Here is a 54,291-nt window from a genome sequence, read left to right on the forward strand (position 1 = left end):
GGTTCGTCCAAACTGATGGACACCGGCGGCCGTGTGTCCAAGTTCAAAAACAAATACGCCGGTCTGGGCTTCTAAGCACAGCCCCTTTTGGTATTGTGAAAGCCGCGCCCTTGGGTGCGGCTTTTTTGTTCAGGGGGCTCCGGGGGGCGTGTCCGACCTTGCCGCCCACGCCGAGTTAGCGCGGTTTGAACTGGCGTATGTACCGGATCTGAAGGCTTCACCGGGGTCAATAGTGCCACTATTGAGCCGTTTGGCGCTTAACACCCATTCTTGGGGCGCATATGATGCGCGCAGCAAAGCAAGGGGCAGACCATGGCGCATATAGTTGTTTTCGGGAACGAAAAGGGCGGATCGGGGAAATCGACGTGCTGTATGCATGTGGCCACGGCCCTCGCGCGCAGTGGGCAACGGGTCGGCGCGCTGGATCTGGATTTGCGGCAAAAGAGCTTTAGCCGCTACATCGAGAACCGCATTTCCTATTCGGCCAAGCAAGGCGTGGCCCTGCCCACCCCGCGGATGGTGCCCCTGCCCAAAATCGACAAGGCGACCTTGCAGGCCAACGAAAACCCCTTTGACAAATCCCTCAGCCAAGCCGTGGCGGAGTTGGAGAAGGATTGCGATTTCATCGTGATTGACTGCCCCGGGTCGCACACGCGGCTCAGCCAGGTTGCCCACTCGCTGGCCGATACGCTGGTCACGCCCCTGAACGACAGCTTTGTGGATTTTGACCTGCTGGCCAAGATCGACCCCGACAGCAACAAGATCCAGGGGCCCAGCGTCTACGCCGAGATGGTCTGGCACGCGCGCCAGCTGCGCGCCAAGGCGGGATTGAAGCCCATCGACTGGCTGATCCTGCGCAACCGTCTGGGCGCGCAGGCCATGCACAACAAACGCAAAGTCGGCGAGGCGCTGGACGATCTGTCCAAGCGGATCGGGTTCCGCGTCGCCCCCGGCTTTACGGAGCGGGTGATCTTTCGCGAGCTGTTCCCGCGCGGCATGACCCTGCTGGACCTGCGCGACATTGGGGTGGCGAACCTGAACATGTCCAACGTCGCCGCCCGGCAAGAGGTGCGTGACCTGCTGCTGGCCCTGAACCTGCCCGGTGTCAGCGCGGATTTCTAACGGCGGGGCGGGACAAGTCCCGCCCTACGGTCAGTCGTAGCGCAGTTCCGTCGCTTTGCCGCGAAAGATGACATAGGCCAGAATGGTGTAGGCCAGAATGGTTGGCACCACGACGCAGGCCCCCACAAGAATGATCATCAGGGATTCCGGGGCCGCCGCCGCGTCGTAGATTGTGATGCTCTCGGGCACGACGTAGGGGTAAAAGCTGTAAGCAAGCCCCAGAAACGCCAGCACGAACAGCCCGCTGATGGTCACAAAGGGCATCCATGCAAAGCTGTCGTCCGACGTGGGCAAACGGCGCAGGGACACCCACAGACCCGCGATCAAGGCCAATGACAGGATCGGCAGGGGGGCCAGGGCAAAGGCCTCGGGGAAGGTGAACCACTTGTCGAAAATCCGGGTGCTGACCAAGGGTGAGGCCAGCGAGATCGCACCCAGCCCCAGCACCAGCCCCCAGACACCGCCCTTGGTCCAACCAACGGCCTTACGCTGCAACGTGCTGTCGGTTTTCACGATCAGCCACGCCGCCCCGATGCAGCTGTAGCCCACGGTCAGGAACACGGCCGTGAGACAGGCAAAGGCAAAGGTGAAGGCCGAATACTGCAGCCCCATGATGTACATGCCCAGCATGAACCCTTGAGACAGAGATGTCATCAGGGACCCCGCAAAGAAGAAATTGTTCCACATGGCCTTGCGTTTGGCCCGGGCCTTGGCGCGAAACTCGAACGCCACGCCGCGCAGGATCAACCCGACCAGCATGAAAAACACCGGCAGGTATAGGGTGGACAAGATCTCGCCATGGGCGGTCGGAAAGGCCACCAGCAACAGGCCCACGGCCAGCACCAGCCACGTTTCATTCGCATCCCAGAACGGCCCGATCGAGGCGATCATGCGGTCCTTTTCGTCATCTTCGGCGAAGGGGAACAGGACCCCCACGCCCAGGTCGAACCCATCCAGGACCACATAGATCAGGATCGACAGGCCCATCAGGGCGGCAAAGGTCAGGGGCAGCCAGGTGGCTGGATCGTCAAACATGGCTGCTTACTCCGCCGGGGTGAGGACTTGGACCTGCGCCTCGCCGGACCCACGGATGGCGGGGCGCACGCTTTCGCCCTTGGCCGCCTTGGTGGCGAGGTAGAAGATCACGCTGATATAGGCGACCAGCAGGGCGGCATAGATCGCGAGATAGGCGATCAGGGTGCCAAGGACCATGGGCGCGGGCACATCCGCCACCGCCTCGGCCGTGGACATGACCCCTTGGACCAACCACGGCTGGCGACCGATCTCGGTCGTGTACCAGCCCGCAAGCGTGGCCACCCAGCCAGAGAAGGCAAAGGGCACAAGGATGAACAGGAACCACCGGGGCAGCATGTCCACCGAATAGCGCCGCCCCTCGGCGTTGCGCCGCGCCATGAAGGCCAGCGCGCCCCACGACAGCAGCAACATGGCGACACCCGTGCCGATCATGATGCGGAAGCTGTAGAACACGGGTGCCACGGGCGGGTGCATCACCGTGCCGTCCTCGGCCACAAAGTCATTCAGGCCCGGCACCTCGCCGTCCAGGGTGTGGGTCAGGATCAGGGAGGCCCCGTTGGGGATCGAAATCTCGAAATCGTTGGACCGGGTTTCCTCGTTCGGGATGGCGAACAGGACCAGCGGCACGTTGCCTTGGGTTTCCCAGTTGCCTTCCATCGCAGCCACCTTCTGGGGCTGATATTCCAAGGTGTTCAGCCCATGCAGGTCGCCCATGAAGATCTGCACCGGGATCAGCAGCGCGCCGATGGTCACGCCCGTTTTCAACGCCGCCCGCACGGATTTCGACCTGTCCCCGCGCAGCCAGCGATAGGCAGAGATGCCCGCGATCAGGAAGGCCACGGTCAGCCCCGACGCCAGCATCATGTGGGCAAAACGGTAGGGCATGGACGGGTTGAAGATAATCTCCCACCAGTTGGTGGCGAAGGCCACGCCATCAATCATTTCAAACCCTTGGGGCGTGTGCATCCAGGAATTCAGCACGATGATCCAGAAGGTGGACATGGTCGTCCCAAAGGCCACAAGGAAGGTCGCGGTCGTATGCAACCACCCCGGCACGCGGGATGCGCCAAACAGCATGATGCCGATAAACACAGCCTCCAGGAAGAAGGCGGTCATGATTTCATAGGCCAGCAGCGGCCCCGCGATATTGCCGACCTTTTCCATGAAACCCGGCCAGTTTGTGCCGAATTGGAAAGACATTGTGATGCCCGACACGACGCCCATGGCGAAGGACAGGGCAAAGATCTTGACCCAGAATCGGTAGGCATCCATCCACTTTTCATCGCCGGTGCGGTTGAAGCGGATCTTGAAGAAGAACAACACCCAGCCGAGCGCGATGGTGATCGTCGGGAAAAGGATGTGAAACGAGATGTTTGCGCCGAATTGGATGCGCGACAGGATGAGGGTGTCCATGGTCTATCCTTTGGCCTTGCTAAAGGGGTTCAGGCGGTTGGTTTTCTCGACAAGGCCGCCCAATTTGGCACCCAGTGTCATCAGCTGTACCAGCCGTTCAGTTTCCATCCGGTTCATGTCTTCGTAAAAACCGGACATAAGTTCGATCATTTCGCGCAGCTCTGCGATCTTGGCCTCGGCGTAGGGGTCGCCTTGGGTGCCTTGCAGCTCCAGCTCGCGCAGCTTGGACAAGGTGGGGTCGATTTCACGCTTTTTGCGTTCGGCCACGAGGGTGCGCACGATTTCCCACAGATCGTCAGGGGTAGTGAAATAGTCGCGCCGGTCGCCCTGTAGGTGACGCAGACGCACAAGGTTCCACGCCTGCAATTCCTTTAGCCCCATCGACGTGTTGGACCGCGACACGCCCAAGGCGCTGGTGATGTCGTCCGCGTTCAAGGGTTCATCGCTCAGGAACAACAGGGCGTAGATCTGGCCTACGGTCCGGTTTATGCCCCAGCGGCTCCCCATCTCTCCGAAGTGCAGCACAAACTCTTGCTGCAGTGGTGACATTTGCATGGTGGTCGCTCCCGCACAGGTCTTTCAGAAATTTCTGAAAGACTAGATAGGGGGTTTTCCGGGGGTCAGGGGGTGCGTCAGGTTGTCTTACCCGTTTTCTGGCGCAACCGGTTTTCCAGCCGTCCAAGGATCAGGGACAGGCCGATGGTCAGGGTCAGATACAACAGCGCCACGACGTTGTAGGTCTCAAAGTACCGGAAATTGCCCGCCGCCGTCACCTTGCCCAGTTGCGCGATGTCCAGCACGCCCAGCACCGACACAAGCGAGCTGTCCTTGACCATGGCGATGAAGTCGTTGCCAAGGGGCGGCAGGATCATGCGCACCGCTTGGGGCAGCACGATATGCCGGAACCGGTGCCAGCGTTTCAGGCCAAGGGCCTTGGCCGCTTCGATCTGGCCGATGTCCACCGATTGCAGGCCCGCGCGGAACACCTCGGCGATGAAGGCGGAATATGCGATGACCAGCGCCATGATCGCCCGCCACAGCATGGGAAAGTCGCGGTTGCGAATGGGATCCAACCCAAGGTGCCCGGTGGCCCAGTTCCAGCCCGCCACCAGCGCGGGCGCCAGCACGAAGGCGACATAGAGCAAAAGCACAAGGATGGGGATACCGCGCACCACCTCGATGTAGAACCGGGCGATCTGGCGCACGACGATGCGGTCCGACAGGCTCATGACCGCCAACCCCAGCCCCACCAATGACGCACAGGTGAACCCCACCACGGTCACGAACAGGGTGATCCAAAGGCCCTGTTTCAGGGTCGTCAGAACCCGCCCGTACAGATCATCGGTATACACCTGCCAAAAGGCCGCGCCCAGCAAGAGCGCGACCATCACAAGCCACCAGGGAAAATCCTGGTCAGATCGGGCGGATGGGATCACCCGCCAAGGCTGTATTCAAGGAACCACTTGGTGTTCAGGCGGTCCAGCGTGCCGTCCGCGCGCATGGACGCGATGGCCGCATTCATGGCCGCCTGCAACTCGGGATCGGTGCCCTTGGGGAAGATGAACCCGAAATCGGCGCTGGCCAAAGGCTCCCCGATGATCTTCAGTCCCCCATTGCTGGCCGCGACATAGCCGTTGGCCGCCGTGCTGTCAGACAGGGCCAAATCCACGTCACCCGTGCGCAGGGCCTGTAGACCGGCACCAAAGGTCTCGAACAGGGCCACGCGGGGGTTCGCCTCGTCCCCGTCCAGAATGTCGTAAACCGCCACATAGAACGGCGTGGTGCCGGGCTGGGCCGAGACCAGCAGATCCGGGTTGGCCGCAAATTCAGCGGCGTTGGTAAACCGATCCTCGTCCCCGCGCACGATCATCAGCATCTGGCTGTTCATATAGGGGTCGGAAAAATCAACGACCTCGGCGCGATCCTCGCGGATGGTGATCCCGGTCATACCCATGTCGTACTGACCCTGCCCCACGGCGGCGATCATGCCGTCCCAGCTGGTCTTTTCGTATACGGGCGTGATGTTGATCCGCTCTGCGATGATCTCCATCGCGTCGTATTCCCAACCGATGGGGTCGCCCGTATTGGGGTCCTTGAACTGGATGGGGGGATAGGCGTCTTCGGTGGCGATCACCACCTCCTTGCCGCCCAGATCGGGCAGGTCGGCAGCCAGGGCGGTGGTGGCAAAGGTGGCGGCGGTCAGGCCCGCCAGCAGGTTCAACAGTTTCATATCACTCTCCCGTTTGTTTGATCCGATAATGGCGCGCAGGCGGGCGGTGTCCAGTCAGACATCCCCGCAACACGCACAATCCGCACGGCGCTTGATACGCATGACCCGCGCATCCCCATAGAGAACATCGTGGATCATCATGCGACCGCGCAGGGGCTCGCCCGCGCCTGTTATGATCTTGATCGCCTCGCCCGCCATTTGGGCACCGATCAGACCGGGCAGCGCGCCAACCACGCCCGCCTCGGCGCAGCTGGGGGCCTGTCCGGGGGCCGGGGCCTCGGGGAAGACGCAGGCCAGACAGGGCGCCCCGGCGGCGGGATCATAGACCGTCACCTGGCCTTCCCACTGACTGATGGCCCCGGCGATCAAGGGGCGGCCCGAGGCGACGCAGGCCGCGTTCACCATCTGCCGGGTCGCAAAACTGTCGGTCCCATCCAGCACCAGATCGTAGTCGCCCACCAACTCCTCTGCGATGGACGCGTCCATGTTCCGGTTGTAGGGGCGCACCTCGATATGCGGGTTCAGGGCCAGCATCGCGGCACGGGCGGAAAACACCTTGGGCATGCCGATGCCCTCGTCCGTGTGGATCACTTGGCGTTGCAGGTTCGACACATCGACCACATCGGCGTCGATCACCCCGATCCGGCCCACCCCCGCAGCAGCAAGATACAGCAAGGCGGGCGACCCAAGGCCCCCGGCCCCCACGACCAGCACCTTGGCCTGTTTCAGCGCCTTTTGGCCCGGCCCCCCAACCTCGCGCAACATGATGTGACGGGCGTAGCGGTCCAGCTCCACGTCCGAGAACGCACCGGGGGTGGGGGCGGGCTTGGCCGCTTCCTCTCCGGCCTCGGCCTTGGTGCGCAGAAAGCCCAACCCCTTGCGGTAGATCCAGACGAACGCGCCGATCACCCCAAGCAACAACCATTCAGAGGGGCTGCCCCCCGTAGCCTCGCGCAGGGGCGCGCCCTCTGGAAAGGCGAATTGGATCGCCAGCACCGCCACGTACAGCAGGCCCAGCATCAAAACCCGCGCCTGATTTGGGATCCGCGCTGCATGACACAGCCCCCAGATCATCGCCGCCAGACCAAAGACCAAAATCATGTGGACACTCCTGTCGATCCAAAACCACCCGCGCCACGGTCCGTGTCAGACAGGGCTAGGGTTTCGGCAAAGTCCGCTTGGACCACAGGCGCAATGACCGCCTGTGCGATCCGGTCGCCGTGGGCGATGGTCACACCTGCCTGCCCCAGATTGATCAGGATCACCCCCACTGGCCCGCGATAATCGCTGTCGATGGTGCCCGGACTGTTCAGCAGCGTCAGCCCCTGTTTCAGGGCCAGACCGGACCGGGGGCGCAGCTGCATCTCGTACCCTTGGGGCAGTTCGATCCGCAGACCCGTGGGGATCAAAAGGCGATGGCTGGGCGCGATGCGCAGGCCCTTGACGCGCTGGTCAGCGGGCAAGTTCGCGCGGATGTCGGCCCCGGCAGCCCCGGGGGTCGCGTATTCGGGCAAGGGGATATCCGGGTCGGCCCAGTCTTCGCGCAGGACACTGATCACGGCGGTCATGCCAGCGCCTCGGCGATGCGGGCGGCCAACCGGGCGGCGGTGGCGTCCTTGGACATGCGGGGCCATGCCTCGGCCCCCTGTTCGGTGACAAGGGTCACGGCGTTTTCCGTTCCACCCATGATGCCGGTTTCCGGGGACACGTCATTGGCCACGATCCAGTCGCACCCCTTGCGCAGGCGTTTGGCCGTGGCATTGGCGACCACGTCGTCCGTCTCGGCGGCAAAGCCGATGACAAGGGGCGGGCGGTTGGCGGCGTGAGAGATCGTCTTGAGGATATCGGGGTTCTCTGCGAACTCCAGCGCGGGGGCTTGGCCGGTGCCGTCCTTCTTCATCTTGCTTGCCGAAGTGTTAACGACGCGCCAGTCCGCCACGGCTGCCGTGAAGATCGCGGCGTCCACCTGCTCCACATCTTGCACGAGTCGCAGCATTTGCGTGGCGGTTTGTGCACGAGTCACGGTGGCGCCGGGGGTGGCGGCACGGTCGCCGGACCCGTCACAAAAGTCACCCGCGCCCCAAGGTTCAACAGCGCCTTGGCCAGTGCCGTCCCCTGCGCGCCCGAAGATCGGTTGGCAATATATCTAACAGGATCAATGGGTTCGTGGGTGGGGCCCGAGGTGACAAGGATATGTTTGCCCTTCATCGGGCCGTCAGACAGCTTGGCGGTGATCGCGGCGACGATTTCGGGCACCTCGGCCATGCGCCCGGGGCCGTATTCCCCACAGGCCATCGCCCCCTCGCCCGGGCCGACAATTGTGATGCTATCCCCTTGTAAAGTAACAAGATTTCTCTGGTTCGCGGGGTGATCCCACATGCGGACATTCATGGCAGGCACGATCATCACGGGCTTATCCGTTGCCATCAAAAGGGTAGACGCAAGGTCGTTGGCATGCCCGTTTGCCATCTTGGCCATCAGGTCCGCCGTCGCCGGCGCGACCACCAGCAGATCCGCCGCGCGGGACAATTCGATGTGCCCCATCTCGGCCTCGTCGGTCAGGTCAAACAGGTCGCGGTAGACCTTTGACGCCGCCAGGGCAGACGCCGACAGAGGGGTCACAAATTCTTCGGCGGCGCGGGTCAGAACGGGGGTAACGCTGGCCCCTTGATCCCGCAATCTTCTTATTAAATCCAATGACTTGAACGCCGCTATCCCGCCGCCGATGATCAGTAAGATACGCTTATTCGCCAGCATGTTCGCCCCCTTGGTTCGGGGCGACGTTACGGCGCGCAGCGGGCAAGATCAACGGAAGGCGTCGCAGGGATCGCCGCGCCCCGGCACGCCCGGCGCATCCAGCAGCAGGTCAAAGGTGCCATCGGGATCCATGCCATCTTCGCGTTGCCCGATGGACAGCATCGACACCTCGGGGGCGACACGGGCGACATACACCGGCATGCCCCAATCGGAGCGGGCGTGGCCATTGCCGGTGATAACGACGATGGGACCGCCGGTTTCCGCCAAGGCTTGCAGCGCCACCTTTGCCAGCTTTGCATCCCTAAGCCGTTGAATATCCACCATTGTTGGCAACATCTGATTGGGCATCGATTCACAGTGCACGGCCAGTTGATAGGCCTGCCGCACGGTTTGTTCTGCGGTGGGCAAAGGCGTGGACAGGCCGAAGCGGGCATCGTCCAACACCTGTTCCACTGGCATCGACATGACCGCCATGGCCTGATCCCGTGGCACACCAGCCCCATAGACACCGGCGTCGGGCGCTGCGCTAAATATCGGGTAATACATGGAAAAATCAGGCCAGCCCGTAGCGTTCCAGTCAAAGGCCGCCTCTAGCGCGGCCTCATCCGCGCCCGGAATATGCGCGCTGGCTTGGCCCGGAGTCAGCATTTCAAAGACCAATGCCGACGGGGCCAAGTCCGCCACGATCGCGGCTTGGGTCGCATGATGGGCCGGATTGTCGTGCAACTCGCCCACAATGACGATATCCACCTCTCTCGCGACATCCCACGGGGCCGCAAGAGAAACCGCCGCGCTCATCAAAGTGAACGCGGCGGTCAGAATGGGTAACACGGGCCTCATGCGAAGAAGGCTTTCACCTCTTTCGATTGGCCTTCAAGGCTTTTGCGCATTTTGCCAAAGGCGGCCGCTTCCAGTTGGCGGACGCGCTCTTTGGACAGCTTCAACTCTTGGCCAAGGCTTTCGAGGGTACGGGGATCGTCGCGCAGCTTACGCTCTTTGACGATGAACCGCTCCCGCTCGTTCAGGCCGTTCAAAGCGATCAAAAGCCAGTTGCGCAGGGTTTCCGTGTCGTGGCGACGCTCCACATGCTCTGCCGCTTGGGTGCTATCATCCTCCAGCGCGTCGATCCATTCGCGCCCATCTTCGTCCGTGGACTGCGTCGCGTTCAGTGAAAAATCGGACCCGGACAGGCGCCCCTCCATCATTTCCACGTCATGTAGGGGCACGCCGACCTCTGTCGAGATCATCTGGCGCATTTGGTGTTTGTCAAGTGTCTCGCCTGCCGCCAAAGCCTCTCGCTCCAGCCGCGCCTGAACGCGGCGCATGTTGAAAAACAAAGACTTTTGCGAGGATGTGGACCCGGTTCGCACCATCGACCAATTGCGCATCACGTAGTCTTGGATCGACGCTTTGATCCACCACACCGCATAGGTCGAGAAGCGGACGCCACGATCGGGATCAAACTTGTCTGCGGCCTTCATCAGGCCCAAACCGGCCTCTTGGATCAGGTCGTTCATGGGCGCGCCATAGCGTTTGAACTTCGACGCCATGGAAATCGCCAGCCGCATGTAGGCGGTGATCAAACGGTGCAAGGCTGCCTCGTCGCGTTGGTCGCGCCACGCGTAGGCTAGTTGCAGTTCCGTTTCAGCGTCGAGCAGTTCCGCCTTCATCGCGCGACGTGATAGAGAGTTGTCGCTGCCAAAATCAAAAGCCATATCTCTGGTCCCCCTGTGGAACAGTTTGTTATGCAAGTGATACGGGTCGGCTTACTTGCCGGATCACAAAAAGGTTCAGAAAATGTTGAAACTACCGAAACTCACGCTAGTGACTGGTGGGGCGGCATCGGGGAAAAGTGTTTTTGCAGAACGACTTATCGCCCTGTCCGCGCGTCCAAAGATTTATCTGGCAACGGCGCAGGTGTTTGATGACGAGATGGCCGCGAAAGTGTCGGATCATCAAAACATGCGCGGCGCAGGGTGGACCACGATCGAGGCGGGGCGCGACGTTGCCACCGCCTTGACCCAAGCGCAGGCGGATCAGGTCGTTCTGCTGGATTGCGTGACCATGTGGCTGAACGGTGTTTTCATGGACGAGGCGGATCTGGCGACCGAGACGCAGGCGCTTTTGTCCGCCCTTGCCGCTTGCCCGGCCCCCGTGGTCGCAGTCACGAACGAGGTCGGCCAAGGCATCGTGCCCGACAACAAACTGGCGCGCAGTTTTCGGAACGCCCAAGGTCGCGTGAACCAGCAGATCGCTGCGCAGGCGGACTGGGCCATCGCGGTCATGGCTGGCCTGCCCCTGCGCCTGAAAGGCGACATCCCCGAGGGTGTTTTATGACCCAGTTCTGGTTCATCCGTCACGGGCCGACCCATGCCAAAACCATGGTCGGTTGGACTGACTTGCCCGCTGATCTGTCGGACACCGCCCGCATCGCCCGGTTGTCGGCGGTGCTGCCTGACGCGCCCATCGTCAGTTCCGACCTGTCGCGCACGATTGCGACGGCGGACGCTTTGCAAGGCACGCGCCCGCGTCTGCCCCACGATCCGGCCTTGCGCGAATTCCACTACGGCACGTGGGAGAACCAGCCCTTTGACGCCATCGACAGCCCCGCCCTGCGCCAGTATTTCGAGGATCCTGGCCCCCATCGTGCACCCGGCGGCGAAAGCTGGAACGACGTCGCCACCCGTGTCGAACGGGCCATGACCGGACTGCTGCACCTGCCCCAGGTTATCGTCGTGGCCCATATGGGAGTGATCCTGACCCAATGGGCGCGGGCGACGGGCAAGTCGCCATATCAGGCGCTGGCCCAGAAAATCGACCCGCTGTCCCTGACCCGCATTGATTGGAACGGCGAGACGTTGGTGGCCCACGACGCCAATCGCCAACCGTGATGGTCTGCATCACACTGTTTCGCTGGCACGCGTATGATGTTGCGCCTAGAATCGCGCCATGACCTACCACCTCTACATCGGCAATCGCCTCTATTTCAGCTGGTCCCTCGCGGCCTACCTCATGTTCGAAAAGTTCGGGTTGCACGATCAGGTGACAACAACGGTGTTGCGCCCCGCGTCGGAGGATGGGGTGCGCGCCCTGATGACCGACCTCGCCCCGGCGTGCACTTTGCCCACGGTGATCACACCGGACGGTGCCACCCTAAACGACAGTTTCGCCATCGCGGAGGAGTTGGCGACCCGCCACCCTGACATCCCGTTCTGGCCAAAGGACCCCAAGCCGCGCGGCACGGCACGGGCGATTTCCGCCGAGATGCACTCCAGCTTTGGCACCCTGCGATCTCACTGGCCGTTTGCCCTGCGCCACGCCTACGCCGCCCAGACACCCGACGCCGCAACGCAAGGGGAACTGGACCGGTTGGAGGTCCTTTGGACCTACGCCCGCGATATGCGGCAGGCAGAGGGGCCGTGGCTGTTTGGTGCGTTTTCGCTGGCCGACGCGATCTTTGCACCCATGGCCGTGCGCTTGGCGATCTATGGCTTTGACACGGCCCCAACCACCCGCGCCTATGTCGCAACCCATTTGGCCGATCCAGCGTTTCAAGCGTGGCGCGCCCAAGGTCTTGCCGAAGAGGGTGTGATTGAAAGTTGCGAGAGAGAATATCCCCGCGCGCCGTGGCCCATGGCTTAACCGTGCCCATTTACGAACTGTAAACCATTGGCAGGCTAGCGTTCACCAAGGTTAATCCTCGGGGGACCGGATCATGCAAGCCAGCACGCTGACCGTCGCATTTGACGGCCTAGAGGCGCAGCCCGTCACAGTTGAATGCGCCCTGACCCCGGGCTTACCCGCCTTTTCGGTCGTGGGGTTGCCCAGCAAAGCTGTCAGCGAGGCCAAGGAAAGGGTGCGCGCGGCCCTAGAGGCGATCAGCGTCGCATTCCCGGCCAAGCGGGTCACGATCAACTTGTCCCCAGCGGACCTACCCAAAACGGGGGCGCACTTTGATCTGCCCATCGCGCTGTGTGTCATGGCCGCGGTGGGTGTCGTTCCCGCAGAAAAGGTGGCAAAGATCCTATCCCTCGGGGAGCTTTCGCTTGACGGTACCTTGGTGAAAGTTGCCGGCGCGTTGCCAGCGGCGGTCACTGCCAGCGCACAAGGGGCAACGCTTGTCTGCCCCAAAGCCTGCGGCCCCGAAGCCGCGTGGGTCGGCGCGACCGATGTCGTCGCCGCCACAAGCCTGAGTGCCGTGATGCAGCACCTGACGGACGCCGTGCCTATTGACCGCGCCGCCCCCGGCACCGCAGAACCCGCCCTTGCAACAAAAGACCTGCAGGACGTGCGCGGCCAACAACGCGCCAAACGTGCGATGGAGATCGCCGCCGCCGGGCGTCATCACTTGTTGATGGTCGGCCCGCCCGGCGCTGGCAAGTCCATGTTGGCCGCCCGAATGCCCGGCATCATGCCCGAGCTTGCCGCGTCCGAGGCGCTAGAGACATCCATCGTACATTCCATTGCGGGCTTGATGGACGAACAGGGCATCTCGCGGCAACGCCCGTTCCGCGACCCCCATCACACGGCTTCGGTCGCGGCGATGGTCGGCGGAGGGCGCAACGCCGCGCCGGGGGAAATCACGCTGGCCCACAACGGTGTCTTGTTCATGGACGAGTTTCCCGAATACGGCCGCCAAGTCTTGGAAACTCTGCGCCAACCGCTGGAGACGGGCGAAGTGACTGTGGCGCGCGCAAATGCCCACGTGCGCTATCCCTGCAAGTTCTTGCTGGTGGCCGCTGCAAACCCCTGTCGATGCGGGCATCTGTTTGACGCAGATCGCGCCTGCGGACGCGCTCCATTATGTGCCGAGGACTACCTTTCCAAAATCTCCGGGCCATTGATGGACCGGTTCGACCTGCGACTAGAAATCAACGCCGTCGCACCTGCTGACCTGAAGGGTGCACCAACCGGCGAGCCGAGCAAGGCCATCGCCGCACGCATCCAAGCCGCGCGCGACATCCAGTCTGCGCGTTTTGACGCCCTGCCGGGCATCTCGGTCAATGCAGATTGCGAGGGCGAACTGCTGATGGACATCGCGCGCCCAGATGAGGCCGGACAAGACATCTTGGATAAGGCCGCCATCAAATTCGGGCTGACCGCCCGCGGCTATCACCGTATTTTGCGCGTGGCGCGCACTATCGCAGACCTTGCGGGCGCCGAAGGAGTGGAACGCATTCACATTGCCGAAGCATTATCCTACCGCCTGGTCGCCCTACCCGGAAGCTAAGCCAATCGCGCGTCAATCGCATCCCAGATCAAGGCAGCTCCGTTCGTGCCATCAAAACGCTCCAGCTCTTGCAGGCCAGTCGGTGACGTCACGTTTATCTCTGTCAGGTAGTCGCCGATCACATCAATGCCGACAAAAATCTGCCCGTGATCTTTCAGCCGCTGGCCAATAACTTGGCAGATTTCTTTATCACGCTCCGTGAGTGAGACAGGCTCTGGTCGCCCTCCAACGTGCATATTGGACCGGGTCTCTCCTTCGGCGGGAACGCGGTTGATTGCGCCAATCGGAACACCATCAACGAGAATGATGCGTTTATCGCCCGCCGAAACATCAGGCAGAAATTTCTGCATGATCAGGGGTTCGCGGTTGAGGACGCTGAACAACTCGTGCAGGGAATTCAGGTTGCTATCGCCTGGCTTGAGCCGAAACACGCCAGCGCCACCGTTTCCGTAGAGAGGCTTGAGGATGACATCGCCATGCCGTTCTCGGAAGGCTTTCAACCTGTCCAAGTCACGCGCAATCGCAGTGGGCGGCGTGAGATCGGGAAAATCAAGAACCATGAGCTTTTCAGGCCAGTTCCGGACCCAAGTTGGATCATTCACGATCAAGACTTCACTTTTGAGCCGATCAAGAATGTGGGTCGAGGTGATATAGTTCATGTCAAATGGCGGATCTTGCCGCAGCCAGATGACATCCATTTCCGCTAGATCCGTATCCACAACCGGGCCAAAAGCAACATGGTCCCCTTTTACGCGCTTAAGCTTGACCGACCTTACCTGCGCTCGAACACCACCTGCAAAGTAGCAAAGGTCATCTGGCCCATACACAAAGACCTCCCAACCTCGGGTCTGCGCCTCCAGCGCGATACGAAATGACGAGTCCCCATCAATATCCACATTCTCGATGGGATCCATTTGGAAAGCGACTTTTCCGGGCATCTCTGACTCCTATAACTCGGACAGTGTCATGGCCGTAGAAGCACCGCCTGGCAAGCCTAAGCGTGCAATGCGTTCGGGATCACCTCTATCGCGCCTTGGGCATCAACCAGTGCAACATCAAAACGACAGGGGGTGGACAAGCCAGAAGCAAGCGTTGCGATAAAGGCAGTTGCGCATCGAAATAGACGTTTGGTCTGCCCGGCCGTAATCCTTTGCGCAGCCAAAGCGAAAGACTTGCTCTTCTTGACCTCGACAAAAACGTATTCACCGTCGCGTGTGAGAATAAGGTCCAGTTCACCGCCGCCACCACGCCAGCGCCGCTTGGACACCGAATATCCTAGACCTTCATAGTGCCGAGCCACACTGTCTTCTGCTGCTACGCCAGCACAGTAATTGACCATCCCAGACATATGTCTCACTCCATATCCAACGCCAACTTATAGACGCGCTTGCGTGGCAAATCCATTTGTGAGGCAACACCCGCAATTGCTTCTTTGCGAGACACGTTTTGCAAATGCTCTCGTAACGCGCCAACGATCTCCTCGTCGGTCACGTCAGCGATCACCGGGCGTCCCAGAACAACGACAAATTCACCCTTTGGCGTGATATCGTCAGCACGATCAATGATGTTCCCCAAGGTTCCCGTACATACTTCTTCGAACCGTTTGGTTAATTCCCGGCACACAGCCACATGTCTCTCCCGCCCGAATTCTTGAACCAAAACATCTAACAAAGCCCTAATGCGTTTTGGGCTTTCGTACAAAACCAGCGTCGCATCAACACTCGCTATTGATCGCACAAATTTTTCCCGTGCCTTGGCAGCGTTGGGAGCGAATCCTGCGAACATGAATCGGTCAGTCGGCAAACCACTTACGCAAAGGGCTGCCAGCACCGCGGACGCGCCCGGTGCCGCAAAAACCCGCGCACCCACCCCACGTGCATCTTGCACAAGTTGATATCCGGGGTCCGCGATCATCGGGGTTCCGGCCTCGGACACATAGGCAACGCTTTGGCCGTTTTGCAAAGCAGCAAGGATTTTAGGGCGAGCGGCTGGCCCGTTGCGGTCGTGGTATGCAATCATTTTCCGACCGTTTAATGGAACGCCGTGAATATCCATCAGCTTGCGTGCGGTGCGCGTGTCCTCGGCTGCGATGACATCTGCGGAGGCCAAAATATCCAAGGCCCGCAACGTTATATCGCGCGCGCTGCCTATGGGGGTCGACACGAGATAAAGCCCCGGATCCAAAGTCTTTACATCACGCATCAGGCTGGCTCCCTCCGAGGGCGTTTACTTGGCCCACGGCCTTGGATAGTTTGCATCACAGTAAAGGTCCAATGGACGTACAACAGGGTGGTAAAATGGTTTCAGGTCTGAACAAGTTGCGCAAGATGCGTCGGGGTCTCGTATTTGGATTGGCAGCGGCTGTCTTGGCTGGGTGCCAAGTCACCGTGCCCACTGGTGGCAGCGGCCCGGCTGTTGACCGTTCTGCCCCTGTTCCTGTTGCTCTGCTGCTGCCCTATGGATCCGGCAAAAGCGGTGACGATGTTGTAGCACGCGCGTTGGAAGATGCGGCGCGGCTGGCGATCAACGATCTGGAAGGGGTGCAGATTGATCTGCGTGTCTACAATACCGCAGGCAGCGCGTCGACCGGTGCCTCTGCCGCGACCAGCGCCGTGTCTGATGGCGCCCAAGTGATCCTTGGCCCCCTATACGCCGATGTCGCAGCCGCCGTTGGCGTCGCAGTGGCCGGGAACAATGTCCCGGTTCTGTCGTTCTCCAACAACACATCTGTGGCCGGCGGCAACGTCTACGTTCTAGGCAGCACCTTTGAAAACACGGCGCGCCGTCTGGTCAGCTACGGCGCGGCCCAAGGTCGCAACCGCATCACCATTTTGCACAGCGCGGATGCAACGGGAACGATTGCAAAGGATGCTGTGACACGCGCGGCCCAAGCCGCTGGGGCGACTGTCACCGCGACCATTTCTTACGAGCTGTCGCAGGCGGGCGTTGTCGGGGCGATCCCCTCCGTGCGCTCCAGTATTCGCAGCAGCAACTCCAACACGTTATTTTTGACATCGTCTACGTCAGGCGCGCTGCCCCTGTTCGCGGAGCTCTTGCCAGAAGCAGGTATCAGCACGGACAGCGTTAAGTTCATGGGCTTGTCCCGGTGGGATATTCCGGCAGAGGCGCTACAGCTAAAAGGCCTGCAAGGCGGATGGTTTGCCCTGCCCGACCCTGGCCTGTCCGCACAGTTTCAGCAGCGGTTCAGCGCGGCAACAGGGCGCAGCCCGCACCCCCTTGCTGGCCTTGGCTACGACGGTATCTCGGCCATTGGCACGATAGCCGCCCGCCCGAACGGCGCGTTTGATCGCGGGAACCTGACCTCTGCCTCTGGTTTTGCCGGGGTAAACGGCGTATTCCGTCTGCGTGCGAATGGCACAAATGAACGCGCCCTGGCAGTGGCCCAGGTTGTGAACCAACAAGTTCAGGTGATCTCTCCTGCCCCAAGACGTTTCGGATCAGCCGGGTTCTAAACCCAACAGCGCCCCCTTCCCGCGCACTCTGTCGGCAATCGCACCAAGCGAACTGGTCGCCCGCCCGGGCGATATCTTCGACGTGGACGCGGTCTTGGGGGATCTCGCAACTGCCCTTTCGGGGGCGCCTGACGCAGCGGGCGCACGCAAGGCGACCGTGGACATCCTTTTGGCGGCCCAGAAAGAGGGACGCGCGGCGATTGAAGCGGGGTTTGAGGCTGACCCGACACGGGCCCGCCGGATTACGCGGGCCTATGCCTATCTGACCGACTGCATGGTCGAAACCACTTGGCTGGTTGCGACCCATCAATTGCACCCGAACCCCAATCCCACCGAGGGCGAGCGTATGGTCGTCATCGCTGTGGGTGGCTATGGACGCGGGGAAATGGCGCCGAGTTCGGACGTCGATCTGTTGTTTCTGACGCCTTACAAAATCTCACCTTGGGTCGAGTCGGTCGTGGAATCGATGCTCTACATCCTGTGGGACCTGAAGCTGAAGGTGGGGCATTCGTCCCGCACCGTGAAGGACTGCATCCATCTGGGGCGCGAGGACCTGACCATCCGCACCTCACTGCTGGAGCAGCGTATGATTTGCGGGCACGGATCGCTGGCCACGGACCTACGCGACCGTCTGTGGGAGGAGTTGTTTAGCAAGACCGCCGGAGAATTCATCGAAGGCAAACTTGCCGAACGTGCGGAACGACACCGCAAACAAGGTGGCCAGCGCTACATGCTGGAACCCAATGTCAAAGAGGCGAAGGGCGGGCTACGTGACCTACAAACCCTCTACTGGATTGCCAAGTACCGCTACGGCGTGCGGGATGCAGCCGATCTGGTGGATTTGGGCGTGTTTCGCCCGGACGAGTTTGAAAGCTTCGAGGCGGCGGAACGCTTTCTTTGGTCCGTGCGCTGCCACCTGCACCTGATTGCAAAACGCGCCGCCGATCAGCTGACGTTCGATATGCAGATCGAAGTGGCGGAGCGGATGGGTTTTCGCGATCAAGGGGGACGGCGGGGGGTCGAGCATTTCATGCAAGCCTATTTCCGCCATGCCACCAAGGTCGGCGAATTGACCCGCATCCTGTTGACCGCCCTAGAGGCCGAGCAAGTCAAGGAAACGCCGGGCCTCTGGGGGCTGTTGCGCGGCAAACGCAAACGCAAGCTGAAGGCTCCCTACGAGGAACGCCAAGGTCGCTTGGCCGTGGCCGATGAAGACGCGTTTCTGTCCGACAAGTTGAACCTTCTGCGCGTGTTTCAAGAGGGCCTGCGCACCGGTCTTCTGTTGCATCCCGATACCATGCGGCTGGTGTCCGGCAACATCCGGCTGATCGACAAAGAAATGCGCGAAAGCCCCGAGGCGAACCGCATCTTCCTCGATCTGCTGCTGAAACATGGCAACCCCGAAAGATCCCTGCGCCGCATGAACGAGCTGGAGGTGCTATCAGCCTTCCTGCCCGAATTCGCCCCGATCGTCGCCATGATGCAGTTCAACATGTACCACAGCTATACCGTGGACGAGCATACCATTCAGGTAATCGCACACCTGGCCAAGATCGAACGGGGCGAGTTGACAGAAAGCCTGCCCTTGTGTTCAGGCATCCTGAAAGGCGGGGTGAACCGCAAGGTTCTGTATGTGGCCATGCTGCTGCACGATATCGGCAAGGGCCGGCCCGAGGATCATTCCGTCCTTGGCGCGCAAATCTCCCGCGCGGTCGCCCCCCGGTTTGGGTTGAAGAAAGAGGAATGTGAGACCGTCGAATGGCTGGTCCGCTATCACCTTTTGATGTCAGACATGGCGCAAAAGCGCGATATTTCGGACCCTCGCACAATTCGCGATTTCGCCAAGGCCGTGAAAACGCGCAAGCGGTTGGACCTGCTGACGGTTCTTACGGTCTGCGACATCCGCGGGGTGGGCCCCAACGTCTGGAACAACTGGAAGGCGCAGATGATCCGTGCCCTACACCGGGCCACGGCCCTGGCCCTTGAAAACGGGCTGGAGGACGTGAACCGCGAGGCGCGCGAGGCCAAAGCGAAAAAGCTGTTCCGTGAACAGATGGAGGGGTGGACCCCGGCACAGTTGCGCACAGAACTCGGCCGCCACTATGGCCCTTACTGGCAGGGCATCCCGACTGCCGCTCAGGTGCAATTCGCCAAGATGCTGCAAACCCTGCAAGCGGATCAAATCTCGGTCGAGCTGGACCCGGACGAGGATCGCGACGCGACCCGCGCCCTGTTCGCCATGCAGGACCATCCCGGTATCTTTAGCCGGATCGCAGGGGCCCTGAACCTTGTGGGCGCCAATATTATTGATGCACGGACCTTTACGTCCAAGGACGGCTACGCCACCTCGGTGTTCTGGCTTCAGGATGTGGAGGGCAAGCCCTATGAGGCCAGCCGTCTGCCCCGCCTGCGCACCATGATCGAAAAGATCCTGTCGGGCGAGGTCATCACCCGCGACGCCCTAGAAGGCAAAGAGATCAAAAAGCGCGAGCGGCCCTTTGACGTGCCCACCAACATCAGTTTCGACAACGAAGGGTCCGAGATCTACACGATCATCGAGGTCGACACCCGCGACCGGCCCGGCCTGTTGTTCGACCTGACCCAAACCTTCGCCCAAGCGAACCTGTATATCGCCAGCGCCACAATCGCGACCTATGGGGCGCAGGTCGTGGACAGCTTTTACGTCAAGGACATGTTCGGTCTGAAAATCTACTCCAAGGCGAAACAGGCTGATCTGGAACGCCGCCTGCGTGCGGCGATTGCCAGGGTCAAGGAACGGGCGGGCGCATAACGTGAACCTCGCAAAGGGCTTTTTCACCGTGGGTGGTTGGACCATGGCCAGCCGCATCCTGGGCTTCGCCCGTGACATCCTGATCGCACGTTTCCTGGGCACGGGCGCCGTGGCCGAGGCGTTCCTGATCGCCTTTTCCCTGCCCAACATGTTCCGCCGCTTCTTTGCCGAAGGCGCGTTCAACATGGCCTTCGTGCCCATGTACGCCAAAAAGCTGGAGGCAGGCAAAGCCGCAGACGATTTCGCCCGGGACGCGCTGTCGGGGATGTTTATGATCCTGTCGGTGTTTTCGGCCCTTGGGATCGTTTTCATGCCGTGGCTCGTGTGGGCCATGGCCTCGGGCTTTGCCGATGACGGGCGGTTTGATCTTACCGTCGCTTACGGCCGGATCGCCTTTCCCTACATCATGATGATCTCGCTGGCGGCGCTTTTATCCGGTGTGCTGAACGCGAACCGCAAGTTTCTTGCCGCCGCCGCCGCGCCCTGTTTCCTGAACCTCGTGTTCATTGCGGCAATGGTGCTGTGGGTACTTCTAGGTCTGTCCGAGCCCACCCAAATCGGAGAGGCCTTGGCATGGGCCGTCCCCGTCGGTGGCCTTGCACAGCTGGCCCTTGTCTGGATTGCTGCCGCCCGCGCCGGGCACTGGCTGACCCCGCGCATCCCGCGCATGACGCCCGAACTGAAACGTCTGGCCATCATCGCCGCCCCCGCCGCCCTTGCCGGTGGGGTGATGCAGGTCAACCTGTTGGTGGGCCGCCAAGTCGCCAGTTATTTCGAGGGTGCTGTGGCTTGGCTGTCCTACGCCGACCGCCTGTACCAACTGCCATTGGGCGTCGTGGGCATCGCCATCGGAGTAGTGTTGCTGCCGGAACTGGCCCGCCGCGTGCGCGCTGACGATGCGGTATCGGGGCAGGAGGCGCTGTCGCGCGCTGGCGAATTCGGCCTTGCGCTGACCATCCCCGCCGCTGTGGCCCTGATGGTGATCCCCGTTCCACTGGTCGAGGTTTTGTTCGAGCGTGGCGCCTTCGACAGCGACGACACCGCCTTCACCGCGCTGGCCCTGATCGTCTATGGCGCGGGCCTGCCTGCTTTTGTTTTGCAGAAGGTGCTGCAACCACTGTTCTTCGCGCGCGAGGATACCCGGTCGCCCTTGCGCTTTGCGCTGGTGGCCATGGTGGTGAACGCCGCCGTCGCCGTTGGCCTTGCCCCCTTCATCGGGTTCATCGCGGCGGCCCTTGGCACCACGCTAGCGGGCTGGGTCATGGTCTGGCTTTTGTGGCGGGGTACACGCCCCATTGGTCAAGCGGCCCAATTTGACGCGCGGTTCAAACGGCGTTGGCCGCGGATCGTGCTGGCCTCTGCCATGATGGGCGGGGTGCTGTGGGGCTTGTTGATCGTGCTGGGACCCTTCTTTGGCGAGGCCGGTGTGCGCTATCTTGCGTTGTTGGTTTTGGTCGTACTGGGGATCGCAAGCTATGCCCTGTTCGGCAAACTGGTCGGCGCGTTCAATCTGGCAGATATCCGCGCCGCCCTACGCCGCTAGCGGTTGCGCAACCGGGCCAGCAGATACGCCCAGCCCCCGGGCACCAAGACGAACGAAAGCAGGAAACCAGCGGCAAAGCCCACTATATCCGCAACCCACTCGCCTCCTGATCCGAACAGCGCGCCAAAGATCAACTGGATCGCCAGCAGCATCCCGATCAGGCGAAAGGCGTTCAGGGGGGCCTCTCCAACGGTGCGGGCCTGCGCCCACAGCAGGAACGTGAAACACCCGATCAACCCGTAGACCCCGGGATACCCTCCGACCAGCGGTTGCGGGCTGTTCAGCAGCACCAGAAAGGCAACGCCCCCCGCGACGGAGGACGCCCAGAACACGACCAGAAACTTCCACGCGGAAAACACGCCCGAAATCGCCTTGCCAATCGCCAGCACGAACACAGCCACGAAGGCAGCGTGGACGAATCCGGTATGGATGAACGGGTAGGTCACAAGGCGCGCTACCTGTTCCAACGGCCACGTCTGGTTGTCCCACATCCAGCCGAACACGCTGTCAATCACGGCCCAATCGCGCATGGCGGACAGGCGCCAACCCACAGCCTCCGGCCCGCCGATGATCCCCTCGGTGCCCAGCCAAAAGATCAACTCAAGCCCACCTAAAACGGCAGCTAGGCCAACGACAACGGCGGGCACCTCAAGGAAAGGTGAGGTGTTGGGATCACGGTCCATGGGGCGCTCCGGTTGACGGGGTTAGGCCCCAAAGGTAAGCGCGTAGAGAACCAGCAGCAAGGGACCGCAGCCATGTCCGACACCCAATTTACCAAACGCGTTTTCTCCGGCATTCAACCCTCGGGCGGGTTAACACTGGGTAACTATCTGGGCGCGATGAAGCGATTTGTGGATATGCAGGACGACGGCGGCTTCGAGACGATCTACTGCATGGTGGATCTGCACGCGATTACGGTCTGGCAGGACCCAGAGGCCCTGCGCCGCAACACGCGCGAACTGTGCGCCGGTTTCATTGCTGCGGGCATTGATCCCGAAAAGTCTATTCTGTTCAATCAATCCCAAGTGCCCGAGCACACGCAACTGGGCTGGATCTTCAACTGTGTGGCGCGCATGGGCTGGATGGGCCGCATGACACAATGGAAGGACAAGGCGGGCGAGAACGCCGAGGGCGCGTCGCTGGGGCTGTTCGGCTACCCTGCCCTGATGGCTGCCGATATACTGATCTACCACGCCACCCATGTCCCCGTGGGCGACGACCAGAAGCAGCACCTGGAACTGACCCGCGACATCGCGGCCAAGTTCAACCACGATTATAGGCGGGAGTTCTTCCCCATCACCGAACCCGTCATCGAAGGCGCCGCCACCCGCGTCATGTCCCTGCGCGACGGCACCAAAAAGATGTCGAAATCCGACCCCTCGGACGCCAGCCGGATCAATCTGACCGACAGTGCCGACGCCATCGCCAAAAAGATCAAGAAGGCCAAGACCGACCCTGATCCCCTGCCCGATACGCTGGACGGTTTGGACGGTCGTCCCGAGGCCCGTAACCTGGTGAACATCTGGGCCGCGCTGGAGGGTACAACGCCCCAGGCCGTGGTCGAGGCGAATGCGGGCAAACTGTTTGGCTACTTCAAGCAAGACTTGGCAGAGATCGCTGTAAACCGCCTGGCCCCCATCTCGTCGGAAATGTCGCGCCTGATGGACGACACCGCCGAGATTGACCGCATCCTGTCACGCGGTGCGGAACGTGCGCGCAACATCGCAGCCCCGATCCTTGATCAGACTTACGACATCATCGGGATGGTGCGTTAGTTGAACCGGAACAGACGGAAGATCGCGGATGCGCCCCAACCCGCAGCGATTGCGATGAACAGGGACAGCAGGCCGTAGTACAAGGGTTGCTCGTGCGCGAGGGTGTAAATCCAGCGCTCCAACCCAACCTTGGTCACCGCAATCGTGTCAGTGTACAGGGCGGTCACGTTGCCATCCCGGGTCAGGAAAATGCGAACCGCATAGTCTCCTTCGACAAGGTTGGCGGGCAGGCTGACCTCAGTCGAGAACAGGGTCTCGTCAATCACACGGACAGGGCGATCCGTCAGCTGATAGGTCTCGTTCGCCTCACGGATACGGATCAGGGCGTTGGTGAAATCCTCGGTGGTCACCCCATCGCGGGTTTCGCCCACGGCGCGGATCGCCTTGGTCACGGACACATTGTGGCGCTGATCCTCGACGTTGGACAGCACTTGTTCCAAGGGGGCGGAACTGGCAACGGCGTAGAAACTGGGCGCGGCATCAACCTCGATGGCATCGGTGTTGACCCAAATGCCAAAGCGTTTTTCCTTGCGCCGCACCGTAACGGGTTCAGAGGGTCCTGTGACAGTGACGATAACCTGCATGGGGGCCGCGTCGATAGGCACCGGTGTGTTGCGTTTCACGGCCCCGAACACAAGGATTTCGGACCCGTCGAAATTGGTCGTGATCGACACATCGCTTTGGGACAGATCGGCGACCACATCCTCGAACGCGAAGGCGGGAGTGGACAGCATGATAAGGGCCAACAGGACACGCAGCATCAGTGGCCTCCTGTCCCGATGGAGTACAGCTCTGCCGGGGTCAGTAACAGGTCCAGCGCCAGCTTGCCGCAAACCGCCAGCACCATGATCGCCAGCAAGATACGCAACTGTTCGGCCTTGAGCTTCACCCCGATCCGCGCACCGATCTGGGCACCGATCACCCCCACCAGCAACAGAACTGCCAGCACCATATCCACGGTGTAGTTGGTGGTGGCGTGCAGCAGGGTCGTGAAGGCCGTCACAAAGATGATCTGGAACAGGGATGTGCCGACAACGACCTTGGTGGGCATGCCAAGGATATAGATCATCGCGGGCACCATGATAAAGCCGCCACCGACCCCCATGATCGCCGCAAGGATACCGACGAAGACACCCACCACCAGCGGCGGAATGACCGAGATATACAGACCCGAGGTGCGGAATTTCATCTTGAACGGCAGGGCGTGGATCCAGCCCCGCTGCTTGCGCTTGATCACGGCCTGCGGACCCTTGGACCGACGAATGGCGCGCAAACTTTCAAAGAACATCAACCCGCCAATGATGCCAAGGAACACAACGTAGCACAGCTTAACCAGCAGATCGACCTGCCCCATCTCGCGCAACATCGTGAAGACCTGTACGCCAAGTGCGGCCCCCACAAGGCCGCCGATCAACAGCACGACCCCCATGCGCAGGTCCACTGTCTTACGCTTCAAATGCGCCAGAACGCCCGAGAAGGAGGAGGCGACGATCTGGTTCGCCTCGGTCGCGACAGCCACCGCCGGAGGGATGCCGATGAAAAACAACAGGGGCGTCATTAAGAACCCGCCGCCAACACCGAACATGCCCGACAAGACGCCCACAATCCCGCCAAGCCCCAACAAAAGGAATGCGTTGACCGATACTTCGGCGATGGGGAGGTAAATTTGCATGGGTCAGTCCGGCGTGCGCAAGGCTTTCCCATACATCCCGCCTCTGACCCGGCAAGTCAAACCCCGGGGACCGGATTTCCCGTTTTTGGACTTAATGGCGCATCTGGCGTGGCCCTATTGGTCGCGCAGGAACCGGCGCAGCACTTTTTCCAGTTTGGCCGCACCCAAAGGGGCCATGGCCTTGGTGTGTTCATGGCTGATGTTTTCATCCGACAGACCAGCGGCCTTGTTCGTGATGGTCGAGATCGCAGCCACCCGCAGGCCGAGGAAGCGCGCAAGGATCACCTCGGGCACGGTGGACATGCCAACCGCGTCAGCGCCCAGTGTCCGGATCGCGCGGATTTCGGCAGGTGTCTCGAAAGACGGGCCGGAGTACCACGCATAAACCCCCTCGGGCAAAGGGACGTCCTCGGCGGCGGCCGCAGCGCGCAGACCGGCCCGTATCGCTGGACAATGGGCATCTGTCATGGGCACGAACCGCGCATCTGTTGGTTCCCCGATCAGGGGGTTCAGACCGCTGAAATTGATGTGATCGGACAACAGCATCAGGTCGCCCGGGTCAATGTCAGGGTGCATGGATCCGGCAGCGTTGGTGGCGATCAACGCCTCTGCGCCCAGTTCCTTCAACACCTCCAGGGGCAGGCGCATGGCATCGCCCCGCCCGCTTTCGTAGTAATGCGCACGCCCACCGAACACGGCGACCCGCTGCCCCTCCAGCGTGCCGATCACAAGGTTCGGGTTGTGCCCGGACACGCCTGCATGGGGAAAGCCGGGCAGGTCCGTGTATGGGATCGCCACACCGTCCACCGCGTCGGCCAAATGGCCCAACCCGGACCCAAGGATCATCCCGTAGCGGACCGGCGCATTGCCTGCACGGGCACGGATCAGGTCTGCAAGCTCAGCGCTCTTTGACATAGGGTTCGCCCCCTGCGCGGGGTGGGATGGCCTTACCGACGAAGCCCGCAAGGATCACAACGGTCAAGATGTAGGGTAGCGCCTGCATGAATTGCGAAGGCACTGCGATGCCGAGCAATTCGATGGACTGAAAGCGATTGCCCAACGCCTCTAGAAGGCCGAACAACAGACACGCGTAGAGGGCGTACCAAGGCCGCCACTTGGCAAAGATCAACGCCGCCAGCGCGATGAAGCCCCGGCCCGCAGACATGTCCTTGACGAAGCCTGCCGCCAAGCCCGTGGCCAAGTAGGCCCCGGCGATGCCACACAGCACGCCACAGATCATCACCGCCCAAAACCGCAATGCGACCACGCTGATGCCGGCCGTGTCCACTGCCGCCGGGTTTTCGCCCACGGCGCGCAGGCGCAGGCCGAACCGGGTGCGGAACAAAACCCACCACGTCAGCGGCACGATGGCCAGCGCGACGTAGACAAGCGCTGTGTGGCCTGAAATCAGCTCCCCATAGATGGGGCCAAAGACGGGCACGCCGGATAAAGCCTCTGCAAAAGGCAGTTCCACCGGTTGGAACCGCGCGGCCCCTTCCAGCGGCGGGGTGCGTCCCCCCAGGCTAAACCACGTTTGTCCGATCACCACCGTAACCCCTGCGGCAAGAAAGTTGATCGCAACCCCCGAGATCAGCTGGTTTCCGCGAAAAGTGATCGACGCGATCCCGTGTACCAATGACAAGACTACGGACGCCGTGATGCCCATGATCAGACCAACCCAAGCGGACCCGGTGGTAAAGCTGAACGCGGCGGCAAAGAAGGCGGCAATCAGCATCTTGCCCTCCAGCCCGATGTCGAAGATGCCCGCCCGTTCGGAATACAAGCCCGCGAGGCAGGCCAACAAAAGCGGCGTGGCAAGACGCACCGTGCTGTCGAGAATTTGCAGGATGTCGATCAGGCCCATATCACGCGGCCCCCTTGTTCATACGGATAAACGCGCGTTCGATGGGCGCGCGGACCATGTTGTCCAGCGCGCCGGTGAACAGGATCACAAGGGCTTGGATCACAAGGATCATTTCCCGGGTGATGGCGGGGCGTTCAAACTCCAACTCTGCCCCGCCTTGGTACAGCAGGCCGAACAGGAGCGCCGCGAGGAAAACGCCCACCGGGTGGGACCGCCCCATCAGCGCCACGGCGATGCCGACAAAGCCCGCGCCCTGCACCGGGTCCAGAACCAACCTCTCAGCCTCGCCCATCACAGCGTTGATGGCCATCATGCCGGACAAGCCGCCGGAAATCAGCATGGCGATCATGATGATCTTGAAAGGCGAGATCCCGGCGTAAATCGCAGCCGACTCCGACTGACCAAAAGCGCGGATCTCGTACCCCAGACGCGTGCGCCAGATCAGAACCCAGACCGCGACACACGCAAGTAAGGCCACGACGAACGACACGTTCAAAGGCGTAGACCGAGGAAAGCCAAGCCCCGGGAACATGGCAGCCGCGTTGGGCAGCTTGGCCATATCACCGAACTTGGCGGTTTCAGGCGACATCGATCCCGGAACCTTGAGGGTGTTCACCAATAGGTAAACCAACAACGCCGAGGCGATGAAGTTGAACATGATCGTCGTGATCACGATGTGACTGCCGCGTTTGGCTTGCAGATACGCCGGTATCGCGGCCCACGCCGCCCCGAACACCATGGCCCCCATCATCGCCGCGATCAGCGCGATAGACCAGTGGGGCCAAGGAAATGACAGCAACACCAGCGCGACACCAAGGCCACCCAGCCCCGCCTGCCCCTCGCCACCGATGTTGAACAGACGCGCGTGAAAGGCCACTGACACGGCCAGACCGGTAAAGATGAAGTTCGTCGCGTAGTACAGCGTATAGCCCCAACCATAGGCGGACCCGACGGCGCCCTTGATCAGGATGCCCATCGCCTCGAACGGGTTTTCCCCGATGTACCAAACGACCAGCCCGGACACGAACAACGCCAACCCAAGGTTGATCAGCGGGATCAGCAGGATATCGACCCATTTGGGCATCACGCAGCCCCCCAAGTTCCGTCTCGACCACACCGGCCATCAACAGGCCAAGTTCACGTTCATTGGTTTGATCGGGCAGACGTTCGCCCATGATTTGCCCGTCGAACATCACGGCGATGCGGTCGGAAAGGGCCATGATCTCGTCCAGCTCGACACTGACCAGCAGCACCGCTTTGCCCGCGTCGCGCAGGGCGATGATCTGTTCATGAATGAATTCGATCGCCCCGATGTCGACCCCGCGCGTGGGTTGGCCGATCAACAGCAGGTCGGGGTTCCGTTCAATCTCGCGGGCCACGACGATCTTTTGCTGGTTGCCGCCGCTAAAGCTTTTGGCGGGCAAGGCGGGGTTCGGCGGACGCACATCGAACTTGGCCATCTTCTCGGCGGTGTCTTTCTTTAGCGCCGCGTTGTCCATCAGAAAGCCCCGGTTGTACTTGGCATCGTGGTGGTAGCCAAAGCCAGTATTCTCCCAAGCGTGGAAATCCATGATCAATCCCTCGCGCTGACGATCCTCCGGCACATGGGCGATGCCGCGCGCACGACGGGACCGGCCATCGCTTTCCCGCCCCGACAGATCAATCGTCTGCCCGTTCAGGCGCACGATCCCATCGGCGGTGGTGTAGCCGCCAAGGACCTCCAGCAACTCTGACTGACCGTTGCCCGCGACCCCGGCGATCCCCAGCACCTCACCGGCGCGGATCGACAGACTGACACCTTTCAAACGTTCGACATTCTGGGCGTCGCGCACGCGCAGGTTCTCGACCTCCAGCACAGTTTCCTTCGGGGCAGCCAGTTTCTTGTCCACGCGCAACAGCACCTTGCGCCCCACCATCAGCTCCGCCAATTGTTCGGGCGAGGTCTCGGCCGTCTTCACGGTGGCCGTCATTTCGCCCCGGCGCATCACGCTGACGCTGTCGGTGATGTCCATAATCTCGCGCAGTTTGTGGGTGATCAGGATGATCGTCTTGCCCTGATCGCGCAGGCCCTTGAGAATGCGGAAAAGGTGGTCCGCCTCCGCCGGGGTCAGCACGCCCGTGGGTTCATCGAGGATCAGGATATCCGCCTCGCGGTACAGCGCCTTCAGGATCTCGACACGCTGCTGGTGGCCGACGCTTAGATCTTCGACCACGGCGTCCGGATCAACGTTCAGCTCGTATTCCTCAGCCAATTGCTTCAACAGCTTGCGCGCCTTACCGAGGGAGGGTTTCAACAACCGCCCGTCCTCGGCCCCAAGGATCACGTTTTCGAGGACCGTAAAATTCTCAACCAGTTTGAAGTGCTGGAACACCATGCCGATGCCCGCGGCAATCGCAGCCTGACTGTCGGGGATCGTCGTTGGTTTTCCACCGATGAAGATCTCGCCCGCGTCGGCCTTGTAAAAACCATAAAGGATGCTCATCAGCGTGGACTTGCCCGCGCCGTTTTCACCGATGATCCCATGGATCGTACCCTTGGCCACCTGAATAGAGATGTCCTTGTTCGCCTGCACGGGGCCAAACGCCTTGGATATCCCTTTGAGTTCAATCGCGAGGGGTTGGATCATCGACATCTCCGCATAGAAAACGGGCCCCGGACGATCCCGGGACCCGCCAAGTCAGATCAGAACGTCAGCGCAGGGCAGCTATCGTCCGAAGTATAATCGTGCACCATCAACTCGCCCGCTGCGATCTGCGCGGAGGCAGCCTCGACGGCCATGCGCATTTCGTCGGATACCAGCGATGCGTTGTGCTCATCCATCGCAAAGCCGACGCCTTCGTTGGCCACAGACATCGCCACGATACCGGTTTCCATGTCCGCACCGTCGGAAAAGGCGTTGTAAACCGCGTTGTCCACGCGCTTCAACATCGAGGTCAGAACTTGGCCGGAATGCAGGAAGTTCTGGTTGCTGTCCACACCGATGGACAGGATGCCCTCGTCTGCGGCGGTTTGCAGAACACCAATGCCGGTGCCGCCCGCGGCAGCAAATACAACGTCAGACCCTTGGGAAATCTGCGCTTTGGTCAACTCGCCACCACGCACGGGGTCGTTCCAGGCGGACGGCGTCGTCCCGGTCATGCTCGCGATGACTTCGATGTCGGGGTTTGCGGCCTTGGCCCCTTGGGCATAGCCACAGGCGAATTTACGGATCAGGGGCACGTCCATGCCGCCGATGAAGGACACCGTCCCGGTTTTGGAGGCTTTGGCCGCCATCATGCCAACCAGGTAGGATCCTTCGTGTTCCGCAAAGACAACGGACCGCACGTTTGGCGCGTCAACGACCATGTCAACGATCACGAACTTGGTGTCGGGATAGTCGGGGGCAACTTCACCCAAAGCGGTCGCGTTGGCAAAGCCCAGAACCACGACAGGGTTCGCGCCACGCTCTGCCATGCGGCGCATGGTCTGCTCACGCTGCGCCTCGTTGGCCAGCTCGGTTTCAAGATAGGTGCCACCGGTTTCGGCAACCCAACGCTGTGCACCATTGTAGGCGCTTTCGTTAAAGGATTTGTCGAACTTGCCGCCAAGGTCGATGATCAGCCCAGGCTCTGCCAGACCGGCACCTGCGGACAATGCGGCCGCGGCGGACGCAGCCATAAGTTTCTTCATCAGGCTCATAGAATAACTCCCCAGTTGATGCCGGGGGTTTCTAGCCCCCGTGCGAGCGTGCGGCAAATAGGCCGCAGGCGGTGGGAAAGGTCAACCGGAGTCTTTCGGATCAGCGCGCAGACGCGGGGTCATGTCCCACGATTTTGCGCAAAGTCAGGGCGTCTGTGCCTGCATAGTAACCGGGGCGCGCACCGACCTGATTGTACCCGGCCCGCGCATAGAGGGCACGGGCGGTGTGGTTATCCGCAGCGACCTCCAGAAAGATCGCTTGCGCGCCCTCTTTTTCCATAGCGGCCTCAAGGCGCGCAAGGGTCGCTGCACCCAGGCCTTGGCCGCGACAAGGCGGGGCAACGGCGATGGTCAGCACCTCGCCCTCTCCGGCGATCACGCGCCCGACCGCCAAGGCCGTTTGATCCGCGATCACCACGCTGAGCGGATCGTCGAGGTAGCCTGCGAACTCATCAGCAGTCCAGGGGCGCGGAATGGTGAAGCTGGCCGCATGAAGACGCGCAAGGGCCGCCGGGGTCATGGCAGCAAAACAGGCGGCGCATCTCGGGCCGGGGCCGCATCCGCCGCACGCAGGTACAGCGGCGCGGGGCGCGAGTTTTGTTGGCCCATGCGCAGGGCGGCATGTCGCGCAATCGCCTCTGGCAGCGGCAAGGGCGGGGTCTGGAGGTTCACACCGGACAGTGGATCATAGCTGTACACGGGCATGTTGCTGTCCAGCGCCGATCGTTCAACCAAGACAGGCTCAGTATCTGGCGTTTGCAGGTACACCCGCTCTCGCGGGGCGGCGACGGCACTAGCGACATCCCCGGACGCGCCAAATACAGCAGCGTCCAAAGTGCTGACCCCGATGGCTGGGATGCCCAGGGACACCGCCAACCCGCGTGCTGCAGAGACCGATAGGCGAATACCGGTGAAGTTGCCCGGACCAACACCAACGCCAATCGCCGACACATCAGACCAGCCGTGCCGACCCTCGTCCAAGACCTCTTCCAGCAGGGGGAACAACCGCTCTGCCTGTCCGCGGGCCAAGGCCTCTGTCCGGCTGGCCAAAACCTCGCCCCCGCAAAGCAAAGCGGCCGCGCAATGCGCGGCCGATGTGTCGAATGCCAAGATCACTGGATCAGACGGCAACAGGGCGCACCTCTGTCACCTCGGGGATGTAGTGACGCAGCAGGTTCTCGATCCCCATCTTCAACGTCAGGGTCGAAGACGGGCAGCCCGCGCAGGCCCCCTTCATGTGCAGGTACACAACGCCACGGTCGAAACCGTGGAATGTGATATCGCCACCATCCTGAGCCACCGCAGGGCGCACACGGGTGTCCAGCAACTCTTTGATCTGTCCCACGACTTGGGCGTCTTCCCCGTGGTCGTGATCTGTGTGCCCGGCCTCTGCCTCACCTTCCATGACAGGCGCGCCGGATTGATAATGCTCCATGATCGCGCCAAGGATGGCGGGCTTGATATGGTCCCACTCCGTCGCTTCGGCTTTGGTCACTGTGACAAAATCGTTGCCAAAGAACACGCCGGCCACACCGTCCACACCGAACAACCGGGTGGCGAGAGGCGATTTTTCCGCCGCTTCGGCCGTTGGAAAATCGGCTGTGCCCATGTCAAGGACCGCTTGGCCGGGCAAGAATTTCAGCGTCGCGGGGTTCGGGGTCGATTCCGTCTGAATAAACATCGGCAGCCTTTCGTGTCTGTTGGCACAGTATATGCGTATCGGACCCGCAAGGGTCAAGGATTAGAAAGGTTCTAAACTGTCAGCATATGCTTTCCAACTGCTCTTTGGTCAGGCTACCGGGGACAATGGTGATCGGCACAGGTAAACTGCCCGCGTTTCGGGACATATGGGTGACCAGCGGACCGGGCCCTCGTTTGTCGTTGTCCGCGCCCAGTACCAGAACGCCGACCTCTTCATCTTCCCTGACCTGAGCGAGAATCTCGTCCACAGGCTCGCCCTCTCGGATCACCAGTTCGGGGTCAACACCCTGCTTGTCCCGCATCCACTTGGCGAAGACGTCAAAATGCGCCTCGATCCGTTCGCGCGCCTCTTGACGCATGATGTCGCTGACACCGATCCAATGATTGAACTCTTCAGGCGGTATGACGGCCAGAACCTCGACACCACCGCCCGAGCGCGCCGCGCGCATCGCGGCGAACCGCATGGCGTTCAGACATTCACGGCTGTCATCCAGAACAACAAGAAACTTACGCATGATCGCTCCCCTTCGGCATGTGATCATCGCCCAAGGGTGCACATCTGTCTAGCGTTCGTTTGCACCCTCAGACAGTGCCCAATCCCAATACATTTCGCGCGCGCGGCGGGTCACGGGACCGACCTGATACTGGCGGTCTTCAAAGGCGGTCACGGGGGTGATCTTGGTCATGTTGCCGGTCAGAAAGACCTCATCTGCCGCGCGAAAATCGTCGAAGGTCAGGACAGTCTCGTGCACCCGTACCCCATCCTTGCGCAGGTGATCCATATGACGCCCCCGCGTGATGCCGGACAAAAAGGTTCCATTGGGCACGGGCGTAAAGACCTCACCATCGCGCACCATAAAAACATTGGCCGTCGCCGTTTCTGCCACGTTCCCCATGGCATCTGCCACAAGGGCGTTGCCAAACCCCTTTGCGTTGGCCTCGCCCAGCATCCTTGCGTTGTTCGGATAGAGGCAGCCTGCCTTAGCGTTACAGACCGAATCCTCCATCACCGGGCGACGGAACCGCGTGGTGGTCAGCGTGGTTGTGGTATCTTGCTGGGCCATGGGGATTTCTTCGAGGCAGATCGCAAAACCGGTGGCCCCCACCTTGGGCAACACGCCAAGCGGCCCGCCGTCCAACGCCCAATACATTGGCCGAATGTAGACGGCGGCATCGGGAGCGTAGGTGGACAACCCTTCATGCACCATGGCGACCATATCCTCGCGGGTGACGGTCGGTGTGATCATCAGCGCCTCGGCAGAATGGTTCACCCGGGTACAATGCGCCAGCAAGTCGGGCACCACCCCTTCGAACCGGCGCGCGCCGTCAAACACGCTGGACCCCAGCCACATGCCATGGTCAGCCGCCCGCATAATGGGGACGTCGCCGTCATGCCACGTGCCCTCGAAATAGGTTCGGATGTTGGTGCCGGTTGCCACGCGCGTTCTCCCCTTGGTTGATGGGAAGAGTAGGGCGCGTGGTCGGGACGGTAAAGGGTCAGCGGACGACGTGCACCGCACATTTCGCATGGCGCACAACGCGCGCAGCGGTCGAGCCAAGCAGGTAATCCTGCACCGACGGACAGTGCGAAGCGACGACGATCAGGTCGGATTGACGCGCCTCGGCCTCGGAGAGGATAGCACGACCGGCGTGCCCTTCGACAACCTCAAGCAGGATGTCATCGGCACCCCCTGTTTTCTCGGCCAAACCTGCAAGAATATCCCTGCGCGTGTTTTCAAGGTGGTCCGCAGGCAGGTATTCCGTGGCGTAGGAGGGCAAGTGTTCGACCACATGGATCGCGGTAATCTTGCCGCCGTCAGCCTTCAGCGCGCGTGCGATCTCAAGGGCGCCTGCGCTGTCACGTTCGTGGTCAAAGGCGAGAGGGACGAGGATATTTTTGTACATGGTCTGTTGTCCTTAGATGGGTCGGGGGGACAAAAGCACGGGGTTGGCGGCGGCGTCTTTGACCTGCATCATGCCGCCACATTAAGTAGGAGATTTTTGGTGCAAAATCCCAATCCAGTTCGCCCCTTTGATGCAGAGGCGAAACGCATGACGTATGACATTCTGGCGGTTGCGCGCAGCGCGGCCCTCGGGGTTCTGGACCCTGACACCGGGATGCCCGTGGTCAGTCGCATCGGCTTTGTCCACATCGCGGATATTGGATTGCTCAGCCTGATGTCCGACCTGTCTTCGCACACACGCGCCTTGCGCGCTGACCCCCGGTGTTCCGTCCTGATCGGAGAGCCGGGTGAAAAGGGCGACCCCCTGACCCATCCCCGCCTCACCGTCCAAGCGACGGCAGGCGTGATGGACAAAAGCACCCTGCGCGATGTGTTTTTGGAACATATGCCCAAGGCAACGCTTTACTTCGATTTCACAGATTTTCACTTGTTCCGCTTTGTCCCAACCGGCGGCTTTCTAAACGGTGGTTTTGGCAAAGCGTTCGATTTGACAGCCGAAGACCTATCCGCGCTCTAGGCGTCTTGGCGCACAATATCCGAGACCAACACTCCCTTGGCCACGGGTCCAAGGATCGCCTGCGCCTCTGCCAGCAACGCCATGCGCAATGCGTCCATCTTGGCAGCTGACGTAAAAACGCCGTCGAAACCGCCCAGATTTGCGTGGCGAAACAGGACAGTGTTGAACCCATCGCGCAGTTTCGGTTCGCGTTCAAACACAATGGACTGTTCCCCGTCCGCCACCTCTATGCTCAGGCTCAGAACAACCAACCCCTTGATCTGTGCCTCACTGACCAGTGGAATGACGAACTGATTGTTGAGACGCGCGAAGGATGTTTCGCCGTCCGGATCCACTTCCGGTTCCGCCACGGTTTCCGGTGGCGCATCTGGATCAGCAGGTTCCGGCGCAGGTCGCAAGAACAGACCCGCGCCCGCCCCGCCGCCAATGCCAAGAACGACGACGAGGATTGGAAGAATAAGTGCCTTCATCCCACCCCCTAGAACGGTAGTATGATGTCAGCAATTTGCTGACCATAGCGGGGCTGCTGCACATCCGTGATCTGCCCACGTCCACCGTAAGAAATACGGGCCGAGGCGATCTTGTCGTAGGTAATCTCGTTCTGACGCGAGATATCTTCGGGACGAACAAAGCCCGTCACCAGCAACTCGCGCACCTCGAAATTCACGCGCACCTCTTGGCTGCCTTGGATGCGGGCAACGCCGTTTGGCAGGGTCTCGACCACCGTGGCCGCCACACGCAACGTCAGGCGTTCATTGCGGCGTACCGATCCGTCCCCACCCGACGCGCTGTTGGAGTTCACGGACACCGCATTGGCCAAAGACGCGCCTTCGGGCAGCCGGGCATCCACGCTTTGCGGCACACCGAAGAAGTCAGGCACGCCCATGGACTCGGAGCCGGACCGGGACCGTTCCGAACTGTTGGACATCTCGGCGCGGTCATTGATCTCGATCACCACTGTCAGGATATCCCCCCGCTGACTGGCACGCCGGTCGCCCAGCAAAGACTGCCGCCCGCCTGACCAAAGCGACGCCGTGTGCACGGGCGCGTCGCCTTCCAAGGTCACAGGCAGGCCTTCGGTGATCATTGCGTGATGCTCGTAGCCCCCGGTGATCGGGCTGAACTCGGGCGCTTTGCCAACTTCTTCCAACCGCGCACAGCCGGCAGCGATAAGGCAGGTCACAACAATCAAAGGGCGTTTCATAGGGGTTCCAATCATTGAACGTGGACAGAACCATCGGGCGCAACCACGCCCGAAACGGTGGTGCGCGACGACAGGTTCATGACGCGCACCATTTGACCCACCGCAGCCTCGCCCAAGGCGCGCCCCTCGGTGTGGATGCGCAAGGCGCGGGTTTTGTAGACAAGCGGGACGATCTGGTTACGCGCGATCACCCGCGCAGGGCCCACATCGCGCGGGCGAATGGGGCGGTTGGCATAGAGGTTCACCCGCGCCTCCATCCCTATGAGCGCATCCAAGTCCGTGGCCGCGCCGGGTAAGGGCAGGGTGCTAAGGGTCAGGTCCGACGCGGTCAGAATAGTTCCACTGCGAATGTTGGCGGCGGCAAGGACACTTTCGGCGGCGGCGGGCACCGCAAGGAAAAGGGATATGGCGGCAACACGGATCATCGGTCAGCGGATCTGCGTCGTGGCGCTGAGCATCTGGTCAGCGGCGGTGATGATCTTGGCGTTCAACTCGTACCCGCGCTGCGCCTCGATCAGGTCCGTTACCTCGCGCACAGCGTCGACGGAACTGGACTCGAGATACCCCTGCCGGAAAGACCCCAAGCCGTTGTCGCCGGGATTACCGACCGTAGGCGGACCAGAGGCGCCGGTTTCAAGGTAAAGGTTCGATCCCATCGCCTCCAAGCCCTTTTCGTTGGAAAAGCCCGCGAGGGTCAGCTGGCCAATCAACTCCGGTTCGACCTGATCCACGAAGTAGGCATAGACCTCGCCGTCGGGGTTAATCGCGATCGAGCGTGTGTCATTCGGGATCGTGATATCGGGCACCACAGGATGGCCGTCGGACGTCACGATCTGCCCCTCGGCGGATCGCTTTAGCGCACCGTCCCGTGTGTATGCCGCGGCACCCGAGGGCAGCGTCACTTCGAGGTAGCCCTTCCCCTCGATCGCCAGGTCGAGGTCGCCGCCGGTATTGGCCAACGCCCCTTGTTGCACATTCATCGTCACCGCCGTTGCCCGCACCCCCAGCCCGATCTGGACACCGGCGGGCACCATCGTGCCATCGGACGCCGTGATGCTGCCAGCACGCGTGGCTTGTTGGTAATGCAGGTCCGCGAACTCTGCCCGGCGGGCATTGTAGGCGGTGGTGTTCATATTGGCGAGGTTGTTGGAAATCACCTCGACCCGGGTTTGCTGTGCCGCCATTCCGGTGGCCGCGATCTTGAGTGCGCGCATCGGTTTCTCCTGACTTAGCGGCCTATCAGCCGCAGGATGGATTGGGTGCGTTCGTGCTCTTTTTCCATGAAAGAATGGCCCGCCTGATAGGCGTGCTGCACCTCGATCATGCGGGCAATCTCGCGCACGGCGTTGACGTTGCTGTCCTCAAGAAAGCCCTGCAGCATGCGCGGATTTTCCATGGGCTGCACACCGCCCGTGGGGATAAAGCTGACGCCGTCTGTGCGGGCCAGATCCTCCGGATCGTTGGGTATGACCAAACCGACCTGCGCCACCGGTTCGCCATCGGCGCTGACTGTGCCGTCGGACCCGATGTAGATGGACTGTGCATCGGGTGGAATGAACACCGGCGCGCCCCCCGCATCCAAAACCGGGTGACCGTCGAAGGTGACCAAGTCCCCTTCGGCATTCGGCGTGAAGGCTCCGGCACGGGTCAGGGCGACGCCTTCGGGGGTTTGGACCTGAAAGAAGCCGTCGCCTTCAATTGCCAGGTCGAATGTGCCGCCGGTCTGCGACAGCGCCCCTTGAATGGACCGGGTCACATGGGTGTCCCCAAGCGCCATCGACACAGACGGCGTGTCCGGTCCAGTCGCCTTCACATATTCCGAAAAGATCATGCCTTCCGCCCGAAAGCCCGTGGTCGAAGCGTTCGCCACGTTGTGCGCGACCATCTGCATTTCTTTCATCAGGCCGGCTTGGCGGGTGAGGGCGGGGTAAATGCCTTGGCTCATCAGATACCCTCGATCAGTGGCAAAAGGGTGGACGAAAAGTAGTCGGTCAGCGTGTAGGTCATGAAGTTCATGGACGCCCAAAACACCACGAGGATCGCCGCCAGCTTGGGCACAAAGGTCAGGGTCATTTCCTGAATCGACGTCAATGCCTGCACCAAGCCGATGGCCACCCCGACAACCAAGGCCGCCAGTAGGATCGGCGTGGACATCAACAGGGATACCCAAAGGCCCTGACGCAATGTGTCATAGAAGATCACACCGTCCATCAGACCGGCATCCTCAGGATTTCCTGATAGGCCTCGACCACGCGATCCCGGACTGTCACGGCGGTTTCGACCGCCAATGACGTCTCTGCCAAAGCTGTCACCAAGGCGTGCGGGTCGGCCCCGCTGGTGACGGCCGCATGGGCCGTCGTCTCGCCCTTTTGGACGGTTTGCGCAAATTCCTGCGCCAGCGCCTTGAAGTCCGGGGCGGCATCGTCGGGCACCTTGGGTTGCGTCGCAGGCCGGGCCGCGCCATAGGCGGCCTGGGCCATCGAGGATCGTACGTCCATATCTCAGCCTCCTTCTAGCGGCTGCGGATGATGTCCATCAGTTTCGACGACATCTCCCGCGTTTGTTCGAACATTTTTACGTTCGCCTCATAGGATCGCTGCGCTTCGCGCGCGTCCGCGAGTTCAATCATCAGGTTCACGTTGGATCCCTGATAATGCCCCGTGTCATCGGCCAACGGGTGGCCGGGATCATAGATTTCAGGCAATTCGGTGCGGTCCAGCTGTACGGGGCCGACCTCGACCGTACCGGTTGCACGCCCTGCCTCGACCATCTCGGAAAACGACACTGTTTTGCGCCGATAACCCGGAGTGTCCGCATTTGCGATGTTCTCGGACACATGTTGCAACCTTTGGGACTGGCTGCGCATCCCGCTTGCAAGCGCGTCGAGGGCCTGTGAAAATCCGCTCATACCGAAACCTCCTTACCTGCGCCCGACTGCGGTGCGCAGCAAATCAAGCGAGTTCTGATAGACCGTCACGGCGCGTGAATGGGCGCGCTCCGCCTCTACCGAGCGCAGGATCTCCCGATCAAGGCTGACAGTGTTGCCATTGGGATCCGCGGGCGTGTCCACTTCGGTCACCTGCCAATTGGTGCCCCCGCCGGAAAACGAAACATGGTGCGGGTGTGTCTTGCGGGCCTGCAGCGTCCCCTCGACCTGCGCCTGAAACGCCGTCACATCACGGGCCTTGAACCCGGGCGTATCGGCGTTCGCCACATTCTGCGCTGTCAGGGATTGGCGATGCGCGGCGTGGCGCGCCATGTCCCCTGCAATCCTCATCAGGCCAATATTGTCGAACACCGGGGCTACTCCTCCGTTGGTTTCAACGAAGGCTTAAGGATGATTCCTTTAAAAAGCGTAACGAACAAAAAGGAAACGCATTCATGCAGACCGAAGTCCTACGCTCTCTGACGGCTCAAGTGCGGCGTATGCAGCCGATCAAACCCGTTGGTTTCATTGCACAAATCCTGCCCAGCACCATCGAAGCGAGGGGTCTTTCCCACGTCGCGCGCATGGGGGACGAAGTGCAAATCGGTCTGATCGGGCGCGGCGAAATCAGCCGAGTCGCACAGGATGTCGTTACCATTTTACCTTATGCGCGCAGCGAGGGTCTGGCGCTGGACACGCCTGTGACGCTGCTTGGGCCGCCGAAACTTGCGCCACATAACAGTTGGATTGGCCGCGTGCTGGACCCATTTGGCGCACCGCTGGATCACGAGGGCCTGTTGCAGGGGGATGCAGAGCACCCGCTGGACCGCCCTGCCCCACCCGCCCACGGCAGGGCCATGATGGGCGCGCGGATGCAAACATGCGTAGCGGTCTTGGACACATTCCTGCCCATCGCCCAAGGGCAACGCATGGGGCTGTTCGCGGGATCCGGCGTGGGGAAATCCACGCTGCTGGGGCGCTTGGCCAAGGATACGCCCGCCGATGTCTGTGTGATTGCATTGATCGGGGAACGGGGCCGGGAGTTGCAAGAGTTTCTGACCCGCGCCTTGGGTCCCGACGGGTTGGCGCGGTCCGTCGTTGTTGCGGCTACCTCTGACATGGCGCCCAGCCTGCGCCGCCGCGCGGCCTTTACCGCCATGACCATCGCCGAGCATTTCCGGGACCAAGGGGCCAATGTCCTGTTTCTCGCCGACAGCATAACCCGCTTTGCCGAGGCCTACCGCGAGGTTGCCGTGGCGGCGGGCGAAGAGGCGAACATGCGCGGCTTTCCCCCCAGTATGACCCACGCGCTGGCGGCCTTGTGCGAACGGGCCGGGCCGGGGCCGCGCGGCGGTGGGTCCATCACCGCGATCCTGTCCGTTCTGGTCGCCGGATCGGACATGGAGGAGCCGGTGGCGGACATCCTGCGCGGGTTGATCGACGGGCACATCGTGATGGACCGCGAGATTGCAGAACGTGGACGCTACCCGGCCATCGACGTGCTGCGGTCCGTGTCCCGCGCCTTGCCCGAGGCTGCGAGCGATGCCGAAAATGCGAGCCTGACCAAGGCGCGCAGGTTGATGGGGGCCTATGACAAGGCAGAAATGATGATCCAATCGGGCCTATATGAGCGCGGCAGCGACCCGACATTGGACGCAGCCCTGCGCGTGGTGCCCAGGCTGGAGGAATTCTTTGGCAATGCCGATACCCGCACCATCGAGGAAAACTTCGCCATCCTGGAGGCGCTTTTGGCCTAGCTGGCGTAGTCGGACCCCTCCTGGTCAAGAATCAGGCGCAACTCGGCCAAGTGGCGCGCGTCTTGATCGGGGTAGTTTTCCAATTCTTGCGCGGTTTTCTCGGCGATTTCGTCGGACAGCACGTTCAGGGGCTGCCCGGTTTGCAGAGCGCGGATGTAGGTCTCGGCGGCGCGTTCGAAATAGTACAGGCGGTTGAAGGTCTCGGCCACGGTGTCCCCTATGATCATCACACCGTGGTTGCCCATGATCATGACCTTTTTCTTCGGATCATCAAACAGCTGCGCGCAACGCGCCCCTCCTCCTCGAAGGCCAGCCCGCCGTAGGACGTATCCACCACGTAGCGATTGAAAAACGTGGCGCAGTTTTGGTCGATGGGTGGCAATTCGGGGTTGTGCAATGTGGCCAGGACAGTCGCATGGATGGAGTGCACATGCATCGCACAGCGCGCGTGGGGACAGAGCCGGTGCAGCCCGCCGTGCAGCCCCCAAGCCGTGGGGTCGGGGGCGTTCGGGCCTGACAGTGTGTCGGGGTCATTGGCATCCACCACGATCAGGTCCGAGGCCTTGATCCGTGCAAAGTGCATCTGGTTCGGGTTCATCAAAAACTGCGTGCCATCCTCATTGATCGCAAAGCTGAAGTGGTTGGCGACCCCCTCATGCATGTTCAGCCGGGCGGTCCAACGAAAGGCCGCAGCCAGATCGGCCCGCGCGTCCCAATGGTCAAGGTTTTGCATCATCGTCTCCTAAACGGTCCAATCGGCCATGGTCAGGGATACGCCCCTTCAACTTCCCCGCGATCGTTGACCCATGGTTGCGTGCGACAAAGCGGCGTGTCAACGTGGGTCATGCAAGCCAAAGACCTGACCCCTTGGGCCGATAGCGCCCCTGAATTGATCGCCGTTGCCGCAGGACGCGCGCCTGCCGACTGCGTGATCCAAAACGCACGCGTGGTACTGGTTCAAACCCGCGAGGTGCTGGACTGGCATATCGCGATCCATGCGGGCCGCTTCGCCTATGTCGGACCGGACGCCAGCCACTGCATCGGTGATACAACTCGGATGATTGACGCCGCCGGACGCTATGCCATTCCCGGCCTTTGCGACGCGCATATGCACATCGAAAGCGGTATGCTGACGCCTGCCGAATTCGCCGCCGCTGTGATCCCCCATGGCACCACCAGCATGTTCACGGACCCCCACGAAATCGCCAACGTACTCGGCCTGCCCGGCGTGCGCCTGATGCATGACGAGGCGCTGATGCAACCGATCAGCATATTCACCCAGATGCCGTCCTGCGCGCCCTCCGCGCCGGGGCTGGAAACCACCGGCCACGAGATCACGCCCGAGGATGTGGCAGAGGCCATGTCCTGGCCCGGGATCATCGGGTTGGGCGAGATGATGAACTTCCCCGGCGTAGTAAATGCCGACCCCAAGATGTTGGCCGAAATGGCCGCCACGGCGCGTGTGGGCAAAACGATCGGGGGCCACTACGCCAGCCCGGATCTTGGCCCCGCCTTCCACGCCTATGCGGCGGGCGGTCCAGCAGACGATCACGAAGGCACCTGCGAGGCCGATGCTATCGCCCGCGTGCGTCAGGGCATGCGATCCATGATGCGCCTTGGATCCGCGTGGTACGATGTGGAAACGCAGATCACCGCGATCACCGAAAAAGGCTTGGACCCGCGCGGCTTCATTCTGTGCACGGACGATTGCCATTCGGGCACGCTGGTCCATGACGGGCACATGAACCGGGTCGTGCGTCACGCCATTGCCTGCGGGTGTGACCCACTGGTCGCGCTGCAAATGGCGACGATCAACACCGCGACCCACTTCGGGTTAGAACGCGAGTTGGGCTCGATTGCGCCGGGGCGGCGGGCAGATGTGATCCTGACGTCTGACCTAGAGGCCTTACCGATCGAAACCGTGATCGCACTGGGTCATGTGGTGGCCGAGGCGGGAACCTTGATCACGGATTGCCCCCACCTCGACTGGCCAGACGCGGCGCGCAACACGGTTCACGTGGGCAAAACGCTCGGGGGTGCGGATTTCGAGATTCTCGCGCCCCAAGCCGCCGACAAAGCCAAGGTGCGGGTCATCGGCGTTGTCGAAAACCAGGCCCCGACCCAAGCACTGACGGCCACCCTGCCCGTCCGCGACGGATTGATCCAGCCCGACGGCGACGTGGCGCAAATCGCGCTGGTGGAACGGCATCGCGGCACAGGCGGGGTGACGAATGCCTTTGTGTCGGGCTTTGGATACGCGGTCCCCATGGCGATGGCCTCGACCGTGGCCCACGACAGCCACCACATGATCGTTGTGGGCACGGACCGCGCGCTGATGGCACAGGCTGCGAACCGGCTGGCCGAGGTCGGCGGCGGCGTCACATTCTGGACCGACAAGGGGGAGCAAGCGTTGGTCGAACTGCCCATCGCGGGCCTGATGTCCGACAGCCCGGCACAAGAGGTTGCGGCCAAGGCCGAACTGTTGGGCGCCGCGATGGCTGCGGCTGGCTGCACCCTGAACAACGCCTATATGCAACACAGCCTGCTGGCCCTTGTGGTGATCCCGGATCTGCGGATCAGTGACCTTGGGCTGGTGGATGTCACCACATTCGAACTGACGGACCTGATCCTTGATGAATAACCCCCCTAACCGACTGTGCACCCCGGACCCTTCTGGCGGCGGGTCATTCACAGACAGCGCCGCTGCCGTAGCAGAACTGGAACGGCTTTACGCAACGTCCACCAGCTATCTGAGGGAGCGGTTTGCCGAGACCCTACAGGGCGGCCAACCGGACTGCCGCTTTCGCGCCTATTACCCCGAGGTACGTCTTGTCACCCGCAGCTTTGGCCACGCAGACAATCGCTTGTCCTTTGGCCATGTGTCGGAACCCGGCATTTACGCCGCCACCATCACCCGACCCGATCTGTTCCGCAACTACCTGACGCAACAGCTGTCCCTGCTGATGGAAAACCACGATGTGGCGGTTGACATCGGTTGGTCCGCGACGCCGATCCCCGTGCACTTTGCCGTGATGAACGACGCGGATTTGGCCGTGCCCCAAGATGGCGTTCTGCCGTTCCTGATGCGAGACGTGTTTGACGTGCCAGACCTTGGCACCACGAACGACGATATCGTGAACGGGGTCGGCTTTCGGTACGAGGACGGTGCCAAACCCCTCAGCCCATTTACCGCGCAGCGCGTGGATTACTCGCTGGCCCGTCTGGCCCACTATACCGCCACCCAGCCAGAACATTTCCAGAACCACGTCCTGTTCACCAACTATCAGTTCTACATGGACGAGTTTCTGGCCTACGGACGCAAAGCTCTGGCCGATCCGGACAGCGGCTACGTCAGCCTTGTCGGCCCCGGCAACGTAGAGATCACGGACCCCGACGCCCCCCTGCCCGAACCCGCCAAGATGCCGCAAATGCCGACCTATCACCTGACCCGCAAGAACGGTGGCGGGATCACCTTGGTGAACATCGGTGTCGGGCCGTCCAATGCGAAAACCGCGACAGATCACATCGCCGTCCTGCGGCCCCACGCATGGCTGATGGTGGGGCACTGCGCGGGGCTGCGCAACTCCCAGTCTTTGGGCGACTTTGTCCTTGCCCACGCTTACTTGCGCGAAGACAACGTGCTGAACGATGACCTGCCCGTCTGGGTGCCCATCCCCGCACTGGCCGAGGTGCAGGTGGCACTGGAGGAGGCGGTTGCCAGCGTGACCGAGCTTAAGGGCTATGACCTGAAGAAGATCATGCGCACCGGCACTGTGGCCACGATTGATAACCGCAACTGGGAACTGCGCGAGACCAGTGGCCCGGTGCAGCGCCTGTCGCAATCCCGTGCCGTCGCGCTGGACATGGAATCCGCGACCATCGCCGCCAACGGTTTTCGCTTTAGGGTGCCCTATGGGACGCTGTTGTGTGTCAGTGACAAACCCTTGCATGGAGAGCTGAAGCTGCCCGGCATGGCCAGTGCGTTCTACAAAACGCAAGTCAGCCGACACTTGCTGATCGGGATCCGCGCCATGGAGGCGCTGCGCGAAATGCCCCTGGAACGCCTGCACAGTCGAAAACTGCGCAGTTTCGAGGAAACAGCCTTTCTTTAAGCCTATGGAATTTGCGTTAGTGCCCCACAAAGTGTTGTAGCATTGCGCATATCCGGTCTATCGTCACGCTAATGTGTGGTGCGCCACGCGCCGAATACATCTTTGAGGAGCAAAATCATGGCAGTGAAACCAATGACCAAAACGCAGCTTGTCGCTGCGCTGGCCGAACGTATGGATACAGACAAGAAGGGCGCAGGCGCGGCCCTTGATGCGATCTGCGGCTTGATCACGGACGAAGTCGCAAAGGGTGGCGCAGTAACCTTGCCCGGCATCGGCAAAATCGCCTGCCGCGAACGGCCCGAGCGTATGGTCCGCAACCCGGCCACGGGCGAGCAATTCAAGAAAGAAGCCGACAAGGTTGTCAAAATGACAATTGCAAAGGCTTTGAAAGACAGCGTGAACAGCTAAGACAGCTTAACGCGATTGGGAACGGGCCGCCTCGCAGGCGGCCTTTTTCGTGGGGAGAGGGCAATGGATTTCAAAGCAATCGGGTTGGGCTTGCTGTTCGCCCTGATGTGGTCCTCGGCCTTCACCTCGGCTCGGATCATCGTGGCCGAAGCACCGCCGATCCTGTCGCTGGCACTGCGGTTTGCGATGTCGGGCGCGATCGGCGTGGCCATCGCCTTGGCCCTCGGTCAATCGTGGCGTTTGACCCGCGGCCAGTGGCGCGCGGTTGTGGTGTTCGGGATCTGCCAGAACGCGCTCTATCTCGGGCTCAACTTTGTGGCCATGCAGTGGATCGAGGCCTCATTGGCAGCCATTATCGCCTCAGCCCTGCCACTGGTCGTGGCCCTTGTGGCATGGGTCATATTCCGGGAACGCGTGCCCCTTTTGGGCCTGATCGGTCTGGGCGCAGGATTTGCGGGCGTGGCGCTGATCATGGGCACCCGTTTGGAAGGGGGCGCAGACCTGACCGGCGTCTTGATGTGTCTGGTGGGTGTTGTTGCCCTGACAGCGGCCACGCTCAGCCTTCGTGGCGCGGCGGGCGCGGGGGGCAACCTGATGATGATTGTCGGCCTGCAAATGTGGGTCGGGGCACTGACCCTTCTGCCGGTCGGCTTAGCGCTAGAGACGTGGCAGGTCACGTGGTCCGCACGACTGATCGGTGCGCTGGCCTATACAACGCTGGTGCCTGGGCTGCTGGCCACGTGGGTGTGGTTCTTGCTGGTCGGTCGAATTGGCCCGACACCCGCCGCGACATTCCACTTTTTGAACCCCTTTTTCGGGGTGGTCGTGGCGTGGGCCCTGCTGGGGGAACGCCTTGGCCCGTTGGACTGGCTGGGCGTCGCTGTGATCGCGGCTGCGATCTTGGCCGTGCAGGTATCCCGTATCCGGGCGGCTTAGCCGATTGTGCCGGGGGTGTAGCCTACCTCGCCCCCGACCTGGGCGCGGTGCATCATGATGTGATCAAGGATTACACAAGCCGCCATCGCCTCGCCCACAGGCACGGCACGGATACCCACACAGGGATCATGGCGGCCCTTGGTCACGATGGTGGTGTCTTCGCCCGCCTTGGTGATCGTTCGACGTTCTGACAAAATGGAAGACGTCGGTTTGACCGCAAACCGCACCACGACATCCTGACCCGTCGAGATACCCCCCAAGATACCACCCGCGTGGTTCGATGTATACTCAGGCCCATTCGGTCCCATGATGATCTCGTCGGCATTGTCGCGCCCGGTCAACGCTGCTGCCGACATGCCCTCGCCGACCTCAACACCCTTAACGGCGTTGATCGACATCATCGCGGCGGCCAAATCAGTGTCCAGCTTGGCGTAGATCGGGGCCCCAAGGCCCGCCGGCGCACCGCGTACCGTGACCTCGATCACCGCCCCGACAGAGTTGTGATCATCCTTGCGCAACCAATCAAGGTGATCCGCCCATGCCTGCGCGGCCTCTGCATCTGGGCACCAAAAATCGTTCTGTGCAATCTGATCCCAATCAAACTTGGCCCGGTCAATCTGCAACGCGCCCATCTGGGTCATGTAGCCCGTGATCTGCACCTGTGGCGCGATCTGATCCAAGACGGCGCGGGCAATCCCACCGGCCGCAACACGGGCCGCCGTTTCGCGCGCAGAGGAGCGTCCACCCCCACGGTAGTCGCGGATTCCATATTTCTGCCAGTAGGTGATATCTGCGTGGCCGGGGCGGAACTTTTCGACGATGTCGCCATAATCCTTGGACCTTTGATCCGTGTTCTCGATCATCAACTGGATAGAGGTGCCGGTCGTCCTACCCTCGAACACCCCGGACAGGATACGCACGGCGTCGGGTTCTTTGCGCTGTGTCGTGTGTTTGGATTGGCCCGGTTTGCGTTGGTTCAGCCAGACCTGCAATCCCGCCTCGTCCACCGGCACACCGGGCGGCACACCGTCAACCGTGGCACCCAAGGCAGGACCATGGGATTCACCCCAAGTTGTGACGCGGAACAGGTGACCAAAGGTGTTATACGACATGAGCCTTCTCCTCTGTGGGGGGTGTAGCCAACCCCTGCGAATGGGGAAAGCCCCCAGCCTCATTGTTCCAAAAATACTCTCGGGGGTTTGGGGGCGGACCCCCAATAAAAAAGGCGCGAGGGTTTCTCGCGCCTTTTTCAATCACTTGGATGCGCAGGTTATTCAGCTGGCGCGCCCTTGGAGGCCTTTTTGACCGGTGCCCACAGGCGTTTGTTGGTCAAGTACAGCAGCACGGACAACAGGCCCAGCATGATGATAGCGGTGAAGCCCATTTGCTTACGCTCCATCATCTTGGGTTCGGCCGTCCACATCAGGAACGCTGCGACGTCTTTGGACAGGCTTTCAATGTCGGTCGGGGACCCATCATCGAATTCCGTGTCATCGCCCCACAGTGCGGGCGCCATGGAAATCCAACCACCTGGAAAGGCTTTGTTCTCGTACAAGATTGTACCAGCTTCTTCCTTCTCCTCGCCCGTATATCCGGCCAGCAGGGACGCGATGTACTCGGGTCCACCGATCCCTTTGACCAGCTGGTTGATCCCCAACCCATACGGACCGCTAAAGCCGGCGCGCGCCTTTGCCATCAAAGACAAATCAGGTGCGCCAGCGGACCGGACAGCAGGGAAGTGATCAGTCGGAGTGGCCGTGCGATAATCGCCCTCACCGTCGTTAAGGCTTGGGTCCCAAACCTCGAACGTTTCGGTGTAAGCCTTCATCTGATCTTCAGACAGACCCACGCCGCCTTCGTCTGCCAGCGTGCGGAATGGCACATACTGCAGACCGTGACAGGAGGCACAAATCTCGGTGTAGATCTTCAGGCCGCGCTGCAATTGGTTTTGATCCCAAGTGCCGAACGGGCCACCGAACGAGAACTCATAGTTGGTGACTTCGCCGGACTTGCCCGCTGCAAGGGCCGGAGCCCCTGCAAACGCAGCAAGTGTGACAGCGATAACGCCAAGTTTCTTAAACATCGGATGTTTTCCTTTGTCTCTTATTCAGCCGGGGTCGCTGCGGTATCACCCGCGGCACCCGATTTGGCGCTGGCTTTTTTGTTGAAGTCTTCTTCGATGGTCGCAGGCTGGGCCAGCGGCTTCTCGATCACGCCCAACAGGGGCAGGATGACCAGGAAGTACGCGAACCAGTATGTCGTCGCGACCAGTGCGATGTAGGGATAGATCCCCTCGGCTGGCATGGCGCCAACCCACATCAGGATGAAGAAGTCGACCACAAGGATCCAGAACCACCATTTGAACATTGGGCGATAGCGGCCCGAACGCACCGAGGACGTGTCCAGCCATGGGGCCAGAGCCATCACCACGATCGCACCGAACATCGCCACAACACCGAAGAACGCAGCATCTACGACACCGGCGGTCAGCCAGTTCACCGCGATCACCAACCACACTTCGTTATCGAAGGCGCGCAGGATGGCATAGAATGGCAAGAAGTACCATTCGGGCACAATGTGCGCCGGTGTCTGCAGGGCGTTCGCTTCGATGTAGTTATCGGGGTGGCCGAGGTAGTTTGGCATAAAGCCCACGACCGCGAAGAACACCGCCAGAACCACGGCCAGTGCGAACAAGTCCTTGATCACGAAGTAGGGCCAGAAGGGCAGCGTGTCTTTCTCTGCTTCGGCTTTCGAGGTGCGGCGCACTTCGACACCGGTCGGGTTGTTGTTGCCCGTCGTGTGGAATGCCCAGACGTGCACGATCACCAGACCCAAGATGACGAAGGGCAGCAGATAGTGCAGCGACAAGAAGCGGTTCAGCGTGGCGTTATCCACGGCAGGTCCACCCAGCAGCCATGTCTGCAGCGCCTCGCCCACGAAGGGAACGGCACCAAACAGGCCAGTGATCACGGTCGCGCCCCAGAAGGACATCTGACCCCAAGGCAGAACGTAGCCCATGAAAGCCGTGCCCATCATCAGGACGTAAATCAGCATACCGATGATCCATGTCACCTCGCGCGGGGCCTTGTAGGACCCGTAGTAGAGGCCACGGAAGATGTGCAGGTACACGGCTACAAAGAACAGCGATGCGCCGTTTTGGTGGATGTAGCGCAGGGCCCAGCCGCCGTTCACGTTGCGCATGATATGCTCGACCGAGGCAAAGGCCAGATCAACGTGGGGGGTATAGTGCATCACAAGGACGATGCCGGTGATGATTTGCATGACAAGGCAGAACACCAGCACGATGCCCCAGATCCACATCCAGTTCAGGTTCTTGGGTGTGGGCAGCATCAGTGTGTCGTACATTAGCCCAACGATGGGCAGACGGGTGTGAAGCCATTTTTCGCCGTTTGACTTCGGCTCGTAGTGATCGTGGGGAATTCCACTCATCAGGTCTTCTCCTTCTCTAGCCGAGTTGAATTGTTGTTGCGTCGATAAACGTCGCCGCCGGCACAGGCAGGTTGCGCGGCGCGGGTCCACGACGGATGCGGCCTGCGGTGTCGTAGTGCGACCCGTGGCATGGGCAGAACCACCCGCCAAAGTCGCCAGCGCCGTCTCCGATTGGCACGCAGCCAAGGTGGGTACATACGCCTTCCATCACCAGCCACTCGCCGGTTTCATCCAGTGCGCGGTTTTCGTCGGTTGCAGGGGCCGCGCCAAGATTGGCGTTGTTGGCGTCTGCGTCGACAAGCTCGTCTACGGAAACCGCACGTGCGGCCTCAATCTCTTCTTGGGTACGCCGGCGGATGAACACCGGCTTGCCCAAGAACAGCACCGAAATCTGGCTGCCGGCCGGAACGGCTGACACATCCACTTCGATAGAGGACAACGCCTGCACATCGGCGGATGGGTTCATTTGGTTGACCAATGGCCAGACCCCGGCACCAACGGTGACGGCGCCCACACCCGCGGTCGCGTAATAAAGAAAGTCCCGGCGGGACCCGCCTTGATCTTCTGCGTGTGACACGATGCTCTCCCGTGTGTTGTACGGGCCTATGGTACAGCCCAAATGGTTAGATACGCATTGCCCCACAGAATCTTGTGAGGCAGTCCTGCGGCGTCATAGCAGGAGGTAACGGTCAGGCTAAAGCTGACAAACGCGCACAGCCGTGTCGGATTGTCGCAGCAGCGCCATTTGCACCTAATGCCCGTGTCAAAACACGACTTTTCCCAGCTTTTTAGCGCAATTCTACATGATGCAGTTAGAGCAAGGACATCGGTCGGCAATGCTGCTGACACATGGCTGCGTCGTTTTTGCCCGATATGTCGTGCATGACTGGTGTCACTTATGGCGCAAGGCGGCCCCCGGAACCCTGTCACCTCACAGGTCCCGCGCCATTTCACGGTGAGGGATGCCCGCATCGTCGAATTCCGGTCCATAGGCGGTGAAGCCGAGACCTTCGTAAAAGGGGATCGCCGTGACCTGACTGCCCAGCACCGCGCGGGTGAAGCCTTGGGCGCGCAGCATCGCCATGACCTCGCGCATCAGATAACTGCCCGCCCCGACACCGCGCGCCGACGCCAAAACTGCGACACGCTGGATCTTGGCCGTCGTTGGATCAGAGGCGCTGATCCGCAGGGTGCCGATGGCCTGATCGTGGTGGCACAGCAGATAGTGCTGGCAGGCGTCGTCCTTGCCGTCGATCTCTTCGGCCTCGGGCACGCCTTGCCCCTCGACAAACACGTCGCGGCGGATGGACTGGCACAGGGCGATATCCCGCGTCAGACGCACCTTCACGGTGCTGTGGCCTGCATTGCGGGGCGCTTGGCAAACTCTGCCTCCCACGCGGCGAGGGCATCGCGGCCCGCGCGCCACCCCCGGTCATCGTGACGAAAATCCAGATACCCAAGGGCGCAGGCCACTGCGACTTGCCCCATATCGAGCGGCCCGTGCAGATGGCTCATCCAGCGGGTGTTCAGCGCATCTAGGGACCGGGTGACCTTGACCCACTGCGCGTCCAGCCATGCGTCCCACACCAATCCGACCGGTTCGCGCAGACGCTTTTCGTAGGTAATACCGACCGCGGCATCCATGATCGCGTCCGCCGTCGCCTCGACGGTCAGACAATCCCAAAGGCGTGCTTCGGGGTACAGATTTGATTTTGCTCGAAAATCCAGAAACCGCGTGATAACCCGACTGTCGTAAAGCGTTGGCCCATCGGTGCGCACAAGGGCGGGGATCTTGCCCGTGGGGTTGGCCGCGTTCAGCGCAGGCTCTCCGCCCATGGGGCTGGCGCTGACATCACGCACCGTCACATCCGCAGTATCAGTTTCCAAGATCAGCACGCGCGCCTTGCGCGCAAACGGCGACGCGCCGGATGACAGCAATTCCATGGTCGTTCCCCCCAAATGATACGCAAAGCCTAGCGCGTCATTCTGTCACATGAAAGGGGCCGCGCATCAGGGCGGACAGAATTTTCACTTCCTGCCCGATGCCGTAGGCCGCCATGTGATCGGCAGCCGCCTCGCGCGCGGCGTCGGGTTTGTTCTGGCCCAGCTTCCACGTGCCCTCTACAGACGTGACGCGAAACCGGCAGGGCACGATCTGGCGCATCATGCGGTCCAAAACCTCGGGCGTCATTTTGTCGGCATTCCAAGGCTCTTTCGGTAAAATCCCTTCAAAATGAGCGGCTTGCCGGTCCAGCATCGCGCGCATCTCTGCCTGCGGGCGACGTTCCAGCATGCCGCGCAGATGCACCGCGACGTAGTTCCATGTCGGCACTTGATCCGGCACCCCGTACCAATCGGGCGAGACATAGCTGTCGGGTCCACTGACCGCGATCACGGCCTTTTGCGGGGCGTCCAAGGCGCGCAAAATCGGGTTCGAGCGCATCAGGTGCAGATCCGCCATGTCCCCGTCCAGACGGAACGGAACATGGGACATCAGGGGGCCGTCTTCCCCGTTGATCGACAGCACACCAAAGCCCCGTTCAGCGGCAAAGGCCGCGTTCTGCGCCACATCGGTTTTGCGAAAGGCGGGGTTAAGATGCATCGGAAACCTGTGGAAACAGAGTGACCGCATCGCCCGGGCGCCACGCCGGATACTTGGTCATGACCGACACAAACAGGGGATCAACTTCGAAATTTTCGACCCATTGCATAACCGCCGACCCGTGCATGTTTCCGCACGCGTCGAGGTCGACCCGTGCATATTGTCGCGCGAATGGCAAAATCGCCATGTCCGCAAGGGTCGGTCGCGCCCCGAACAAGAAGGGGTCCAGCCGCGCACCCCACCGGTCCATAATCGCCGCCGCATCGGCATGGTGGTGGGCCGGGTCCACCCCGGGATAGCGGTTGGGATATTTGTAGCGGTCGAGGGCGACCTTGAACGCACCGTCACATTCCGCGATCAGATCCCACCCCTCGGCGGGCATGTCCAACCACCCTTCGGGATCGGTCTGGGCCAAGGCCCACCGCATGATGTCCAGACTCTCGTCGATCACCTGCCCGCCCAGGTCAAGGCAGGGCACAGTGCCGGAGGGCGAGACCGCCAGAAACGCCGCCGGTTTATCCCGCAGCACAACCTCGCGCAGGTCCACCTGCACCCCCGCGACCTGCAAGGCGAGGCGCGCGCGCATGGCGTAGGGGCAGCGACGAAAGGACCACAGGATCGGCATGCCTCTGGTTTTGACAGCGAATCGCGCGCAAAGAAAGCCATGACCAACGACCACCTTGCCAGTTTGCTGAAAATCGGGTCCGCCGCCTGCGTCGTGGCCCTTGGCATGTGCGTGCACAAAGCGGCAGAGCATGTGACGATTGCCCAAGTCATGGCCTTTCGCGCGGGCGTGTCGCTGGTGCTGATCATCGGGTGGGCGCTGGCCTCGGGGCAGCGACACCGGATGGCCCCCCGCAATCCCCGGATGCACCTCGTGCGGTCGGTCATGGCGGCGGCGGCCATGTATCTGGTGTACCAAGCCTACGCGGCCCTGCCCATCGCCCTGGCCCAAACCATCGTCTACCTTGCGCCGGTTCTGATGTTGCCCATGGCAGCCCTGATGTTGAAAGAGGCCGTGACCCCCCGCCTGATCCTCGCCGTGGCCAGCGGGTTCATCGGGGTGCTGATCGTTCTGGGCGTGTCCCAGACCATCGGGCCCGGCGCCCTGTGGGGGGCCACGGCGGGGCTGTTGTCCGCCGTCCTGATCGCGGGCATCCAGATCAAGGTGCGCAGCATGATGGCCACGGAAACCCCCATCTCGGTGGCCTTGTCGTTTTCGGTCATCGTCACGGTGATCGCCGTGCCCGTGGCCCTTTGGGTCGGGTGGCAGCCGGTCAGCCCACAAACCGCCGTCTGGCTGTGCCTTGCGGGCCTGTTCGGCGCGGGCACCCTGGTCCTGAACACCGAAGCCACGTCCCGCATGGACGTCAGCCGCCTTGCCCCGCTGGAATACACCGGGCTGATGGTGGCCCTTGCGCTGGACTGGTGGGTGCTGGGCTATGCGCCCACGTGGATCAGCCTGCTGGGTGCGGCATTCATCGTGGGCGGCGCGTGGTTGGCGATGGTCAAACGCGGGTGATGAGGCCCTGTGGCGGTAGGTTGTTGGCCCGCAAGAATGCGTGTGACAGCACAGAAGCAAAGAGACACGTGGGCAGTTTTTCGATCACGCCGTAAACCAGATCCAGAACAAGGTTTTCAACGGGAAGGATGCCTTGGACGGTGAGCATCGTGACAGGTGCGACCCATAAAACGGCATAAGCCAACGCCCACAGTCCGATCCAGCCCCCAACAAACGGTATCTGCTTTGCCTGCACCGCAATTGCTGCCGCGCCCCCAATGTTCCGATGCAACATACGCGGTAGGATCATTCCGAACACTGCAAGCGATAGCCACAACATGGAAGAAGACAGCAAAGTCAGCGCAACAAGTTGACCTTCGTTTGTCAGGCTTGATCCCTGCACAATCACACGAGACACGTACACAGCCCCAGCAATCCAGATCGCGGATAGTGCGATCATGGCGAAATCCGGATTTGGCATTTTGTCTTCGCGCGCGGGTTTCGTCCACGACACATGTTCCCCGGTCAAGATGACGGCATGGGCGTAAAAGACGATTACCCCGTGGACCACCAAGATGTAAAAGATCATGAACAGGGCACTTGACGTGAGATAGTCACCAACGACCAGT

60 protein-coding genes and 3 pseudogenes (2 of these 63 cut by a window edge) are annotated in these 54,291 nt (G+C 61.3%); 17 read left to right on the top strand and 46 right to left on the bottom strand.

Going from position 1 to position 54,291, the window contains the following annotated elements:
* Positions 1-75, top strand: partial view of a 50S ribosomal protein L31 gene (gene rpmE / locus ACZ1G0_RS14565; RefSeq protein WP_472737598.1) — the 3' portion only. It extends 147 nt beyond the left edge of the window; 75 of the gene's 222 nt are visible here — the last part of the coding sequence; its start codon lies beyond the left edge, outside the window; its stop codon occupies positions 73-75.
* Positions 76-312: 237 nt separating this feature from the next.
* Positions 313-1,122 carry a division plane positioning ATPase MipZ gene (locus ACZ1G0_RS14570; RefSeq protein WP_472737599.1) on the top strand — a complete coding sequence of 270 codons (810 nt, stop codon included), beginning with the start codon at positions 313-315 and terminating at the stop codon, positions 1,120-1,122.
* Between the two features lie 30 nt (positions 1,123-1,152).
* Here ACZ1G0_RS14570 and ACZ1G0_RS14575 read toward each other — a convergent pair whose 3' ends face one another.
* The 10 genes and pseudogenes from ACZ1G0_RS14575 to ACZ1G0_RS14620 all read right to left on the bottom strand — a co-directional run bounded on the left by ACZ1G0_RS14575 (position 1,153) and on the right by ACZ1G0_RS14620 (position 10,272).
* Entirely contained in the window at positions 1,153-2,157 is a 1,005-nt protein-coding gene (locus ACZ1G0_RS14575) for a cytochrome d ubiquinol oxidase subunit II (protein ID WP_472737600.1), read from the bottom strand.
* 6 nt (positions 2,158-2,163) lie between these two features.
* Positions 2,164-3,570, bottom strand: a complete 1,407-nt coding sequence (locus ACZ1G0_RS14580; protein ID WP_472737601.1) for a cytochrome ubiquinol oxidase subunit I — start codon at positions 3,568-3,570, stop codon at positions 2,164-2,166.
* Positions 3,571-3,573: 3 nt separating this feature from the next.
* Positions 3,574-4,125 carry a GbsR/MarR family transcriptional regulator gene (locus tag ACZ1G0_RS14585; RefSeq protein ID WP_472737602.1) on the bottom strand — a complete coding sequence of 184 codons (552 nt, stop codon included), beginning with the start codon at positions 4,123-4,125 and terminating at the stop codon, positions 3,574-3,576.
* A gap of 77 nt (positions 4,126-4,202) precedes the next feature.
* Positions 4,203-4,958: an amino acid ABC transporter permease gene (locus ACZ1G0_RS14590; protein WP_472737603.1), complete on the bottom strand. Its 756-nt coding sequence runs from the start codon at positions 4,956-4,958 to the stop codon at positions 4,203-4,205.
* Between the two features lie 44 nt (positions 4,959-5,002).
* Positions 5,003-5,800 carry a transporter substrate-binding domain-containing protein gene (locus ACZ1G0_RS14595; protein WP_472737604.1) on the bottom strand — a complete coding sequence of 266 codons (798 nt, stop codon included), beginning with the start codon at positions 5,798-5,800 and terminating at the stop codon, positions 5,003-5,005.
* A gap of 54 nt (positions 5,801-5,854) precedes the next feature.
* Positions 5,855-6,901, bottom strand: coding sequence for a HesA/MoeB/ThiF family protein (locus ACZ1G0_RS14600; protein WP_472737605.1), 1,047 nt, complete (start codon positions 6,899-6,901; stop codon positions 5,855-5,857).
* A complete protein-coding gene (gene dut / locus ACZ1G0_RS14605) occupies positions 6,898-7,368 on the bottom strand; it encodes a dUTP diphosphatase (RefSeq protein ID WP_472737606.1) in 471 nt (156 codons plus the stop codon). Before dut ends, ACZ1G0_RS14600 begins: the two co-directional genes overlap by 4 nt.
* Positions 7,365-8,557 (bottom strand): annotated as a pseudogene (coaBC, locus tag ACZ1G0_RS14610) (bifunctional phosphopantothenoylcysteine decarboxylase/phosphopantothenate--cysteine ligase CoaBC). The gene dut and the pseudogene coaBC overlap by 4 nt, the downstream one beginning before the upstream one ends.
* Before the next feature lie 48 nt (positions 8,558-8,605).
* Positions 8,606-9,397 carry a ChaN family lipoprotein gene (locus ACZ1G0_RS14615; protein WP_472737607.1) on the bottom strand — a complete coding sequence of 264 codons (792 nt, stop codon included), beginning with the start codon at positions 9,395-9,397 and terminating at the stop codon, positions 8,606-8,608.
* Positions 9,394-10,272, bottom strand: a complete 879-nt coding sequence (locus ACZ1G0_RS14620) for an RNA polymerase factor sigma-32 (RefSeq protein WP_472737608.1) — start codon at positions 10,270-10,272, stop codon at positions 9,394-9,396. Before ACZ1G0_RS14620 ends, ACZ1G0_RS14615 begins: the two co-directional genes overlap by 4 nt.
* 82 nt (positions 10,273-10,354) lie before the next feature.
* On the opposite strand from ACZ1G0_RS14620, the gene cobU reads away from it, so the two are divergent.
* From cobU to ACZ1G0_RS14640, 4 genes are all read left to right on the top strand, one after another.
* Positions 10,355-10,894 carry a bifunctional adenosylcobinamide kinase/adenosylcobinamide-phosphate guanylyltransferase gene (gene cobU, locus ACZ1G0_RS14625; protein ID WP_472737609.1) on the top strand — a complete coding sequence of 180 codons (540 nt, stop codon included), beginning with the start codon at positions 10,355-10,357 and terminating at the stop codon, positions 10,892-10,894.
* Positions 10,891-11,448, top strand: a complete 558-nt coding sequence (locus ACZ1G0_RS14630; protein ID WP_472737610.1) for a histidine phosphatase family protein — start codon at positions 10,891-10,893, stop codon at positions 11,446-11,448. The genes cobU and ACZ1G0_RS14630 overlap by 4 nt, the downstream gene beginning before the upstream one ends.
* A 58-nt stretch (positions 11,449-11,506) precedes the next feature.
* Positions 11,507-12,199, top strand: a complete 693-nt coding sequence (locus ACZ1G0_RS14635; RefSeq protein ID WP_472737611.1) for a glutathione S-transferase — start codon at positions 11,507-11,509, stop codon at positions 12,197-12,199.
* 73 nt (positions 12,200-12,272) lie between these two features.
* A complete protein-coding gene (locus ACZ1G0_RS14640) occupies positions 12,273-13,787 on the top strand; it encodes a YifB family Mg chelatase-like AAA ATPase (protein ID WP_472737612.1) in 1,515 nt (504 codons plus the stop codon).
* On the opposite strand, the gene gshB is transcribed toward ACZ1G0_RS14640, so the two are convergent.
* Genes gshB through rsmI form a run of 3 tightly spaced genes read right to left on the bottom strand, consistent with a single transcriptional unit; the run spans position 13,784 to position 15,989 of the window.
* Complete coding sequence (gene gshB, locus ACZ1G0_RS14645; RefSeq protein ID WP_472737613.1) at positions 13,784-14,725, bottom strand: glutathione synthase; 942 nt, start codon at positions 14,723-14,725, stop codon at positions 13,784-13,786. The two genes, ACZ1G0_RS14640 and gshB, sit on opposite strands and share 4 nt — an antisense overlap.
* 56 nt (positions 14,726-14,781) lie before the next feature.
* Positions 14,782-15,135, bottom strand: a complete 354-nt coding sequence (locus ACZ1G0_RS14650; protein WP_472737614.1) for a YraN family protein — start codon at positions 15,133-15,135, stop codon at positions 14,782-14,784.
* Positions 15,136-15,140: 5 nt separating this feature from the next.
* Positions 15,141-15,989: a 16S rRNA (cytidine(1402)-2'-O)-methyltransferase gene (gene rsmI, locus ACZ1G0_RS14655; RefSeq protein WP_472737615.1), complete on the bottom strand. Its 849-nt coding sequence runs from the start codon at positions 15,987-15,989 to the stop codon at positions 15,141-15,143.
* Positions 15,990-16,084: 95 nt separating this feature from the next.
* Here rsmI and ACZ1G0_RS14660 point away from each other — a divergent pair, with 95 nt between their 5' ends.
* From ACZ1G0_RS14660 to murJ, 3 genes are read left to right on the top strand one after another with little or no spacing between them, the layout of a single operon-like run.
* Positions 16,085-17,260, top strand: a complete 1,176-nt coding sequence (locus ACZ1G0_RS14660; protein WP_472737830.1) for a penicillin-binding protein activator — start codon at positions 16,085-16,087, stop codon at positions 17,258-17,260.
* Between the two features lie 28 nt (positions 17,261-17,288).
* Positions 17,289-20,051 carry a [protein-PII] uridylyltransferase gene (locus ACZ1G0_RS14665; RefSeq protein WP_472737831.1) on the top strand — a complete coding sequence of 921 codons (2,763 nt, stop codon included), beginning with the start codon at positions 17,289-17,291 and terminating at the stop codon, positions 20,049-20,051.
* A 1-nt stretch (position 20,052) separates the two neighbouring features.
* Complete coding sequence (gene murJ / locus ACZ1G0_RS14670) at positions 20,053-21,594, top strand: murein biosynthesis integral membrane protein MurJ (RefSeq protein WP_472737616.1); 1,542 nt, start codon at positions 20,053-20,055, stop codon at positions 21,592-21,594.
* On the opposite strand, the gene ACZ1G0_RS14675 is transcribed toward murJ, so the two are convergent.
* Positions 21,591-22,277, bottom strand: a complete 687-nt coding sequence (locus tag ACZ1G0_RS14675) for a rhomboid family intramembrane serine protease (protein WP_472737617.1) — start codon at positions 22,275-22,277, stop codon at positions 21,591-21,593. The two genes, murJ and ACZ1G0_RS14675, sit on opposite strands and share 4 nt — an antisense overlap.
* A gap of 72 nt (positions 22,278-22,349) precedes the next feature.
* On the opposite strand from ACZ1G0_RS14675, the gene trpS reads away from it, so the two are divergent.
* The gene (gene trpS, locus ACZ1G0_RS14680) at positions 22,350-23,369 is read left to right on the top strand and encodes a tryptophan--tRNA ligase (protein WP_472737618.1); all 1,020 of its coding nucleotides are present in this window, start codon (positions 22,350-22,352) and stop codon (positions 23,367-23,369) included.
* On the opposite strand, the gene ACZ1G0_RS14685 is transcribed toward trpS, so the two are convergent.
* The 13 genes and pseudogenes from ACZ1G0_RS14685 to ACZ1G0_RS14745 form a co-directional block, all read right to left on the bottom strand.
* A complete protein-coding gene (locus ACZ1G0_RS14685; RefSeq protein ID WP_472737619.1) occupies positions 23,366-24,130 on the bottom strand; it encodes a TIGR02186 family protein in 765 nt (254 codons plus the stop codon). The two genes, trpS and ACZ1G0_RS14685, sit on opposite strands and share 4 nt — an antisense overlap.
* Positions 24,130-25,041: a sulfite exporter TauE/SafE family protein gene (locus ACZ1G0_RS14690; RefSeq protein WP_472737620.1), complete on the bottom strand. Its 912-nt coding sequence runs from the start codon at positions 25,039-25,041 to the stop codon at positions 24,130-24,132. Before ACZ1G0_RS14690 ends, ACZ1G0_RS14685 begins: the two co-directional genes overlap by 1 nt.
* Before the next feature lie 114 nt (positions 25,042-25,155).
* Positions 25,156-25,956 (bottom strand): purine-nucleoside phosphorylase, encoded by an 801-nt coding sequence (locus ACZ1G0_RS14695; RefSeq protein ID WP_472737621.1) that lies wholly within the window; start codon positions 25,954-25,956, stop codon positions 25,156-25,158.
* Positions 25,940-26,905 (bottom strand): ABC transporter permease, encoded by a 966-nt coding sequence (locus ACZ1G0_RS14700; protein ID WP_472737622.1) that lies wholly within the window; start codon positions 26,903-26,905, stop codon positions 25,940-25,942. The genes ACZ1G0_RS14695 and ACZ1G0_RS14700 overlap by 17 nt, the downstream gene beginning before the upstream one ends.
* A gap of 1 nt (position 26,906) precedes the next feature.
* Positions 26,907-27,989, bottom strand: a complete 1,083-nt coding sequence (locus tag ACZ1G0_RS14705; protein ID WP_472737623.1) for an ABC transporter permease — start codon at positions 27,987-27,989, stop codon at positions 26,907-26,909.
* A gap of 16 nt (positions 27,990-28,005) precedes the next feature.
* Positions 28,006-29,532 (bottom strand): annotated as a pseudogene (locus tag ACZ1G0_RS14710) (ABC transporter ATP-binding protein); the annotation flags it as partial.
* A 56-nt stretch (positions 29,533-29,588) separates the two neighbouring features.
* Positions 29,589-30,584: a BMP family lipoprotein gene (locus ACZ1G0_RS14715; RefSeq protein WP_472737624.1), complete on the bottom strand. Its 996-nt coding sequence runs from the start codon at positions 30,582-30,584 to the stop codon at positions 29,589-29,591.
* A gap of 100 nt (positions 30,585-30,684) precedes the next feature.
* Positions 30,685-31,104, bottom strand: coding sequence for a GNAT family N-acetyltransferase (locus tag ACZ1G0_RS14720; RefSeq protein WP_472737625.1), 420 nt, complete (start codon positions 31,102-31,104; stop codon positions 30,685-30,687).
* Positions 31,101-31,715 (bottom strand): tRNA (adenosine(37)-N6)-threonylcarbamoyltransferase complex dimerization subunit type 1 TsaB, encoded by a 615-nt coding sequence (tsaB, locus tag ACZ1G0_RS14725; RefSeq protein ID WP_472737626.1) that lies wholly within the window; start codon positions 31,713-31,715, stop codon positions 31,101-31,103. The genes ACZ1G0_RS14720 and tsaB overlap by 4 nt, the downstream gene beginning before the upstream one ends.
* Complete coding sequence (locus tag ACZ1G0_RS14730; RefSeq protein WP_472737627.1) at positions 31,705-32,265, bottom strand: NifU family protein; 561 nt, start codon at positions 32,263-32,265, stop codon at positions 31,705-31,707. The genes tsaB and ACZ1G0_RS14730 overlap by 11 nt, the downstream gene beginning before the upstream one ends.
* Positions 32,266-32,344: 79 nt before the next feature.
* Positions 32,345-32,800 carry a universal stress protein gene (locus ACZ1G0_RS14735; RefSeq protein WP_472737628.1) on the bottom strand — a complete coding sequence of 152 codons (456 nt, stop codon included), beginning with the start codon at positions 32,798-32,800 and terminating at the stop codon, positions 32,345-32,347.
* A gap of 48 nt (positions 32,801-32,848) precedes the next feature.
* Positions 32,849-33,724 (bottom strand): branched-chain amino acid aminotransferase, encoded by an 876-nt coding sequence (locus ACZ1G0_RS14740; RefSeq protein WP_472737629.1) that lies wholly within the window; start codon positions 33,722-33,724, stop codon positions 32,849-32,851.
* Positions 33,725-33,782: 58 nt separating this feature from the next.
* The gene (locus tag ACZ1G0_RS14745) at positions 33,783-34,190 is read right to left on the bottom strand and encodes a universal stress protein (RefSeq protein ID WP_472737630.1); all 408 of its coding nucleotides are present in this window, start codon (positions 34,188-34,190) and stop codon (positions 33,783-33,785) included.
* Positions 34,191-34,337: 147 nt separating this feature from the next.
* Between ACZ1G0_RS14745 and ACZ1G0_RS14750 the strand changes: the two genes are divergently transcribed.
* Entirely contained in the window at positions 34,338-34,766 is a 429-nt protein-coding gene (locus ACZ1G0_RS14750) for a pyridoxamine 5-phosphate oxidase (protein ID WP_472737631.1), read from the top strand.
* On the opposite strand, the gene ACZ1G0_RS14755 is transcribed toward ACZ1G0_RS14750, so the two are convergent.
* Genes ACZ1G0_RS14755 through ACZ1G0_RS14795 form a run of 9 tightly spaced genes read right to left on the bottom strand, consistent with a single transcriptional unit; the run spans position 34,763 to position 39,268 of the window.
* Positions 34,763-35,236: a flagellar basal body-associated FliL family protein gene (locus ACZ1G0_RS14755; protein ID WP_472737632.1), complete on the bottom strand. Its 474-nt coding sequence runs from the start codon at positions 35,234-35,236 to the stop codon at positions 34,763-34,765. The two genes, ACZ1G0_RS14750 and ACZ1G0_RS14755, sit on opposite strands and share 4 nt — an antisense overlap.
* A gap of 8 nt (positions 35,237-35,244) precedes the next feature.
* Positions 35,245-35,970, bottom strand: coding sequence for a flagellar basal body L-ring protein FlgH (flgH, locus tag ACZ1G0_RS14760; RefSeq protein ID WP_472737633.1), 726 nt, complete (start codon positions 35,968-35,970; stop codon positions 35,245-35,247).
* A gap of 11 nt (positions 35,971-35,981) precedes the next feature.
* The gene (flgA, locus tag ACZ1G0_RS14765) at positions 35,982-36,395 is read right to left on the bottom strand and encodes a flagellar basal body P-ring formation chaperone FlgA (RefSeq protein ID WP_472737634.1); all 414 of its coding nucleotides are present in this window, start codon (positions 36,393-36,395) and stop codon (positions 35,982-35,984) included.
* 3 nt (positions 36,396-36,398) lie between these two features.
* Positions 36,399-37,184, bottom strand: a complete 786-nt coding sequence (flgG, locus tag ACZ1G0_RS14770) for a flagellar basal-body rod protein FlgG (RefSeq protein ID WP_472737635.1) — start codon at positions 37,182-37,184, stop codon at positions 36,399-36,401.
* Between the two features lie 14 nt (positions 37,185-37,198).
* On the bottom strand, positions 37,199-37,915 hold the full coding sequence (locus ACZ1G0_RS14775; RefSeq protein WP_472737636.1) for a flagellar hook-basal body complex protein: 717 nt from the start codon (positions 37,913-37,915) through the stop codon (positions 37,199-37,201).
* On the bottom strand, positions 37,915-38,181 hold the full coding sequence (locus ACZ1G0_RS14780; protein WP_472737637.1) for a flagellar biosynthetic protein FliQ: 267 nt from the start codon (positions 38,179-38,181) through the stop codon (positions 37,915-37,917). The genes ACZ1G0_RS14775 and ACZ1G0_RS14780 overlap by 1 nt, the downstream gene beginning before the upstream one ends.
* Positions 38,181-38,468, bottom strand: a complete 288-nt coding sequence (gene fliE, locus ACZ1G0_RS14785) for a flagellar hook-basal body complex protein FliE (RefSeq protein WP_472737638.1) — start codon at positions 38,466-38,468, stop codon at positions 38,181-38,183. Before fliE ends, ACZ1G0_RS14780 begins: the two co-directional genes overlap by 1 nt.
* 14 nt (positions 38,469-38,482) lie before the next feature.
* Entirely contained in the window at positions 38,483-38,878 is a 396-nt protein-coding gene (gene flgC / locus ACZ1G0_RS14790) for a flagellar basal body rod protein FlgC (RefSeq protein WP_472737639.1), read from the bottom strand.
* Between the two features lie 12 nt (positions 38,879-38,890).
* Positions 38,891-39,268, bottom strand: coding sequence for a FlgB family protein (locus tag ACZ1G0_RS14795; RefSeq protein ID WP_472737640.1), 378 nt, complete (start codon positions 39,266-39,268; stop codon positions 38,891-38,893).
* A gap of 83 nt (positions 39,269-39,351) precedes the next feature.
* On the opposite strand from ACZ1G0_RS14795, the gene ACZ1G0_RS14800 reads away from it, so the two are divergent.
* Positions 39,352-40,653: a FliI/YscN family ATPase gene (locus ACZ1G0_RS14800; protein WP_472737641.1), complete on the top strand. Its 1,302-nt coding sequence runs from the start codon at positions 39,352-39,354 to the stop codon at positions 40,651-40,653.
* Here the strand turns inward: ACZ1G0_RS14800 and ACZ1G0_RS14805 are convergent.
* Positions 40,650-41,389, bottom strand: a pseudogene (locus ACZ1G0_RS14805) (class II aldolase and adducin N-terminal domain-containing protein). The gene ACZ1G0_RS14800 and the pseudogene ACZ1G0_RS14805 overlap by 4 nt on opposite strands.
* Before the next feature lie 108 nt (positions 41,390-41,497).
* Here ACZ1G0_RS14805 and ACZ1G0_RS14810 point away from each other — a divergent pair.
* The 4 genes from ACZ1G0_RS14810 (at position 41,498) to ACZ1G0_RS14825 (ending at position 46,109) form a co-directional block, all read left to right on the top strand.
* The gene (locus tag ACZ1G0_RS14810; RefSeq protein ID WP_472737642.1) at positions 41,498-43,294 is read left to right on the top strand and encodes an adenine deaminase; all 1,797 of its coding nucleotides are present in this window, start codon (positions 41,498-41,500) and stop codon (positions 43,292-43,294) included.
* Positions 43,287-44,765, top strand: a complete 1,479-nt coding sequence (locus ACZ1G0_RS14815) for an AMP nucleosidase (RefSeq protein ID WP_472737643.1) — start codon at positions 43,287-43,289, stop codon at positions 44,763-44,765. Before ACZ1G0_RS14810 ends, ACZ1G0_RS14815 begins: the two co-directional genes overlap by 8 nt.
* A gap of 117 nt (positions 44,766-44,882) precedes the next feature.
* Positions 44,883-45,173, top strand: a complete 291-nt coding sequence (locus ACZ1G0_RS14820; protein ID WP_472737644.1) for an HU family DNA-binding protein — start codon at positions 44,883-44,885, stop codon at positions 45,171-45,173.
* A 63-nt stretch (positions 45,174-45,236) separates the two neighbouring features.
* Positions 45,237-46,109: a DMT family transporter gene (locus ACZ1G0_RS14825; protein WP_472737645.1), complete on the top strand. Its 873-nt coding sequence runs from the start codon at positions 45,237-45,239 to the stop codon at positions 46,107-46,109.
* On the opposite strand, the gene aroC is transcribed toward ACZ1G0_RS14825, so the two are convergent.
* The 8 genes from aroC to ACZ1G0_RS14865 form a co-directional block, all read right to left on the bottom strand.
* Positions 46,106-47,221: a chorismate synthase gene (aroC, locus tag ACZ1G0_RS14830; RefSeq protein ID WP_472737646.1), complete on the bottom strand. Its 1,116-nt coding sequence runs from the start codon at positions 47,219-47,221 to the stop codon at positions 46,106-46,108. The two genes, ACZ1G0_RS14825 and aroC, sit on opposite strands and share 4 nt — an antisense overlap.
* 158 nt (positions 47,222-47,379) lie before the next feature.
* Complete coding sequence (locus ACZ1G0_RS14835) at positions 47,380-48,192, bottom strand: cytochrome c1 (protein ID WP_472737647.1); 813 nt, start codon at positions 48,190-48,192, stop codon at positions 47,380-47,382.
* 20 nt (positions 48,193-48,212) lie between these two features.
* Complete coding sequence (locus ACZ1G0_RS14840; RefSeq protein WP_472737648.1) at positions 48,213-49,559, bottom strand: cytochrome b; 1,347 nt, start codon at positions 49,557-49,559, stop codon at positions 48,213-48,215.
* 16 nt (positions 49,560-49,575) lie between these two features.
* Entirely contained in the window at positions 49,576-50,136 is a 561-nt protein-coding gene (gene petA / locus ACZ1G0_RS14845; protein ID WP_472737649.1) for a ubiquinol-cytochrome c reductase iron-sulfur subunit, read from the bottom strand.
* Positions 50,137-50,490: 354 nt separating this feature from the next.
* Positions 50,491-50,907: a GNAT family N-acetyltransferase gene (locus ACZ1G0_RS14850; protein ID WP_472737650.1), complete on the bottom strand. Its 417-nt coding sequence runs from the start codon at positions 50,905-50,907 to the stop codon at positions 50,491-50,493.
* Positions 50,904-51,503 carry a glutathione S-transferase family protein gene (locus tag ACZ1G0_RS14855; protein ID WP_472737651.1) on the bottom strand — a complete coding sequence of 200 codons (600 nt, stop codon included), beginning with the start codon at positions 51,501-51,503 and terminating at the stop codon, positions 50,904-50,906. Before ACZ1G0_RS14855 ends, ACZ1G0_RS14850 begins: the two co-directional genes overlap by 4 nt.
* 37 nt (positions 51,504-51,540) lie before the next feature.
* Positions 51,541-52,161 carry an FMN-binding negative transcriptional regulator gene (locus ACZ1G0_RS14860; RefSeq protein ID WP_472737652.1) on the bottom strand — a complete coding sequence of 207 codons (621 nt, stop codon included), beginning with the start codon at positions 52,159-52,161 and terminating at the stop codon, positions 51,541-51,543.
* The gene (locus tag ACZ1G0_RS14865) at positions 52,151-52,786 is read right to left on the bottom strand and encodes a glutathione S-transferase N-terminal domain-containing protein (protein WP_472737653.1); all 636 of its coding nucleotides are present in this window, start codon (positions 52,784-52,786) and stop codon (positions 52,151-52,153) included. The genes ACZ1G0_RS14860 and ACZ1G0_RS14865 overlap by 11 nt, the downstream gene beginning before the upstream one ends.
* A 39-nt stretch (positions 52,787-52,825) precedes the next feature.
* On the opposite strand from ACZ1G0_RS14865, the gene ACZ1G0_RS14870 reads away from it, so the two are divergent.
* Positions 52,826-53,683 (top strand): DMT family transporter, encoded by an 858-nt coding sequence (locus tag ACZ1G0_RS14870; protein ID WP_472737654.1) that lies wholly within the window; start codon positions 52,826-52,828, stop codon positions 53,681-53,683.
* Here ACZ1G0_RS14870 and ACZ1G0_RS14875 read toward each other — a convergent pair.
* Positions 53,670-54,291: the 3' portion of a hypothetical protein gene (locus ACZ1G0_RS14875; protein ID WP_472737655.1), read on the bottom strand. Its footprint extends 23 nt past the window's final position; only the last 622 of its 645 coding nucleotides appear in the window; its start codon lies off the right edge, out of view — the gene reads right to left on this strand; its stop codon occupies positions 53,670-53,672. The genes ACZ1G0_RS14870 and ACZ1G0_RS14875 overlap by 14 nt on opposite strands.

The sequence above is a fragment of the Thalassobacter sp. HA4-2 genome, from assembly GCF_055693705.1.

Excerpts from the sequence above, each read along its gene's own strand:
- ACZ1G0_RS14690 (WP_472737620.1), bottom strand. The coding sequence starts at position 25,041 with ATGCAAATTTACCTCCCCATCGCCGAAGTATCGGTCAACGCATTCCTT.
- ACZ1G0_RS14780 (WP_472737637.1), bottom strand. The coding sequence starts at position 38,181 with ATGGACGGTGTGATCTTCTATGACACATTGCGTCAGGGCCTTTGGGTA.
- ACZ1G0_RS14585 (WP_472737602.1), bottom strand. The coding sequence starts at position 4,125 with ATGCAAATGTCACCACTGCAGCAAGAGTTTGTGCTGCACTTCGGAGAG.
- ACZ1G0_RS14595 (WP_472737604.1), bottom strand. The coding sequence starts at position 5,800 with ATGAAACTGTTGAACCTGCTGGCGGGCCTGACCGCCGCCACCTTTGCC.
- ACZ1G0_RS14810 (WP_472737642.1), top strand. The coding sequence starts at position 41,498 with ATGCAAGCCAAAGACCTGACCCCTTGGGCCGATAGCGCCCCTGAATTG.
- ACZ1G0_RS14755 (WP_472737632.1), bottom strand. The coding sequence starts at position 35,236 with ATGAAGGCACTTATTCTTCCAATCCTCGTCGTCGTTCTTGGCATTGGC.
- ACZ1G0_RS14590 (WP_472737603.1), bottom strand. The coding sequence starts at position 4,958 with ATGGTCGCGCTCTTGCTGGGCGCGGCCTTTTGGCAGGTGTATACCGAT.
- ACZ1G0_RS14640 (WP_472737612.1), top strand. The coding sequence starts at position 12,273 with ATGCAAGCCAGCACGCTGACCGTCGCATTTGACGGCCTAGAGGCGCAG.
- flgH (WP_472737633.1), bottom strand. The coding sequence starts at position 35,970 with ATGAAACGCCCTTTGATTGTTGTGACCTGCCTTATCGCTGCCGGCTGT.
- ACZ1G0_RS14745 (WP_472737630.1), bottom strand. The coding sequence starts at position 34,190 with ATGTACAAAAATATCCTCGTCCCTCTCGCCTTTGACCACGAACGTGAC.
- ACZ1G0_RS14675 (WP_472737617.1), bottom strand. The coding sequence starts at position 22,277 with ATGGACCGTGATCCCAACACCTCACCTTTCCTTGAGGTGCCCGCCGTT.
- ACZ1G0_RS14800 (WP_472737641.1), top strand. The coding sequence starts at position 39,352 with ATGCAGACCGAAGTCCTACGCTCTCTGACGGCTCAAGTGCGGCGTATG.
- ACZ1G0_RS14840 (WP_472737648.1), bottom strand. The coding sequence starts at position 49,559 with ATGAGTGGAATTCCCCACGATCACTACGAGCCGAAGTCAAACGGCGAA.
- ACZ1G0_RS14860 (WP_472737652.1), bottom strand. The coding sequence starts at position 52,161 with ATGCATCTTAACCCCGCCTTTCGCAAAACCGATGTGGCGCAGAACGCG.
- ACZ1G0_RS14865 (WP_472737653.1), bottom strand. The coding sequence starts at position 52,786 with ATGCCGATCCTGTGGTCCTTTCGTCGCTGCCCCTACGCCATGCGCGCG.
- ACZ1G0_RS14730 (WP_472737627.1), bottom strand. The coding sequence starts at position 32,265 with ATGTTTATTCAGACGGAATCGACCCCGAACCCCGCGACGCTGAAATTC.
- ACZ1G0_RS14620 (WP_472737608.1), bottom strand. The coding sequence starts at position 10,272 with ATGGCTTTTGATTTTGGCAGCGACAACTCTCTATCACGTCGCGCGATG.
- ACZ1G0_RS14575 (WP_472737600.1), bottom strand. The coding sequence starts at position 2,157 with ATGTTTGACGATCCAGCCACCTGGCTGCCCCTGACCTTTGCCGCCCTG.
- ACZ1G0_RS14825 (WP_472737645.1), top strand. The coding sequence starts at position 45,237 with ATGGATTTCAAAGCAATCGGGTTGGGCTTGCTGTTCGCCCTGATGTGG.
- ACZ1G0_RS14650 (WP_472737614.1), bottom strand. The coding sequence starts at position 15,135 with ATGTCTGGGATGGTCAATTACTGTGCTGGCGTAGCAGCAGAAGACAGT.
- ACZ1G0_RS14750 (WP_472737631.1), top strand. The coding sequence starts at position 34,338 with ATGACGTATGACATTCTGGCGGTTGCGCGCAGCGCGGCCCTCGGGGTT.
- rsmI (WP_472737615.1), bottom strand. The coding sequence starts at position 15,989 with ATGCGTGATGTAAAGACTTTGGATCCGGGGCTTTATCTCGTGTCGACC.
- ACZ1G0_RS14775 (WP_472737636.1), bottom strand. The coding sequence starts at position 37,915 with ATGAGCCAAGGCATTTACCCCGCCCTCACCCGCCAAGCCGGCCTGATG.
- ACZ1G0_RS14685 (WP_472737619.1), bottom strand. The coding sequence starts at position 24,130 with ATGCTGCGTGTCCTGTTGGCCCTTATCATGCTGTCCACTCCCGCCTTC.
- ACZ1G0_RS14855 (WP_472737651.1), bottom strand. The coding sequence starts at position 51,503 with ATGGAATTGCTGTCATCCGGCGCGTCGCCGTTTGCGCGCAAGGCGCGC.
- fliE (WP_472737638.1), bottom strand. The coding sequence starts at position 38,468 with ATGGACGTACGATCCTCGATGGCCCAGGCCGCCTATGGCGCGGCCCGG.
- ACZ1G0_RS14820 (WP_472737644.1), top strand. The coding sequence starts at position 44,883 with ATGGCAGTGAAACCAATGACCAAAACGCAGCTTGTCGCTGCGCTGGCC.
- ACZ1G0_RS14870 (WP_472737654.1), top strand. The coding sequence starts at position 52,826 with ATGACCAACGACCACCTTGCCAGTTTGCTGAAAATCGGGTCCGCCGCC.
- ACZ1G0_RS14660 (WP_472737830.1), top strand. The coding sequence starts at position 16,085 with ATGGTTTCAGGTCTGAACAAGTTGCGCAAGATGCGTCGGGGTCTCGTA.
- ACZ1G0_RS14695 (WP_472737621.1), bottom strand. The coding sequence starts at position 25,956 with ATGTCAAAGAGCGCTGAGCTTGCAGACCTGATCCGTGCCCGTGCAGGC.
- flgA (WP_472737634.1), bottom strand. The coding sequence starts at position 36,395 with ATGATCCGTGTTGCCGCCATATCCCTTTTCCTTGCGGTGCCCGCCGCC.
- ACZ1G0_RS14835 (WP_472737647.1), bottom strand. The coding sequence starts at position 48,192 with ATGTTTAAGAAACTTGGCGTTATCGCTGTCACACTTGCTGCGTTTGCA.
- ACZ1G0_RS14700 (WP_472737622.1), bottom strand. The coding sequence starts at position 26,905 with ATGGGCCTGATCGACATCCTGCAAATTCTCGACAGCACGGTGCGTCTT.
- gshB (WP_472737613.1), bottom strand. The coding sequence starts at position 14,725 with ATGCCCGGAAAAGTCGCTTTCCAAATGGATCCCATCGAGAATGTGGAT.
- ACZ1G0_RS14720 (WP_472737625.1), bottom strand. The coding sequence starts at position 31,104 with ATGACCCCGGCGGCCCTTGCGCGTCTTCATGCGGCCAGCTTCACCATT.
- flgG (WP_472737635.1), bottom strand. The coding sequence starts at position 37,184 with ATGCGCGCACTCAAGATCGCGGCCACCGGAATGGCGGCACAGCAAACC.
- dut (WP_472737606.1), bottom strand. The coding sequence starts at position 7,368 with ATGACCGCCGTGATCAGTGTCCTGCGCGAAGACTGGGCCGACCCGGAT.
- ACZ1G0_RS14635 (WP_472737611.1), top strand. The coding sequence starts at position 11,507 with ATGACCTACCACCTCTACATCGGCAATCGCCTCTATTTCAGCTGGTCC.
- ACZ1G0_RS14815 (WP_472737643.1), top strand. The coding sequence starts at position 43,287 with ATGAATAACCCCCCTAACCGACTGTGCACCCCGGACCCTTCTGGCGGC.
- ACZ1G0_RS14705 (WP_472737623.1), bottom strand. The coding sequence starts at position 27,989 with ATGCCCAAATGGGTCGATATCCTGCTGATCCCGCTGATCAACCTTGGG.
- aroC (WP_472737646.1), bottom strand. The coding sequence starts at position 47,221 with ATGTCGTATAACACCTTTGGTCACCTGTTCCGCGTCACAACTTGGGGT.
- ACZ1G0_RS14630 (WP_472737610.1), top strand. The coding sequence starts at position 10,891 with ATGACCCAGTTCTGGTTCATCCGTCACGGGCCGACCCATGCCAAAACC.
- flgC (WP_472737639.1), bottom strand. The coding sequence starts at position 38,878 with ATGAGCGGATTTTCACAGGCCCTCGACGCGCTTGCAAGCGGGATGCGC.
- ACZ1G0_RS14715 (WP_472737624.1), bottom strand. The coding sequence starts at position 30,584 with ATGAGCCTGATGAAGAAACTTATGGCTGCGTCCGCCGCGGCCGCATTG.
- ACZ1G0_RS14735 (WP_472737628.1), bottom strand. The coding sequence starts at position 32,800 with ATGCGTAAGTTTCTTGTTGTTCTGGATGACAGCCGTGAATGTCTGAAC.
- trpS (WP_472737618.1), top strand. The coding sequence starts at position 22,350 with ATGTCCGACACCCAATTTACCAAACGCGTTTTCTCCGGCATTCAACCC.
- ACZ1G0_RS14600 (WP_472737605.1), bottom strand. The coding sequence starts at position 6,901 with ATGATTTTGGTCTTTGGTCTGGCGGCGATGATCTGGGGGCTGTGTCAT.
- ACZ1G0_RS14570 (WP_472737599.1), top strand. The coding sequence starts at position 313 with ATGGCGCATATAGTTGTTTTCGGGAACGAAAAGGGCGGATCGGGGAAA.
- cobU (WP_472737609.1), top strand. The coding sequence starts at position 10,355 with ATGTTGAAACTACCGAAACTCACGCTAGTGACTGGTGGGGCGGCATCG.
- ACZ1G0_RS14580 (WP_472737601.1), bottom strand. The coding sequence starts at position 3,570 with ATGGACACCCTCATCCTGTCGCGCATCCAATTCGGCGCAAACATCTCG.
- ACZ1G0_RS14615 (WP_472737607.1), bottom strand. The coding sequence starts at position 9,397 with ATGAGGCCCGTGTTACCCATTCTGACCGCCGCGTTCACTTTGATGAGC.